The sequence below is a fragment of the Streptomyces zaomyceticus genome (assembly GCF_014656215.1).
Lineage (GTDB): Bacteria > Actinomycetota > Actinomycetes > Streptomycetales > Streptomycetaceae > Streptomyces > Streptomyces zaomyceticus.
In genome coordinates this window covers 1-54,781 of sequence record NZ_BNBZ01000016.1, presented here as the reverse complement: position 1 = coordinate 54,781, position 54,781 = coordinate 1, and the positions used below count along the sequence as shown (strand labels likewise).

Genomic DNA, 54,781 nt, shown 5'->3' with positions numbered 1-54,781 from the left:
GTAGGTGACGCCGGAATCCTCCAGGAGCCGGTAGATGTCCACCCGGCCGACGCCCTCGTCGCAGAGCGCGAAGGACGCGAAGCAGAAGTCCATCACCAGGACCTTGTCGTGGTCCACGCAGTAGCGGACGACCTCGCGGAAGCCGTCCAGCTTCTCGGCGAGCAGGGTGAACCCGGTGGGGTTGTTGGGGTCGACGAGGTAGATCGCGTCCGCGTCGACCTGCTCCACCAGGCGCTCGTAGATGGCGTCCTTCTCGTGCAGCGCCGATTCGGCGAGCGGGGAGATGGGCACCTGCATGTTGCGCAGCAGGTCGACCAGGTTGTCGAAGCAGGGCTCGACCAACTGCACCGACTTGCCGCGCTGCTTGAGGAACATGCCGGCGACCATGGTCGACACGCTGGCGGAGTAGGAAAGGAGCGTGCGGTCCATCGCACGGGCGGTGGGCTGCTGGTGCAGCCGGAAGAAGGCGTCGATGAACCGGCGCTCGAAATGCGCCTGCTGCTTCGACTCGGACTCGTGCCAGAGCTCGGGGAGACGCGAGACGATCCGCTCCTGGGAGGCGGACTGCCGCTGGTGGGTGTGCGCGTCCGCCAGATTGAACCGGGTCTTCAGGGCTTCGATCTCGTGCTGGGTGAGGTCGACGAACGTGCTGACGTCTGCCTTGTCGGTCAACGACATGAAGAACTCCCGCTGTCGATACGAATCTCCGTCCGGAATTCCGGCGGCGTGAATGACTGTAGGAGCTTCGACCGGCCTTGCGAATAACGGCCGGGTCACGCAATTAATAATCACCGCGATGTTCTGTCGGCAAAAAAAAGGAACGACGGCCAGGCATTCCTCGAAAAGGAATGCCTGGCCGTCGTTCCTGTGGCGCGGCCGCTTCCGGCGGCTTTTCAACTATTCAGTGGCGGCCCTCAGCAGGATGTCCTCGTATACCTTCGGGTCGTCCGCGGCGATCACCGGCCAGCCGATGCCGTACGCCCCCTCCCAGTCCACGTCGATGCCGGGGTTGGGGTGGTCGGAGCCGTCGGGCAGGAACAGATGCGGGCTGCAGTCGACCCGGTCGCTCTTGGCCAGCGCGGCCTGGTCGGAGAGCGCCCGGCGCGCCCGGCCGTCGTCCAGCGCCTCGGCGAGGGCGTCGACGTCGACGGCGCCGGTGTCCGCGGCCACGTCCAGGATCACCTTGCGGTGGCTGATGCAGCGGGACTCCGCCCAGAAGGCGCGACGCAGCCCGAGGTCGAGCTGCTCCGAGGCGTTCAGGCTCTGCGCCTTGGCCGCGAGCACCGCCTCCAGGGCGGGGAGGGTCGTCGAGGGGTAGAGCCAGTCCTTGGCCTGCCACAGCTGCCAGCCGGCGGACGGTTCGAGGCTGGCCATCCGGGCGACCTCGCTGTCCGTGCCGGGGCGCGGGCTCGGGGCGTCGTTGAGCAGTTCGAGGGGGAAGGCGCGCAGGTCGAAGGAGACCTGCTCCTCCAGGCCCAGCCGGGCCCGGGTCTCGTGCAGCCGGTGGACGGCGATGTGCGCGAAGGAACACCAGATGTCGGAGAAGACGGTGACGACTCCGCGCTGCGGGGTCAGATCGGCGGTGGTCGGGTCGGACATGGTTCTCCTCGGTCGGTACGCGGGCGGTGCGGCGGCTCAGCCGCTGGGGGACTCGACGGCGTCGAGCGCCGCCTCGAGGTCGAGGTCGGCGCCGGGCAGCCAGGCGGGCAGGGACGGGATACGGGCCATCGCGTCGAAGAGCCGGGGTACGGCGTCCTCGCGGACGGTCGGCCCGTGGGCGCTCAGCAGCTTCGCGGGGCGCAGGGCGGCCAGCTCGTGCACCGGCCGGAGGAACTTGGTCTCGTCGACCAGTGCGGTCCACGGGGCTATCGCCCGGTTCAGGACCTCGAAGCCGTGGAAGAATTCCTCCTCGGAGAGATCGGCGAACTCCTGGCCGAATTCCTCCGTCACGGTCCCGAAACTGTCGGAGCTGTAGAGCGTTCCGTCGGAATGGTCGAAAACGGCGAGGGTTCCGGGTGAATCGAACGTGGGCGGCCGGTGAAAACTCAGCTCACGGTCGCCGACTTTCACGCGACTTCCCGGGTTCGCCGTCACCACGCGGTTCTGTGGAATGTCGAACTCTTCCGATATTCGCGTCACCGATATGGCGTTGGCGAGCACCTTCGCGTGCGGCGCGGCCGCCAGGATCCGGGCGAGGGCTCCGGTGTGGTCGCGGTCGTCGTGGGTGACGACCACCCAGCGCAGATCGGCCGGCTCGACCAGCGACCAGAGGGAGTCCAGGAAGCCCTCCCGGTCCACGGGCATGCCGGTGTCCACCAGGAGCGGCTGTCCGGACCGGAGGAGGAAGGCGTTCACCGGCTGGTCGCCGAGCCCCGGGATGGGCAGCGCCGAGGGGAGGACGTGGATGTCCGGCCCGGCGGTGTAGGACGCTTTCATGGCACACCTTTCGGTCGGCGGGGGAGCCGGCGGTCAGACGAGCTGGATGGTCAGGGAGCCGGCGATCAGCAGGGCGAGGCCCAGGGCGCGAGGCTTGGTGAGGGAGCGCTGGGGGAGTTTGAAGAGGCCCTTGTGGTCGATCAGGGCCGAGGTGAGCTGCTGTCCGGTCACGGTGAGCGCGATGGTCACCGCGGCCCCGATCTCGGGGATGAGCAGGAAGGTCCCGGTGACGTAGGCGGCGGCGCAGGCGCCACCGAGCCAGCCCCACCAGGGCATCTTCTTCAGCGGGGCGATCTTGGGCTTCGGCGTCTTCCGGGTCGCGTACAGCACGAGCAGGACGACGGCGATGGTGAAGGTCGCCACGGCGAAGCTGATCACGGCGACGGTGACGGGCTGCTTGAGCTGGGCGCGCAGCTGGGCGTTGACCGCGCCCTGCACGGGCAGCACCGCTCCGGCGACGATGCCGAGGGCGAGCCAGCCGGCGCGGCCGGCGCTCGACATCTTGGGAGCGCCGGGCGGGGCCGCCGCCTTCATGCCCCGGATGATCACGACGATGCCCGCGAGGACGGCCACGGCACCGATGACGATCCCGGCGCTCAGGTCCTGCTTCTCGAGGCCGAGGAGGCCGAAGAGGTCGAGCGCGAGCGAGGCGAACATCTGGCCGGTGACGAAGAGTCCGACGGCGGCGAGGGCGCCGAGCCGTGGGAAGAGCAGGATGCCGCTGGTGATGTACAGCGGACTGGCCAGTCCGCCCAGCAGCTGCCAGGGCTCGACGTCCGGCAGTTTGCCGAGCGCGCCGAGTGCTCCGGCCGCCACCGCGAGCACGGTCAGCAGACCGGTCGCGACGCCGAGCTGGATGGTCGAGGCGCCGTACGGGGTGCCGACGGCCGAGTTGAGCTGGAGGTTCACCGAGGCCTGGACGGCCAGGAGGCAGCCGACCAGCAGGGCCGCGGCGAGGAGCGCGGTGTGCATCTTGATCTCCCTGGGGCGGGATGGCGAGCGGGTAAGTGGACACTGAGTCCGTTTAGCATGCCACGGGAGACAGCAAACGGACAAGGTGTCCACTTAGCTCCGAGGGAAGTAGGGTCTGGTCCATGAGCGACGACGAGCAGCGGGGTCGTGGAGCCTCCTCCGTCCACCGGGTCGGCGGGCTCCTCGGTGATCTCCAGGCCGCGGACGACCAGCCGGTCGCCCCGCGCAGACGCGCGGACGCGGAACGCAACCGTGCCCAGATCCTGGCCGCGGCCGAACAGCTCTTCGTCGAGCAGGACCCGCGGACGGTCACCATGGACCGGATCGCCAAGGCCGCCGGAGTGGGCCGGGCCACGCTCTACCGGAGCTTCCCCGATCCGTCCTCGGTCGCCGTCGCGCTGCTCGACGAGCACGAGCGCCGCCTCCAGGGGCAGCTCATCTACGGCCCGCCGCCGCTCGGACCCGGCGCTCCCGCCGGGGAGCGGCTCGCGGCGTTCTATCTGGCGATGCTCGACCTGCTCGAACGGCATCTGCCGCTGGCCCTGGGGGCGGAGACCGGCCCCGCGCGCTTCCGGACGGGGGCGTACGGCTTCTGGCGCGTGCACGTCCGCACGCTCCTCGTCGACCACGGGATCCGTGACCCCGACCCGCTGATCGACATCGCGCTCAGCCCGCTCTCACCCGAGCTCTTCCAGTTCCAGCGGCACGAACTCGGCCTCTCGACCGAGCGCATCGGCCGCTCCCTGGCGGACTTCGCCCGTCAGTTGCTGCGCTCGGGGGAGTGAGGCGGGGCCGGTTCGGCGGAGGAGCCGAGCGGGCCCGTGCGGCGGAGGACGCACGTGGGCCCGTGCGGCGGAGGGTGTGAGCGGGCCGGTACGGCGGAGGGGCGGACGGGCCTGTGCGGGACCGGACAGGCCCTCGGCGACGGCGGCCTAGACGCCGTGCGGTCGCCCGGTCGGGTGGACCAGTCCCGGAAGGATCAACTCCCAGATGCGGCCGAGCCGTTGCTCGGCGGGTCCGTGCAGCGCGCCGTTCTCGGCGGTCCTGGGGCCGTCCGCGGGCCAGGCCTCGTCGGACGGCGTGCGGGGGCGGCGCATCTCCAGCTCGACCCCGGTGATCACATAGCCGATCAGTGCGGCGACGGCCGTCGCGTCCACACCGGGACGCAGGGCCTTCTCGGCCGCCGCGTACCGTGCGAGACGGGAGACCTCACGCCGCCACGGGCAGTCCCCGGACATCCCGGGGTCGGTTAACTGCAGTTCGCGCGCGAGCCGTTCACCGGCCCGGGCGACGGGATCGGTCTCGAAGAGCCGGATCAGCGCGTGCGTGGTGATCACCAGCTTGTCGATCGCCGTACCGCCCACGCCCTCCGCGGACAGGCAGGCCGATTCGACCGTGATCCTGGTGACCGCGCAGGCCCGCCCGCGTACCGCCGTCGCCAGATCCGCCTTCGTCGCGAAGTGGAAGACGAGCGCGCCGGTGGTGACCCGGGCCTCGCCGGCGATCCTCGCCAGCGAGGCCCGTTCGTACCCTTGCCCGTCGAACACCCTCGCGGCCGCCGACAGGATTTCCTGTCTCGTACGTTCCGCCCGCTGCTGAATCGCCATGAGCTCCCCCGTCGGCTTGCGAGAAGGTGCCGGAGCGTGATGTTCCGGCCCGCGCCTGTGACCGACTCGAAACTATCCGGCCGGGAGGCCACGAAACGTGCCCTCTGGTCCGACCGGCCGGAACTGGGGCTTGACGGACATCTCCGCTCCAGGTCGCGGGCGCCGACCCGGCGCCGCACGTCCGTGAAGTGACCGGAACCGGGGGTATGGCCTGTCAGGTGGATTCAGCCGTTCCGGAGGTGGCGGAGGTCCGTGAACGGGACCGCGATACGGCCACCCCGGCCAGGCACAGAGCACCCCCCGCCAGGGTGAGCGGCGCCGGCAGCTCGCCCAGGAACAGCCACGCCATCAGGACGACGAGAGCGGGCACGGCGTACGTCGTCGCGCCCATCCGTCCCGCGGTCGTACGGGCCAGGGCATAGGCCCAGGTGGTGAACGCGAGCGCGGTCGGGAAGACCCCGAGGTAGACCATGTTCAGGGTCGCCGACAGCGGGGCCCGGGCCGCCTCCTCGACCAGCTGCCCGGCGAACGGCAGGCAGGCCACCGCGCCCACCAGGCACCCGAAGGTCGTCACCTGGAGCGCGCTGCCGTGGGCGAGCGCCGGCTTCTGCGCCACGACCCCGCCCGCGTACGCCGCCGCGGCCAGGAGGCAGAGCAGTACCCCCAGTACCGAGGCGTGTCCGCCGGAGGAGCCGCCGGACATCGAGAGGCCCACGGCCACCGCGCCCGCGAAGGACACCGCCATGCCCGCGAGCAGCCGGGGCGGCAGCGACTCCTTCAGGAACCGGGCGCCGAGCAGGGCGATCAGGATCGGCCCGATGTTCACCACCATCGCCGCCGTGCCCGCATCGACCTCCTGCTCACCCCAGTTGAGCACCACCATGTAGACCCCGAACCAGAGCAGCCCCGAGACCACGATCCCCGGCCAGGCGGCCCGCTGCGGCAGTCCCTCCCGCCGGATCAGGAGCACGGTCCCGAGGACCAGGACCCCGGCGAGCAGCCGTCCGAGCGCGAGCGCGCCGGGGGAGTAGGCCTCTCCGGCGCTGCGGATGGAGACGAAGGCGGAGGCCCACAGGACGACCGTGACACCGGCGGCGGCGAGGGCGAGCCGCGAGGATTGCTTCTGCATGGCTCGACCGTAGGGCGAGGACGCTTCGGCGTTCACCGCAATATCCCCGGGGTGCGGGAGGCGGGGCGCGACGGGCGGGGCGTGGGAGCCGGCCGGCGAGGGGACGGCGCGCGGGCGGTACGGAGGGCGAAGGTCACCGCAGCTCCTCCGGGGTGATGCCCAGGGACGCGTACAGGGCTCTCTCTCCCTCCCCCGTCACTTTGACGGCCCGTTCGGATCCGATCCGCACGCACCAGCCCGCGTCCAGGGCGTGCCGGCACAACGCGGCGCCCGCGATCCCCGCGAGGTGCGGCCGCCGCTCGGTCCAGTCGAGGCAGCCGCGGGCGACGGGCCGCCGCCCCCGGCGTTCGAGGGGGACACCCAGCTCGTCGAACCAGGCGAGCCCCGGATCGGTGAGCGCGAACCCGGTGTCCTGGTGCAGCAGTCCGCGTGCGGTCATCGCCTCGGTGATCGTGATGCCGAGCCGTCCGGCGAGATGGTCGTAACAGGTCCGTCCCCGGGCCATCGCCCGCCCGGCGCCGGCGGCGCCCAGCGAGCGGGGCGGCGCGGCCACCGCCGGTTCGGACCGTGCGGTCAGGTCCTCGACGAGATGCGCGATCCCGGCGTCGGCGAGTCGTACGTAGCGGTGGCGGCCCTGCCGCTCCTCGGCCAGCACACCGCCGGTGACCAGCTTCCCGAGGTGCTCGCTCGCGGTGGACGGCGCCACGCCCGCGTGCCGGGCGAGCTCCCCGGCGGTCCAGGCGCGCCCGTCGAGCAGGGCGAGCAGGAACGCGGCGCGGGTCTCGTCCGCGAAGAGCGCCGCGAGCGCGGCGAGGTCACTGGCTGCCATGCGTCCAGCGTCCCGTACTCACGCTTCGGCGACGGCCGAAGTGTCGTGCGCGGCCCCGGTCCGGGCCTCGTACTGCAGCCGCAAGCCGTCGAGCAGGGCCCGCAGGCCCGTCTCGAAGGCGCCCTCGTCGACCTTCTGGCGGTGCTCGGCCAGGCGGTGCGCCTGTCCGAGGTGGGGGTAGTCGGCCGGGTCGTAGGCCGTCTCGTCGTCGACGAAGCCGCGGGCGAAGGAGCCCAGGGCGGAGCCGGTGACGAAGTAGCGCATCAGCGCGCCGATGGAGGTGGCCTGGGCGGGTGGCCAGCCTGCCCGGACCATCGCGCCGAAGACGGCGTCCGCGACGCGCAGGCCCGCCGGACGGCGGCCGGGGCCCTGGGCGAGCACCGGGACGATGTGGGGGTGGTCGGCGAGGGCGGCCCGGTAGGAGACGGCCCAGTCGTGCAGGGCGGTCAGCCAGTCGCGGCCGTCGGACTCGGCGAACATCGACAGGTCGATCTTGGCGCTCACCGCGTCGGCGACGGCGTCGAGGATCTCGTCCTTCGTGCGGAAGTGGTTGTAGAGCGAGGGCCCGCTCACCCCGAGTTCGGCGGCGAGCCGCCGGGTCGAGAGCGCGCCGAGACCCTCGGCGTCCACGAGCGCGCCCGCCGTCTCGACGATGCGGTCTCGGCTGAGCAGGGGCTTGCGCGGTCGGGCCATGGCGCACATAGTAGGCCCGCACAGAAAAAACTAGCAGTGGTAATTAATGACCGGCCGGGCGACGCCCGGGTGAGGGGTGGCACCGTGGATCTGGCGCTGAGCGAGGAGCAGGAAGCCGTACGGCGGCTCGCCGAGGACTTCGTCGCACGCGAGGTCACCCCGCACGCCGCCGCCTGGGACCGGGCCGAGGAGGTGGACCGGGCGATCGTGAAGAAGCTCGGCGCCGTCGGCTTCCTCGGGCTCACCCTCCCGGAGGAGTACGGCGGCTCCGGCGGAGACCACCTCTCGTACTGCCTCGTGACCGAGGAACTCGGCCGCGGCGACTCCTCCGTGCGCGGCATCGTCTCCGTCTCCCTCGGCCTGGTCGCCAAGACCGTCGCCGTCTGGGGCAGCGAGGAGCAGAAGTCGTCCTGGCTGCCCCGGCTCGCCTCCGGCGAGGCGCTCGGCTGCTTCGGCCTCACCGAGCCCGGCACCGGCTCCGACGCCGGGAACCTCGCCACCCGTGCCGTCCGGGACGGCGACGCCGGTGACTATGTGATCAACGGCGCCAAGATGTTCATCACCAACGGCACCTGGGCCGATGTCGTGCTGCTCTTCGCCCGCACCAACGACACCCCCGGCCACAAGGGCGTCTCCGCCTTCCTCGTCCCCACCGACACCCCCGGCCTCACCCGCCGTCCCGTCCACGGGAAGCTCGGCCTGCGCGGCCAGGCGACCGCCGAGCTGGTCCTGGAGGACGTCCGCGTCCCGGCCGGCGCGATGCTGGGCCCCGAGGGCAAGGGCTTCACCGTCGCCATGTCCGCCCTAGCCAAGGGGCGCATGTCGGTCGCCGCCGGCTGCGTCGGCATCGCCCAGGCCGCCCTCGACGCGGCCGTGCGGTACGCGGGGGAGCGCGAGCAGTTCGGAAAGCCCATCGCCTCGTACCAGCTCGTGCAGGAACTGATCAGCGACATCGCCGTCGACGTGGACGCCGCCCGGCTGCTCACCTGGCGGGTCGCCGATCTGATCGACCGGGGGCAGGACTTCGCCACCGCCGCCTCCAAGGCGAAGCTGTACGCCTCCGAGGCCGCCGTCCGCGCCGCGAACAACGCCCTCCAGGTCTTCGGCGGCTACGGCTACATCGACGAGTACCCCGTCGGCAAGCTGGTCCGGGACGCGCGCGTGATGACCCTGTACGAGGGCACCAGCCAGATCCAGAAGCTCATCATCGGCCGGGCGCTGACGGGAGTCTCGGCCTTCTGAGCCTCCGCGCCCGCCCGGACCCTTCTGAGTACGCGGCTGAGTACGCGGACGGATGTGGCCACCGCCACATCCGTCCGATGCTGTGCCCATGAGCGACACACCGGTCAAGCAGCAGAACACCGCCGCCTACTACATGCAGGCCGTCCTCTCCTTCGGGATCGCCCTCGCGGCCGTGGCCATCGGGATCTTCCAGCTGGAGGCCAGCGCCTGGGTCCGCGCCTTCCTCGCCGTCTCGGTCCTCTACCTCACGACCTCCGCCTTCACCCTCGCCAAGGTCGTCCGTGACCGCCAGGAGGCCGGGCAGATCGTCAGCCGGGTCGACCAGGCCCGGCTGGAGAAGCTCCTCGCCGAGCACGACCCCTTCCAGAAGCTCTGAGTCGCCGGTCTCTAAGCGCTTGCTCACCCTCGTTGTATGGTGTTCGTCCTGACGGGGTCGAGAAGGAGTGTGGGATGAGCGTGGCGGAGGAGACGCCCGGGGGCGAGGACATGCCCTGGGGCGAGGTCACGCCCGAGGCGGCCAGGCGGCTTCTGGTGGCCGCCGTCGAGGCGTTCGCCGAGCGCGGCTACCACGCCACCACCACCCGGGACATCGCCGGCCGGGCGGGGATGAGCCCGGCCGCGCTCTACATCCACTACAAGACCAAGGAAGAGCTGCTCCACCGGATCAGCCGGATCGGTCACGACAAGGCGCTGGAGATCCTCCGGGCCGCGGCCGCCGGCGACGGCACGGCCGCCGAGCGCCTCGCCGACGCCGTCCGCTCCTTCGTCCGCTGGCACGCCGAGCGCCACACCACGGCGCGGGTCGTCCAGTACGAGCTGGACGCCCTCGGCCCCGAGCACCGTGCCGAGATCGTGGAGCTGCGCCGCGAGTCCGACGCGGCGGTGCGCGGCATCATCGACGAGGGTGTCGCGGCGGGCGAGTTCGACGTACCGGACGTGCCCGGCACCACGGTCGCCGTGCTCTCGCTCTGCATCGACGTCTCGCGCTGGTTCAACGTCCAGGGCCGCCGGACGCCCGACGAGGTCGGCGCGCTCTACGCCGACCTCGTCCTCAGGATGGTCGGCGCTCAGAAGAAGTAGCGGGAGACCGACTGGGCGACGCAGACCGGCTTCTCGGAGCCCTCGCGCTCCACCGTCACGGCCGCCGTCACCTGCACACCGCCGCCCGCCTCCTCGACCTTGGTCAGGACGGCCGTGGCGCGCAGCCGCGAGCCGACCGGCACCGGGGCGGGGAAGCGGACCTTCTCGGTGCCGTAGTTGAGGCCCATCCTCATGCCCTCGACCCGCATCACCTGCGGAACGAACAGCGGGAGCAGCGACAGGGTCAGATAGCCGTGCGCGATGGTGGTGCCGAACGGCCCGTCGGCGGCGCGCTCCGGGTCCACGTGGATCCACTGGTGGTCCCCGGTCGCGTCCGCGAAGAGGTCGATCCGCTTCTGGTCGATCTCCACCCAGTCGCTGTGTCCCAGCTGCTCGCCGACCCCCGCGCGCAGCTCCTCGGCGGAGGTGAAGATCCTCGGCTCGGCCATGTTCCTGGTCCTCTCTGGTACGGCATACCCAACGGTCGGTATCTAAGCGCTTGCTCAGCATGTGGGGTTCGTGGGCCGCTGTCAACGGACCAGTAGGGTCGCGGAGTGCCGCAGATTCCAGAGAAGATCCACGAACTCACCGTCGGCCAGCTCTCCGCCCGTAGCGGGGCCGCCGTCTCCGCCCTCCACTTCTACGAGGCGAAGGGGCTCATCAGCAGCCGCCGCACCACCGGCAACCAGCGCCGCTACGGCCGCGACACCCTGCGCCGGGTCGCCTTCGTCCGCGCCGCGCAGCGCGTCGGCATCCCGCTGGCCACGATCCGCGAGGCGCTCGCCCAGCTTCCGGAGGAGCGCACGCCCACGAACGAGGACTGGGCCCGGCTCTCGGGCGCCTGGCGCACCGAGCTCGACGAGCGCATCAAGCAGCTCGGCCGGCTCCGCGACCACCTGACGGACTGCATCGGCTGCGGCTGCCTGTCCCTGGAGACCTGCGTCCTGTCCAACCCCGACGACGCCTTCGGCGAGCGGATGGCGGGCTCCCGGCTGCTGCCGGTACGCAACCCCACCCCGGACGCGTCCTAGGTCGTCTCTTTCGGATCTTGCCGGGCGGCGCGGGCCAGGCAAGATCCGGAAGAGACGGCCTAGGCCCGCCCCGCGAGGGCGGCGGTCACCAGCTCGGCGTTGGAGCGGGCCGGGGTGCCGTCCGGCAGCAGCAGGGTGTCCTCGAGTCCGATACGGGCGGCGAGGCCCAGACGGCGGGCGAGCCGCAGCACCGGCCACGCTCCGCCGTCCTCCCCGTGGAGCAGTACGGGAGTCCCGGGCGGGAGTCCGGGCTCGAGCTCGGCGAGGAGCGAGCACGCGGCCGCCTCGGCCGACGCTCCGGTCTCCGGGTTCGGGGCCCTCGCGACGACCCGCAGCACCAGGGGCGCGAGCGGGGAGCGCGCGAAACGGGCCGGGCCGTCGGTACGGGCCCACAGGGCGGCCTCGACCCCGATCCCGCGCTCCAGCAGGGCCGCGGCCACCTCCTCGGCGCCCGGCTCGCGCCAGTCGACCGACACGAGGTCGGGCAGTACGTCCCAGGAGCGGATCCGCTCCGGCAGGCGCCCCGGATCGGGTTCGGCGGCCATGTCGGTGGTGACCCGCACCGGGGCACCGACCGCCGCCCGGACCGAGGCCAGCACCGGCGCCAGCACCCGGGGCGAGAGCGAGGTCCCCCCGCACGGCGTCCGGGGATGCACCCGCACCTCCCGCGCGCCCGCCGCCACCGCCCGCGCCGCGGACTCCGCGAGCGACTCCGGCGACATCGGCACCGCGGCCGAATCCCCGGGCCCCCGTGTCCCGTTGAGACAGACCTGGAGAACCGGAGGCGCACCGGTCCCAGGAGCGGTCACGCCGCCGACGCCAGCGAGCGGTTCCGCTCCTCGCGGGCGCGGGCCAGGGCCCCCGAGGTGAGCACCGCACGCGGCACGCCCACCCCGCAGTCCCCGCAGACCGGGCCGAGCCACGGCTCGTCGGTGTCGCCGGAGCCGGTCCATTCGATCCGGGGCCCCGAGCACACCGGGCACCGCTCGCCCGGTCCGCGCTCGAGCGCCGTGATCAGCCGCCGCAGCACCTCCGGCAGCGGGTCCGTCGGATGCACCGCCGGGTCGCCGCACCGCACCACGCCGTTGCCGCCCCAGACGCGCCGGTGCCAGTCGTCGAGCGCGCCGAGCCCGCGCAGGCCGTCGTGCTTCTCGCGCCGCCGCCGGGCGGCGAACTCCTCCTCGTACGCGAGCCACACGGCCCGCGCCTCCTCCAGCTCGTCGAGCGCGGCGATCAGCCGCCCGGGGTCGAGCTCCCGGTCCTCGGGTCCGAACCTGTGCCTGCTGCACAAGTGGTCCCACGTCGCCCGGTGCCCGTACGGCGCGAACCGTTCCAGACACTTGCGCAGGGAGTACCTGCGCAGCGCCGTGTCGCACCCCGGATCGCGCACCTGTCTCGCGAGACTCCGGAAACCGGCCATCTCTCGCCACCTCCGTCGCTGGTCCTTCCGCGGTATCAGAGGGACGAACGAGCGCGCCGCCGTGTTCCATCGAAATTCCGATGGCAGCCATCAGTGGTGCGCGAGGTGCTCCAGGGAGAGGGCGGAACCGAGGAGTCCGCTGTGGTCCCGTGCCTGGTCCACGGGCCGATCCGGCCCGGACGCACCCGCCGACCCGGACCCGACGCACCCGCCGATCCGGCGCCGGTCTACCGGCCGACCCTGGCCGCCGACACCACCACCCGGGCCAGCTCGGGACGGCAGATGTCGCTGTGCGAGCGGACCACGTCCGCCGTGTCCACGCTCACGCACCCCGAGGCCGGCACTCCCTCGCGCAGGGTCGCCGCCAAGGTCCGGACCACCGTCCCGGGCACCGCCCGGACGCCGTCGTGCCCGATCGCCCCCCAGCGCGGATCGTCCGAGCCGATCAGTCCGGCCGCGGGGCCGAACGACTCGGAGTCGCGCGCGAGCCGGGACGCCAGCGGGTACATCACCCGGAGTGCCGCGTCGTGCCGCGAGTAGCAGGCCACCAGGGGACCCCGGACCCGCGACTGCATGTCCCGCAGCGAGCCGGAGCGGCCGGGGTCGTGCGGCAGCCGCGCCGCGAACGCGTAGTGCGAGAAGGCGCCCTGGAGGAGGGTCACGGAGGCCACCGGACGGGCCCCCGACGGCAGCCCCCCGAGCGCGTGCGCGACGAGCCGGGCGCCCATGCTGTGGCCCACGAGGTGGACGCGGAGACCGGGGGCGGCGCGTGCGACCTCGCCGAGCAGGGGCCCCAGGCCCGAGGCGCCGACCTGCCCCGCCCGCTTCTTCATCACGTAGTACGTGGCCTGCCGCAGAACCTCCCGGGCGCCCTTCCAGTACCGCCCGAGGCCCCCGCCGAAGCCTTCCGCCGGCACGGCACCCGCACCCGCACCCGCGGCCGCGGCCGCGGCCGCAGCCGTGGTCGCGGTCGTGTCCGCCTCCAGCGCCTCGGTGAACAGGGCGCACACCTCCACCGGGTCCGCGACCAGGAACGCCGGCAACGGCTCCCCGGACCCGGCGGCGACGCCCTCCCCGTCCGCTCCGGCGAACACGTCCGTCAACTCCCGCAGCAGCGCCCCGAACTCGGCGAACGCGCTCTCCTCGGCCGGCATCGTCACGAGCAGTTCGGTGAGCCGGTCGAGGACCGGCTCCTTCTCCGGCAGGACCGTCACGAGCGCCCGGTAGTCGGGGACCGGCTCGCCGGTGAACATCATCGAGGGCCAGATCACCCCCGCGTACCCGGCCTCGATCCCCGGGGCGAGCAGACCCGGGAAGGGCTCGAAGAAGTCGGAGCAGAGGCGGGTGGCGCCGGAGGGGGAACTGTTCCATCCGTGCGCCAGCATCACCAGGTCGGTGACCCCCTGGCGGGCCAGTGCGGCGAGGGCCGCGGACTGCCCCGCGGGTCCGTCGCCCTCCTTGTCGAAGGTGATCTCCCGGTACGGCTCCACACTCATCCCGGTCACGGCCCGACCGTCCCTCCACGTCGAGGTGGCCGCCGCGCCCCGGGCGCGTACTGCGCGGGCGGCGGCCCATGGCAAGGATGCCCGCGCGGAGCCCCGGCCAGACCTCGGCCGGGACCCGTACTGTTCCGGCCTCGAAGGCCGTTCCACGCGCGCTAACCACCGCCGCCCGGAGCCCCGTTCGGCCTCCCGCTCAGCGCAACCGCGCCGCCGTGACGCGGGGGAAGTGGATGAGCAGATCGAACGCGGTGGACAGCCGGACCCGGGCCTCGGTGCCCGGCCACGGGTACGCGGTTCCGACGACCCGGCTCGTCCGGTGGGTGCCGAGCCAGTCGCGTGCCGCCGGCGTCGTGTGCCGCAGGTCCAGGTAGAAGGCGCCGGGTGACACCCGGTCCAGGGTGTGGGCGTTGCTGTCGGGGCCGAGCGTGCCGACGGTGAACGAGCGGAGCGGCTCGCCCGGGGCTCCGGTGTCGTGCGCGTTGAAGGAACCGCGGCCGAAGGAGGCGCCCACGCTCACGTAGTCCCGGCCGAGGGCGTCCCGAAGGAAGGCGCCCTGGATCCGCGGGTACTGGTCCGGTGTCGTGGTCTCGTAGCCCACGTGCCCGTTGTGGGCGGAGAGCAGGATCCGGTCGCCGGTCCTGCGCTGCCACCACACGGTGTTCTCGGCCATGATCCGGTCGCGGTAGAGCATCGCCTCGGCGACCCCGGCCCCCGTCTCGAAGTCGTGGGCGTACTCGGTGCCGACCTGGGCGATGGCCCGCGCGTGCTGGACCGCCCACGCCGCCGCCTCACGCGCGCGTGCGTCCTTGCCCGCGGGCTGCCGCTCCAGGAGGGCGAGGGCCGTGTTCACCTCGCGGGCCATCCGCTGCCGCTCGGGGCGCGGCCTGGCCAGGTACCCCTTCATCCACGTCTCCGTCCCGCCCGCCGGGCGCGAGGCCCGGTACAGCTCCCGGAAGCGGGGGAGCAGTGCGGGGTGGGCGCGGGCCACGTACGCGGTCACGTCGTCGAAGATGTTCGGGCCCGCGTAGCCGAGGTCGTTGCCCATGAAGCGGACCTGGTGGCCGGGGTGGAGCTGGTTGTGCCGCCGCATCCAGAGGAACAGGTCGAGGTACTCCTCGGTGTTCCAGAGGCGGTACGACTCCTGGAACTCGTCCCGCATGATCGCCCGGATGTCGCCGCGGCCGGTGCGCACCCACTCGTCGACGAGCAGCCCGGTCGACCAGTTGGCCTCCAGGGCGAAGGTCCGGAAGCCCTGCCGCTCCACGAGGTGCTCGAAGATCCGGTGCTTGGTGGTGAAGAACTCGGCCGAGCTGTGGGTGGCCTCGCCGATGCCGACGACCTTGGCCGGGCCGATCATCCGGTCGAGCGGCCGCAGATCGGTCAACGGCTCCGCGGTACGCGCTAGTTCGCGCGCGGGATCGGGGGCGGCCGGGGGCCCGGACGCCCCCGCGGCGGGCGCGAGGGTGCCGAGGCAGGCGGCGACGAGGAGTCCGACGAGGGGCAGACGGCGTCGTAAGGAACGGGTGGAGAAGTTCATGGGACCAGCGTTGCCGGAGTGACGTGCGGGAGGACATCCGGCCCGCACCCCGGTGGATCGGGGGACAACCCCACCAGGACCTGCGGATCGTCGCCCTCTGACCGACGCCCCGCCGCTCCCTAGCGGTAGAGCAGATACTCCTTCCGCACCGCCCGGAAGGCCGCCAGGTCCGCCTGCCAGGCCCCGACCACCTCGTCCACGCCCGCGCCCGCGTCGATCAGCGTCCGCACCCGGGTCGACCCCGTCAGCTTGTCGATCCAGTTGTCCGCGCGCCACGCGAAACCGGACCATGTGGCGCGGGCGGTGACCAGGAGCCCGATCCCGGCCCGCACCGGGTCGAAGCTCTCCCGGTCGTGGACGTGCACCTGCACCCCGCCCACGGTCCTCCCCTGGAACTTGGAGAACGTCGGCGCGAAGTACGCCTCGCGGAACCGCACCCCGGGCAGCCCGAGCGCGTTCGCCGCCTCCGCCCACCGCCGGTCGATCCCCTCGGCGCCGAGGAGTTCGAAGGGGCGGGTGGTGCCCCGGCCCTCCGAGAGGTTCGTCCCCTCGAAGAGACAGGTGCCGGAGTAGACGAGCGCGGTCTCCGGGGTCGGCATGTTCGGGCTGGGCGGCACCCAGGGCAGCCCGGTCGTGTCGAAGAAATCGGTGCGCCGCCAGCCCGTCATCCGCACGGTCTCCAGGGCGACCGGCGCCGTCAGGAACTCGCCGTTGAAGAGACTGGCCAGCTCGGCCACCGTCATGCCGTGGGCCTGCGCGATCGGCTCGCGCCCGACGAAGGTGGCGAACGCCCGGTCGAGGACCGGGCCGAGGGCCGCGCGCCCGGTCACCGGGTTCGGCCGGTCCAGGACCACGAACCGCTTCCCGGCGAGAGCGGCGGCCGCCATGCAGTCGTACAGCGTCCAGATGTACGTGTAGAAGCGCGCGCCGGCGTCCTGGATGTCGAAGACGACCGTGTCCACGCCGGAGGCGGTGAAGACGTCGGCGAGCGGCTGCCCGCTCTTCAGGTACGTGTCGTAGACGGGCAGTCCGGTCGCCGGGTCGTCGTAGCGCCCCTCGGAGCCGCCCGCCTGCGCGGTGCCCCGGAAGCCGTGCTCGGGGCCGAAGACGGCGACCAGGTCCACCCGCTCGTCGGCGTGCATCACGTCCACGAGGTGCCGGGCGTCGCGAGTGATCCCGGTCGGGTTGGTGACGACGCCGACGCGTTCGCCGGCGAGGAGGGCGTAGCCGTCGTCGGCGAGGCGCTCGAAGCCGGTCCGTACCCGTCCGTGCCCGTGCCCGTGCGGCTCTCCCGCTGCCGCGGCGGCGGGCGCGGTGGCCGTGACCGCCCCGAGGGCGCCTCCGGCGGCCAGCAGACTCCGTCGGGACAGGCTCATGCGGAAACCTCCTCGATCGCCGGCCCCGGCCGGGGCCGTGACATGGGCACGCACGCTAGCGCTCCTGACGGCCCCGGGGAACGAGGCGTGCGGCCGACACTCTTCCGTCTCTCCATACCGACTGGTTAGTCTGTCGGCGTCGTCACAGCGGAGAGGTGGGTCCATGAGCGAGGGCACGAACCAGGTCCAGGGCGCCGGAGTGGTCGTCACGGGAGCCGGCGGGGGCATCGGCGCCGCCCTCGCGCGCCGGTTCGCGGCCGAGGGGGCCCGGGTCGTCGTCAACGACCTCGACCCCGTCCGCACCAAGGCCGTCGCCGAGGAGATCGGCGCCCTCGCCGTCCCGGGGGACGCCTCCGCCGTCGTCGACGAGGCCCGTGAGGCCCTCGGCGGCACCGTCGACATCTGGTGCGCCAACGCGGGACTCTCCTCGCCCGGCGACGCCTTCGCCGACGAGGACGTCTGGGCGGCCGCCTGGGACGTCAACGTCATGGCCCACGTCCGCGCGGCCCGCGCCCTGCTCCCGGACTGGCTGGAGCGCGGCAGCGGCCGGTTCGTCTCCACCGTCTCCGCCGCCGGACTGCTCACCATGATCGGCGCGGCGCCGTACAGCGTCTCCAAACACGGCGCGTACGCCTTCGCCGAATGGCTCTCCCTCACCTACCGGCACCGCGGTCTCGCCGTCCACGCCATCTGCCCGCAGGGCGTCCGTACGGACATGCTCACCGCCGCCGGAACGGCCGGTGAACTGGTCCTCGCCCCCACCGCCATCGAGCCCGAGGACGTCGCCGACGCCCTCCTCGACGCCATCGCCGCCGACCGCTTCCTGGTCCTGCCGCACCCCGAGGTGGCCGGCTACTACCGCAACCGGGCCACCGACCCCGAGCGCTGGCTCGGCACCATGAACCACGTCCAGCAGGCCTGGGAGACGGGCACCCGTTAGACCGGTCTCCCGCGGATGGGAAGATCTAGCGGCGGGATCACGTTCCGCTGACCGAAAACGATCACCAAGGAAGGCGGCGGAGCATGGCCAGGACGACGGACGGGAGCGGCACACCCGTCCCCCAGAGGCTCCTCGCCGCCGCCACCCGGCTCTTCGCCGAGCGGGGGTACGACCGCACCTCCGTCCAGGAGATCGTCGAGGCCGCCGGGGTGACCAAGGGCGCGCTCTACCACTACTTCGGCTCCAAGGAGGACCTCCTCCAGGAGGTCTACTCCCGCGTCCTGCGCCTCCAGCAGGAGCGTCTCGACGCCTACGCGGACGCCGACGCGCCCATCGAGGACCGGCTGCGCGACGCCGCCGCCGACGTGGTCGTCACCACCATCGAGAACCTCGACGACGCCGCCATCTTCTTCCGCTCCATGCACCACCTCAGCCCGGAGAAGAACAAGCAGGTCAGATCCGAGCGGCGGCGCTACCACGAGCGGTTCCGCGCCCTGATCGAGGAGGGTCAGCAGGCCGGGGTGTTCTCCTCGGCGACCCCCGCCGACCTGGTCGTCGACTACCACTTCGGCTCCGTGCACCACCTCTCCACCTGGTACCGCCCGGACGGCCCGCTCACCCCCGAGCAGGTCGCGGGCCACCTCGCCGACCTGCTGCTCCGCGCCCTCCGCCCCTGACGGTCCCACGGGGCACGACGGACCCGAGCGAGGGGGCGGAGCCGCCCCGGCCGTGTCCGACGGTGCGCCCGGTGCCGGACGACACCGTCCGGTTCACCAGGGGGCCGACCTCGGTGGACGTCGTCCACGACCCGGGGCGGTGGCCGCGGGCCCCGCCCCCGGATACGTCACGAGCGGCGGCGAATCCGCCGTCCGCGCCCGCTTCCCCGCCTCGTTCGGCGCGTCCCCAGGGACGCCGGACATCGTCCCGCGCCCCGACCGGGTCCGCCTCCTGCCTCGCCCTACAGGTACTTCTTCAGCTCCCGGCGCGCCAGCGACCGCTGGTGCACCTCGTCCGGGCCGTCCGCGAGCTTCAGCGTCCGCGCCGCCGCCCACAGCTCGGCCAGCGGGAAGTCCTGCGAGACCCCGCCCGCCCCGTGCGCCTGCACGGCCTTGTCGATGATGTCGACGACCGCGCGCGGAGTCGCGATCTTGATCGCCTGGATCTCCGTGTGCGCGCCCCGGTTGCCGACGGTGTCCATGAGCCATGCCGTCTTGAGGACGAGCAGCCGCAGCTGCTCGATCGTCACCCGCGCGTCCGCGATCCAGTTCTGTACGACGCCCTGCTGGGCGATCGTCTTCCCGAAGGCGGTACGGGAGACGGCGCGCCGGCACATCAGCTCGACGGCCCGCTCGGCCATGCCGATGAGCCGCATGCAGTGGTGGATGCGGCCGGGGCCGAGCCGGGCCTGCGCGATGGCGAAGCCGCCGCCCTCCTCGCCGATGAGGTGCGAGGCGGGGACGCGGACGCCGTCGAAGATCACCTCGGCGTGACCGCCGTGGGAGTGGTCCTCGTACCCGTAGACCCGCATCGCGCGCCGCACCTCGACGCCGGGGGTGTCGCGCGGCACGAGGATCATCGACTGCTGGCGGCGCGGGTCGGCACCGTCGGGGTCGGTCTTGCCCATGACGATGAAGATCCGGCAGTCGGGGTTCATCGCCCCGGAGATGTACCACTTGCGGCCGTCGACGACATAGGAGTCGCCGTCCCGCCGGATCCGGGTCTCGATGTTGGTCGCGTCCGAGGAGGCGACCTCGGGCTCGGTCATCGCGAACGCGGAGCGGATCTCGCCGGTGAGGAGAGGCTCCAGCCACTGCTTCTTCTGCGCCTCGTCGCCGAACTGGGCGAGCAGCTCCATGTTCCCGGTGTCGGGGGCGGCGCAGTTGAGGGCGGTGGGGGCCAGGTGGGGGCTGCGGCCGGTGATCTCGGCGAGCGGCGCGTACTGGAGGTTGGTCAGTCCGGCCCCGTACTCCGCGTCGGGGAGGAAGAGGTTCCACAGGCCCTGCCGCTTGGCCTCGGCCTTGAGCTCCTCGACGACCGCCGGGGTGTCCCAGGGGGAGGTGAGCAGGGCGCGCTGCTCCTCGGCGGTGGCCTCGGCCGGGTACACGTGCTCGTCCATGAACGCGAGGAGTTTCGCCCGCAGTTCCTCGGTCCGGGCGTCGTAGGCGAAGTCCATGGTGGTTCAGCCCTCCTGAAGGGTGGTCAGGCCGTGCTCGATGAAGACGGGGACGAGTTCGCCGATGCGGTCGAAGCCCGCGCCGACCGTCTGCCCGAGGGTCCAGCGGTAGTGGATGCCCTCCAGGATCACGGCGAGCTTGAACCAGGCGAAGGCGGTGTACCAGGCGAGGCCGGAGGTGTCGCGGCCCGAGCGGGCCGCGTAGCGCTCGACCAGTTCGGCGGCGCTCGGGTGCCCGGGGGCCGTGGCGGTGGTGGAGACGGGGGAGTCCGGCAGGCCGAGCGGCGTGCTGTACATGACGAGCAGGCCGAGGTCGGTGAGCGGGTCGCCGAGGGTGGACATCTCCCAGTCGAGGACGGCCCTGATGCGCTCGTCCCCGTCGATGAGGACGTTGTCGAGCCGGTAGTCGCCGTGGATCACGGTGGGCGCCGGGGAGGCGGGCAGCGCGCGGCCGAGGGCGGCGTGCAGCTCGTCGATCCCGGCCAGTTCACGGCCGCGCGAGGCGTCGAGCTGCTTGCCCCAGCGGCGCAGCTGCCGGTCGAGGAAGCCGTCGGGGCGTCCGAAGTCGCCGAGCCCGACGGATTCCGGGTCCACGGCGTGCAGGTCGACGAGGGTGTCGACGAGGCCGAGGACGGCGGCGCGGGTGCGCTCGGGGCCGAGCGGGGCGAGCTCCCGGGCGGAGCGGTAGGGGGTGCCCTCGACGAACTCCATGACGTAGAAGGGCGCCCCGAGCACGGAGTCGTCCTCGCAGAGCAGCAGCGTCTCCGGCACGGGCACGCGAGTGGTGTGCAGGGCGCTGATGACCCGGTGCTCGCGCCGCATGTCGTGGGCGGTGGCGAGGACGTGGCCGAGCGGGGGCCGCCGGACGACCCAGCGGTTGGTGCCGTCCGTCACGACGTACGTCAGGTTCGACCGCCCGCCTTCGATCAGCCGGGCTTCGAGGGGGCCGGACACCAGGCCGGGGCGCTCGCGGTCGAGGTGGCGGCGCAGCTGCTCGGGGTCGAGGCCTGGCGGCGGGGCGGAACTCATACGTGCGTACCTCCGGATCGGCTTCGGTCGGCTGTCATGATGACCGACCAGTCGGTATGTCGTCCAGAGGGGTGCCGGGAAAGCGTGTCCCGCCCCCTGGCCGTCGGTCGCGTCCTTGAATAGAGTTCACATATGGATGCGAAGCTGATCGTCGAGGAAGTCCGGCTGACCCCGATCCTCATCTCCGACCCGCCTCTCCTCAACGTCCAGGGGGTGCATCAGCCCCGTACGCCCCGGCTCGTGGTCGAAGTGATCACGAGCGGAGGGGTGAGCGGCCTGGGGGAGACCTACGGCGACAGCGTGTACCTGGACATCGCCCGGCCGCTGGCCGAGGCGCTCCCGGGGAGGTCGGTCACGGACGTGAACGGTCTCTTCGTGCTCGCGGAGGAGACCGATCCGAACCGTTCGGCTCCCGCACCCGCCCACGAGGGTGTCGACGCCGGTGGTCTGCGCGGAGTCCGCACGGCCGACAAGCTCCGCCTCTCCGTCGTCTCCGCCTTCGAGACCGCCTGCCTCGACGCCCTCGGCAAGACCCTCGGCCTGCCCGTCCACGCCCTGCTCGGCGGCAAGGTCCGCGACTCGGTCGAGTACAGCGCCTACCTCTTCTACCGCTGGGCCGCCCACCCGGGCGCGGACACCCCGGCCGGCCTCGACACACCGGGCGGCGTGGCCACCCCGGCCGGCGCCCGGGTCCCGGCCGACGGCCGGGACCGTGCCGACGACTGGGGTCCCGCCCTCGACCCCGCCGGCATCGTCGCCCAGGCCCGCCGCTTCGACCGTGCGTACGGCTTCCGCTCCTTCAAGCTCAAGGGCGGGGTCTTCGAGCCCGAGCGGGAGATCGCCGCCGTCCGCGCGCTCGCCGAGGCCTTCCCCGGTCGCCCGCTGCGACTCGACCCCAACGGCGCCTGGTCCGTGGAGACCTCGCTCGCCGTCGCGCACGAACTGAGGGACGTACTGGAGTACCTGGAGGACCCGGCGAGCGGCACCGACGCGATGGCCGAGATCGCCGCCCGCACGGAGGTGCCGCTCGCCACCAACATGTGTGTGACCACCTTCGAGGAGGTCCCGGAGGCCTTCGCGAAGGGGGCGGTGGGGATCGTCCTCTGCGACCACCACTACTGGGGCGGCCTCCGGCGCACCCGCGACCTCGCCGCGCTCTGCCGGACGTACGGCGTCGGGCTCTCCATGCACTCCAACACCCACCTGGGCATCAGCCTCGCCGCGATGACCCAGGTCGCCGCCACCCTGCCCGAGCTCCGGTACGCCTGCGACACCCACTACCCCTGGCAGACGGAGGACGTCGTCACCACCCGCCCCGTCTTCCGGGACGGGCGGCTCGCCGTCTCCGACGCGCCCGGTCTCGGGGTCGACCTCGACCGGGCCGCGCTCGCCGCCCTGCACCGCCGCTGGCTCGACGACGACGGCACCCACCGGGACCGCGACGACGCGGCGGCGATGCGGGTCGCGGACCCGCGGTGGCGCACCCCGAAGGTCCCCCGCTGGTGACCGCCCGGCCGCCCGCGAGGCCCCGCACCGCCGCCCGCGAGGCCACGCGCGGGCGCCGTGCGCCCCCGCGGGCGTGCCGCCGGGCGCATCCGCCGCCGTGGCGTCACGCGTGGCAGGCCACCGGCACCCCGCCGTTCATCGCCGCCATGTCGCCGAAGACCGCCACCGGGTCGAGCGGCGAGCCCTCAGGAAGGCCCTCCAGCTCCGCGTAGGCCCGGTGCAGGTTCGCCACCAGTCGCTCGCTCTCCCGCCACGCCGCGAACTCGCCGAGCTCCGCCCGCCGCGCCGTCTCCAGCGGCGTCGCCCCCTTCGCGTACCCCTCCGCGGCCAGCTCCCGCACCCACAGCAGGTACCGCTCCGTCGCGTCGTACGCCGTGGGGTCGGTCACCCGGCCGTGCCCCGGTACGACCGTCGGGGCGTCCAGGGAACGCAGCAGGTCCAGCGCGCGCAGCGACCCGGTGAGCGACCCCATCGGCAGGAACGGCGTCCCGCCGTGGAAGACCAGGTCGCCGGTGAAGACCACGCCCTGCTCGGGGAGGTGCACGATCGAGTCCCCCGTGGTGTGCGCGGGCCCCGGGTGGAGGACCCGTACCTCGATCGCGCCGACGTACAGCGTCAGCCGCTCCCGGTAGGTGACGGACGGCGGCAGGATGTCGACCTTGCCGAAGTCCGTCTGCGGCCAGAGCAGATGGAGCTGGTGACCGGCGGCGAGCTGCTCGCTCCGGCAGTTCTCGTGCCCGACGATCCGGGCCTCCGGCAGGAACACCCCGTTGCCGTAGGTGTGGTCGCCGTGGTGGTGGGTGGAGACGATCGTCCCCGGCAGCGGGAGGCCCTCCGCGAGGACCGCCTCCCGCAACAGCCGCGCCCGGCGCTCCGTGGCGGCCGTGTCGACGAGCAGGGACTCGCGCGCGTCGCCGAGGAAACCGGCGTTGTTCAGGCACCAGCCGCCGTCGGGCTGGACGAAGGCGTGGACGTTCGGCGCGAGCGCGACCACATAGGGATCGGTGGCAGACAAAGGGATTCCCCCGGGGATGAGCCCAACTGGACAGAGGAAGAGTGCCAGTTGCCCGAGGCCGGAGGAAAGCGGAGGCACGGGCGCGGCCCCGCCCGACGCCCGCCCGGCCCCGCGCCGCGCCCGCCCGGCCGTGACCGAGAGGGCCGGAGGCCGCCTGCCCGCACGCACCTTCCCGGCTTGCGGGCCGCCACGGCTGCACCGAGGGTCGGGGTATGAAGGCGATCAGCTACAGCCGGTACGGCGGTCCCGAGGTCCTGGAGTACGGCGAGCGCCCCGACCCCAAGGTCGGACCCGACGCGGTTCTGGTCGAGGTGCGGGCCGCCTCGGTCAACCCGGTCGACTGGAAGTGCCAGGCCGGGTACCTCGACGGGATGATGGACGCGGTCTTCCCGGTCGTTCCCGGCTGGGACGTCTCCGGTGTCGTGGTCCGGCCCGGGGTCTCCGTCACCGAGTTCGCCGAGGGCGACGAGGTGATGGGATACGTCCGCGAGGACTTCCTCTCCCGGGGCACCTTCGCCGAGTACGTCGCCGCCCCCGTCCGTACCCTCGCCCGCAAGCCGCGCACCCTCGGCTTCGAGGAGTCCGCGGCGCTGCCGCTCGTCGGCCTCACCGCGTACCAGGCACTCCACCAGGCCCTCACCGTCCGCCCCGGCGACACCGTCCTCGTCCACGCGGCGGCCGGCGGAGTCGGCTCCATGGCCGTGCAGATCGCCCGCCACCTCGGCTGCCGGGTCATCGGCGCGGCGCGGGAGGCGGGCCTCGACAGGGTCGCGGAGCTCGGCGCAGAACCGGTCCTGTACGACGAGGCGACCTTCGCCGACCAGGTCCGCGCCCTCGCCCCGCTGGGCGTGGACGCCGTCCTCGACACCATCGGGGGACCGTTTCTGCGGATCTCCGCGGGACTGACGGCCCCCGCGGGCCGGCTCGCCTCGATCGCCGACGGCGAGGTCCTCGCCCTCGGCGGCCGCTACTTCTGGGTCCGCCCCGACCCCGTGGACCTCGCGGCCCTCGCCGACCTGGTCGACGACGGCGTCCTGACCGTACGGGTGGCCCGGACGTTCCCGCTGGAGCAAGCGGCGGACGCGCAACGCGCCAACGCCGCGGGCGGCCTGAACGGCAAGGTCGTCGTCACCGTCCCCTGACCCCCACCGCCACGCCGGGCCCGGGGCGGCTCGCCCGGCACCCATCGCCACGGCGCCCGGGGCGGCTCACCAGATCAGCGCCGCCCCGAAGACGGCGAGCGCGATCGTGCAGAAGGCCGCGAGCAGCGCCGCCCGGTGCGAGAGGGGCTGCGGCCTGGCCGGGCTCAGCGAGCGGATCCGGCGGTGGGCGACGGCCAGGAACCCGATCCACACGAGCGCCGACAGCGCGAGCCCGGTGATCCCCACGGCGGTGATCTCGTCGCTCACGGCCAGCTTGACGGCGAGCACCGCCACCACCGTGCACGACAGGGTCGTACGCCGCCACGCGAGCCGGGTCCGCTCCGGCTGGAGCCCGGGATCACGCGCGTCGATCCCGGCGGCGGCCTCCGTCACCGCCCCGCCCAGCCGAAGAGCACGACCACCACCATCGCGACCGCCACCACGGCCACGACCAGACTCAGCACCGCCGGGAACCGGGACCCCGGCAGGTCCTCGCCGCGCCGCATCGCCCGCTCGCAGCGCACCCAGTGGTTCACCGCCCGCAGCGCACAGAGCACCCCGGCGGCGAGCAGCGCGAGCGCGAGCCCGACGCGGACGCCCCAGCGCAGGTCCGGCAGGAACTGGTCGACGGCGAAACCGCCTCCGACCAGGGCGAGCGCGGTCCGGATCCAGGCCAGGAAGGTCCGCTCGTTGGCGAGGGAGAAGCGGTAGTCGGGGGTCTCTCCCTCGTCCCGGATCCGCTGCGGTGCGAACCACAGCCGCAGGCTCTGTACGAAATCGCTCACACGCGCACCCTAACGTTCGGGTGATCACCCCGCCGGGCGCACCTCACCGGCCCCGCGCTCCCGCAGCCGCTCGTACGCGGCGAGCCCGTCCGGCACCCACGCCCACTCGCCGAGCCGGGCGCGCAGCTCCTCCCCGGTCAGGAACGCGTGCCAGGCGACCTCCTCCACCTGCGGGTTCACCGGCAGGTCGCACCGCACCTGGTAGACCGCCGACCACCACTTGCCGGCCACGCCCGCGGAGTCGTACAAGAACTTCGTGACGGGCTCGGGCCGGGGCAGGCCCCGCACCCCGAGCTCCTCCTCGGCCTCGCGCAGGGCCGCCTCGTCGTAGGACTCGCCGGCGCCGACGACCCCGCCGACGAACATGTCGTACATCGAGGGGAAGACCAGTTTGGTGGGCGTCCTGCGGTGCACGAACACCCGGCCCTCGGCGTCCAGGACCCGGACGAAGACGCAGCGATGGATCAGGCCCCGCGCGTACACCTCGCCGCGCGGGGCCTGCCCGATCACCCGGTCGTGCTCGTCGACGACATCGAGAATCTCTTCAGCGGCGCTCATCCCGCCATCCAAGCAGCAGCGGCCGTGCGCGGAGCGGGCTCACTGGCCCATGACGTACTTGACCGTCGGCCCGGTGGTCCAGCCGCCGTCCACCGCCAGCTCCGCGCCCGTCACGTACGAGGCGGCGTCCGACAGCAGGAAGACGACCGCGCCCGCGATCTCGTCGGCCTCGCCGACCCGGCCCATCGGCGTGTTCGGGTACTTGCCCTCGCCCTGCTCGATGCCGACGGAGGCCGTCATCGGGGTGTACGTCATGCCCGGGTGGACGGAGTTGACGCGGATCCTCGCCGTGCCGAGCTCCACCGCGCCGATCTTCGTCAGACCGCGCACGCCCCACTTGGAGGCGCCGTACCCGGCGGTCAGGGCCAGGCCCATCAGGCCCGCGGCCGAGGAGATGTTGACGATCGAGCCGCCGCCGGCCTCCTTCATCGCGGGTATCGCGGCCTTCATTCCGATGAAGACGCCGGTCAGGTTGATGTCGAGGACCTTGCGGAAGTGCTCGACGGACTCGGTCTCCAGGAACGCGCCGGTGGAGATGCCCGCGTTGTTCACCAGGCCGTGCAGAGCGCCGAACTCCGCCACCGCGAACGCGACGGCCGCCGCCCACTCCTCCTCCGACGTCACGTCGTGGTGGACGTAGCGGGCCCGCTCGCCGAGCGCCTCGGCCGTCGCCCGGCCCTCCTCGTCGAGGACGTCGGTGACGACGACGTTCGCGCCGGCCGCCACCGCCTGCCGGGCCGCCTCGGCGCCCAGCCCGCGGGCGCCGCCGGTGACGAGGACGGTCCTGCCGGTCAGGTCGTTCATGAAAGGTCCTTTCGGGGGATGGGGTGCGCCTGCTCCGGCTGTGCGGCACGCAGCAGGGCGGTGGTCGTCTCGACCAGATCGGCGAGGAAGAGCGCCTCGCCGGTGAGGGGGTCGGAGCCGTCGAGGTACTGCCGGGCCCGGTCCGCCATCGCCGCGCCCACCACGGTCAGCGCCAGGTCGAGGCGCTCCAGGAGCAGCGGCTCGGGCAGGCCGTCGGCGGCCAGCCGGTCCGCGATCCGCTCGATCAGCCGCCAGTAGCCGGTGCCGGCGAGCGTGGGGTGGGGCGTGCGGGTGCGTACGCCGCTCTCGTGGCTGAGCTGGGCGGAGATCCGCAGACAGCGGCGGCCCCGGTCGGTGCCCAGCTCACTGGCCTCGGCCGTGACCAGGGCGCCGACCAGGGCGTGGGTGTCGTCGGGGGCGGCCGCGAGCAGCGGGGCGAGCACGTCCTCGGTGCGGACCTGGCGGCCCGCCATCACCGCGTCGACGAGCCCGGCGCGCGAGCCGAAGTGGTACTGCACGGCCGACGGATTCGCCTGCCCGGCGCGGGCCACGATGTCCCGCAGTTGCGCGCCGTGAACGCCCTGGGCGGCGAAGAGCTCCTCCGCCGCGCGGATCAGTCTGTCCCGGGTCTCGGGCCCCGATGTCCTCGCCATACCGCCATATTAATGCTCGACATTAAAAAACGGGAGGGTCGACGGCAGGCGAAAAGGTTGACTCGATACATCCGTGTATCCAAGATGCGGTCCATGTCCTACGACGCCGATGTCATCGTGATCGGGGCCGGCCTCGCCGGGCTCGTCGCCACCGCCGAGCTGGTCGAAGCCGGCCGTACCGTGATCCTCCTCGACCAGGAACCCGAGCAGTCCCTCGGCGGCCAGGCCCACTGGTCCTTCGGCGGTCTCTTCCTCGTCGACTCGCCCGAGCAGCGCAGGATGCGCGTCAAGGACAGCCACGCCCTCGCCCTCCAGGACTGGTACGGCACCGCCGGCTTCGACCGGACCGAGGACCACTGGCCGAAGAAGTGGGCCGAGGCGTACGTCGATTTCGCCGCCGGAGAGAAGCGCTCCTGGCTCCACGCGCGCGGCGTGCGCTTCTTCCCCGTCGTCGGCTGGGCCGAACGCGGCGGCTACGACGCCAACGGCCACGGGAACTCCGTCCCCCGCTTCCACATCACCTGGGGTACGGGCCCCGGCCTCGTCGCCCCCTTCGAGCAGCGCGTCCGCGAGGGCGTCGCCCGGGGCCTCGTCCAGCTCCGCTTCCGCCACCGGGTCACCGGCCTCGGCCGCACCGCCGGAGCCGTCGACACCGTCACCGGCGAGATCCTGGAACCCTCCACGGCCGAGCGCGGCACCGCGAGCACCCGCACGCCCACCGGCGCCTTCGAACTGCGCGCCCAGGCCGTGATCGTCACCTCCGGCGGCATCGGAGGCAACCACGAGCTCGTCCGCGCCCAGTGGCCCGAACGCCTCGGCACCCCGCCCGCCAAGCTGCTCTCCGGCGTCCCCGCCCACGTCGACGGTCTGATGCTCGGCATCGCGGAGAAGGCCGGCGCCCACCACATCAACCGCGACCGGATGTGGCACTACACCGAGGGCATCGAGAACTGGAACCCGATCTGGGCCAAGCACGGCATCCGCATCCTGCCCGGACCGTCCTCGCTCTGGCTGGACGCGACCGGCAAGCGGCTGCCCGTCCCGCTCTTCCCCGGCTTCGACACCCTCGGCACCCTCGAACACATCATGCGGACCGGCCACGACCACACCTGGTTCGTCCTCGACAAGAAGATCATCGGCAAGGAGTTCGCCCTCTCCGGCTCCGAACAGAACCCCGACCTCACCGGCAAGTCGATCCGCGACGTCATCGGCCGCGCCCGCGCGGACGTCCCCGGCCCGGTCCAGGCGTTCATGGACAAGGGCGTCGACTTCGTCGTCGAGAACGACCTCTCCGCCCTCGTCCGGGGCATGAACCGGATCACCGGCGAGGACCTGATCGACGAGACGGCGCTGCGCCGCGAGATCACCGCGCGCGACCGCGAGATCGCCAACCCCTTCACCAAGGACCTCCAGATCACGGCGATCCACGGGGCCCGCAGGTACCTGGGCGACAAGCTCATCCGTACGGCCACCCCGCACCGCATCCTCGACCCCGGGGCGGGCCCGCTGATCGCCGTCCGCCTCAACATCCTCACCCGCAAGTCTCTCGGCGGCCTGCAGACCGACCTCGACTCCCGCGTCCTCACCGAGAGCGGCGAACCCCTGGGGGGCCTGTACGCGGCGGGCGAGGCGGCCGGCTTCGGCGGCGGCGGAGTCCACGGCTACCGCTCCCTCGAAGGCACCTTCCTCGGCGGCTGCATCTTCTCGGGCCGGGCGGCGGGCCGGGCGGCGGCGAAGGCGGTGGGCTGACGGGCCGGGCGGCGGCGACGGCGGTGGGCTGACGGAGGCCGGGCAAGGACCGGGCGAGGACCGGGAGAGCCGGGAACCCCCGCAGCGACTCCTCCCCGTCCTCGCCCCTCAGCCGTCGAGCCGAAGCGCCTCCACCACCCGGAACCGTTCCACGACCACCATCGTCGAGTCGTCGACCACGAACGAGGGGTCCCCCAGCCCCTCCCGCATGTCTTCGCTGTGCCAGAAGCGTTCGTGCGCCTCCCGCCACTGCGCCACCGACAGGAACCCCTCGCCCTCGTCGAGCGCGAGCCGCAGGTCCGCCTCGCCCAGAGGCAGGACCTGGACCTCCGTGATCTCCACGACCGCCACCTCCCGCCCGTCCGAGTCGATGAGCGCCGAGCGTTCGCCGGCCTCCGGCAGCTCCTCGTTCTCGACCTCGTACTCCACGAGCAGGCCCGTCGTGGCGACCTTCTCGCCGGAGAGGACCGCGGCGACCAGCCGGTCCCGCAGGGGGCCGGGGAAGGCGAGGAGGAAGGGCTTGAGCGCGTGAGGGCCGGTCATGGCCGACAGTGTGTCAGCCACGACCGGCCCGGGGAGCCGTACGCGAGGGGCCGGGCTACAGGACCAGCGACAGCAGCAGCACGAACACGATGCCGAAGACCGAGATGATCGTCTCCATCACCGACCAGGTCTTGACCGTCTGGCCGACGGTCATGCCGAAGTACTCCTTCACCAGCCAGAAACCGGCGTCGTTGACGTGGCTGAAGAAGAGCGAGCCGGCACCGATCGCGAGGACCAGCAGCGAGGTCTCCCCGGTCGACATGCCCTCCGCCAGCGGAGCCACGAGCCCCGCCGCCGAGATCGTCGCCACCGTCGCCGAGCCCGTCGCCAGCCGGATCGCCACCGCGATCAGCCAGGCGAGCAGCAGGGCCGGGATGGACCAGTTCTCGGAGAAGTCCAGGATCATCTGGCCGACGCCGATGTCGATCAGGGTCTGCTTGAAGCCGCCGCCCGCGCCGACGATCAGCAGCACGCCCGCGATCGGGGCGAGGGACTTCTCGACGGTGGAGGAGAGCCGCTCCTTGGTGAAGCCGGCCGCGCGGCCCAGGGTGAACATGCCGACTATGACGGCGGCGAGCAGCGCGATCAGCGGGGAGCCGATGACGTCGGTGACCTTCTGGACACTGTTCTCGGGGTCGTCGACGACGATGTCGACGAGCGCCTTGACCAGCATCAGGACGACGGGCAGCAGCACGGTCGCGACGGTGACGCCGAAGCCGGGACGCTTCTCCAGGTCCTCGGAGGGCCGGGCCGGAATCATGTTCTCGGGAGCCTGGATGTCCACCCAGCGGGCGGCGTACCGGGAGAAGACCGGGCCGGCGATGATCACGGTCGGGACCGCGACGACGAGGCCGAGGGCGAGGGTGACACCCAGGTTGGCGCCGACCGCGTCGATGGCGACGAGCGGGCCGGGGTGCGGCGGGATGAGTCCGTGCATCACGGACAGTCCGGCGAGGGCCGGGATACCGATCCGCATCAGGGAGTAGTTGCCGCGCTTGGCGACCATGAGGACGACCGGGATCAGCAGGACGATGCCGACCTCGAAGAAGAGCGGCAGGCCGATCACCGAGGCGATGAGGACCATGGCCCAGGGCATCGCCCGGCCGCTCGCCCTGGCCAGGATCGTGTCGACGATCTGGTCGGCGCCGCCCGAGTCGGCGAGCAGCTTGCCGAGGATCGCGCCGAGGGCGATCAGCACGCCCACCCCGGCGACGGTGGCGCCGAGGCCGGTCGTGAACGACTTGATGGTGTCCGCGAGCGGCGCTCCGGCGAACGCGCCGAGCGCGAGCGACCCGATGGTCAGCGCCAGGAACGCGTGCAGCTTGAACTTGGTGATGAGCACGACGATGACGGCGATGCCGGCGAGTACGGCGATGCCGAGCTGGGCGTTGCCTGCCGAGGTGATGGGTTCGGCGGCGTCCGCTGCCAGGATCTCGACGCTGAGACTGGTCACGGTGGTGTCCTTCGTACGAGCGGGGGAACGGGGGACGGGGGCGGGGATCAGCCGGCGAGGGCGCGCAGCGCGGCTGCGGCCCGGGCGGAGATCTCCTCGGGGGTGCCGGAGACGTCGACGGCGACGCCGGCCTCGTCCTCCTGCAGCGGCTGGAGGGTCGCGAACTGGGAGTCCAGGAGCGCCGTCGGCATGAAGTGGCCCTTGCGGGCCCCCATGCGCCGCTCGATGAGCTCCCGGTCGCCGGTCAGATGGAGGAAGACCACACCGGGGGCCGCGGCGCGCAGCCGGTCCCGGTAGCTGCGCTTCAGCGCGGAGCTGCTCACCACACCGCCGAGCCCGGCCCGGTCGTGCGCCCACGCCCCGATGGCGTCGAGCCAGGGTGCGCGGTCGCCGTCGTCCAGGGGGATGCCGGCCGACATCTTGGCCACGTTCGCGGCGGGGTGGAAGTCGTCGCCCTCGGCGTAGGGGAGGCCGAGGGCCCGGGCGACCAGGGGGCCGATCGTGGTCTTGCCGGTCCCGGCGACGCCCATCACGACGACGACCGTCCTCGTGCCGGGCTGGGGGGTGGTGCTCATGGGTGGTGCCTCGCTGTCTTCTTCGACATCGATCCGTCGCGCTTATGAAACCCATTGGGTACGACGTATTCAAGAGGCTGTGACGTAAAAGTAGTACTTTTAATTCCCGATGTGATCATCCAGGTGAGCGCGCATAGGCTTGCCACCATGACGACACCGACCCAGGGGCTTCACTCGCACGTCCTCGCCACCCTGGGTCTCGCGATCACCGCGGGGGAGTACCCCCCGGGCACGGTGCTGCGCACCGACGAGCTCGCCCAGCGCTTCGACGTCTCCAGGACCGTGGTCCGCGAGGTCGTCCGGGTCCTGGAGTCCATGCACCTCGTCGAGTCCCGCCGTCGCGTCGGCGTCACCGTGCTCCCCACCCCCAGCTGGAACGTGTACGACCCCCAGGTCATCCGCTGGCGTCTGGCCGGCGCCGACCGCCCCCGCCAGCTCCGCTCGCTGACCGTGCTCCGCTCGGCCGTCGAACCCGTCGCCGCAGGCCTGGCCGCCGTGAACGCCACCCCCGAGCAGTGCCGCGAGCTCACCGAGCAGGCCCTCGGCATGGTCGCCACCTCGCGCGGCCGGCGCCTGGAGGAGTACCTCGTCCACGACATCGCCTTCCACCGGGTCGTGCTCAACGCCTCGGGCAACGAGATGTTCGCCCGTCTCGGCGACGTCGTCGCCGAGGTCCTCACCGGCCGCACCCACCACCACGTGATGTTCGAGGACCCCGACCCGGCCGCCGTCACCCTCCACGTCCAGGTCGCCGAGGCCGTACGGGAGCGGGACGCGGCCCGCGCCGAGGAGCTCACCCGGCAGATCGCCGTCGGCGCCCTCCAGGAACTGGACGTCCTCGCTCCGTAAAAGGCCCGATAAAGGCCCCGTCAAGCTCTGAACTAGCTCAAATATGGGCGTTCAGTGACATGCGCCACAGTCAGCTGCCGCCCGTTGCCGTGAGGATGTGCGCTGGCCGTGCCCGGTCGACCCCCTCCACCAGGCACGGCCGGGTACCGCACAGCCCCCTCACGAAGGCGAACAACTCCATGAGTGACCGCGTCATCGCGGCCGACCCGCTGTCCGCCGCCAAGGCGAACCCGGCCGCCCCCCACGTCGACGCCGGCGACGCCGGATACCGCAAGGACCTCAAGTCCCGCCACATCAACATGATCGCCATCGGTGGCGCGATCGGCACCGGCCTCTTCCTGGGCGCCGGCGGCCGGATGTCCCAGGCGGGCCCCTCCCTCTTCATCGCCTACGCCGTCTGCGGCGTCTTCGCCTTCTTCGTGGTGCGGGCCCTCGGCGAACTGGTGCTCTACCGCCCCTCGTCCGGCGCCTTCGTCTCCTACGCCCGTGAGTTCATGGGCGAGAAGGGCGCCTACACGGCCGGCTGGCTGTACTTCCTCAACTGGTCGACGACCGCCGTCGCCGACATCACCGCGGCCGCCACCTACGCCCACTTCTGGGCCATGTTCAGCGACGTCCCGCAGTGGATCCTCGCCCTGATCGCCCTCGCGGTCGTCCTCGCCGCCAACCTCATCTCCGTGAAGTACTTCGGCGAGATGGAGTTCTGGTTCGCGATCATCAAGGTCGGCGCCCTGGTCGCCTTCATGCTGATCGGCATCTTCCTCATCGTCACCTCGCACGACGTCGGCGGCCACACCCCGGGCCTCGCCAACATCACCGACAACGGCGGCATCTTCCCCCACGGCATGATGCCGATGCTCCTGCTCATCCAGGGCGTCGTCTTCGCCTACGCCTCCGTCGAGCTGTGCGGCGTCGCCGCCGGCGAGACCGAGAACCCCGAGAAGATCATGCCGAAGGCGATCAACTCGATCATGTGGCGCGTGGGCCTCTTCTACGTCGGCTCCGTCGTCCTGCTGGCGCTGATCCTCCCGTACACCGCGTACTCCGGCGACCAGAGCCCCTTCGTCACCGTCTTCGACAAGCTGGGCATCCCCGGCGCCGCCGGCGTGATGAACCTCGTCGTCCTCACCGCCGCCCTCTCCAGCCTCAACTCGGGCCTCTACTCCACCGGCCGCATCCTGCGCTCCATGTCGCTCTCCGGCTCCGCGCCCAGGTTCACCGGCGTCATGAACAAGGGCGGCGTCCCCTACGGCGGCATCCTGCTCACCGCCGCCTTCGGCGTGATGGGCGTCGCCCTCAACTACGTGATGCCCGGCGAGGCCTTCGAACTGGTCCTCAACTTCGCCTCGATCGGCATCATCGGCACCTGGGCCATGATCATGGTCTGCTCCCTGCTGTTCTGGCGCAACGCCCAGCAGGGCAAGCTCACCCGCCCCGGCTACAACCTGCCCTGGGCCCCGTACACCCAGATCGTGACCATCGTCTTCCTCGGCTCCGTCCTCGTCCTCATGTGGATGGACGGCGGCATCAGCCGCACCACCGTCAACTGCCTCCCGCTCATCGCGGCGGCCCTCGTCGGCGGCTGGTTCCTGGTCCGGGGACGGGTCCGTACGACCGCGGCCGAGACCGCCGGGGCGACCCCGTCCGCGACCCGGGACTGACCTCTCACCACCGAACGGCGAGTCCCCCGCAGGCACGGCCTGCGGGGGACTCGCCTTTTGTCAGGAGATAGTGGTACGCAAGAGCCTTACAAGATCCGTCCGGAGGAAGGGAAGTTCGCGATGCCGCAGCACGTCCAGGGGGTCATCGCCCCCGGCAGGAACGAACCCGTACGGGTCGAGACGATCGTCATCCCCGACGTCGGCCCCGGCGAAGCCGTCGTGAAGATCCAGGCGTGCGGCGTCTGCCACACCGATCTCCACTACAAGCAGGGCGCCATCAACGACGAGTTCCCGTTCCTCCTCGGGCACGAGGCCGCCGGAATCGTCGAGTCCGTCGGCGAGGGCGTCACCGACATCGAGCCCGGCGACTACGTGATCCTCAACTGGCGAGCGGTGTGCGGCCAGTGCCGCGCCTGCCGGCGCGGCCGCCCCTGGTACTGCTTCGACACCCACAACGCCAAGCAGCGGATGACCCTGCTCGACGGCACGGAGCTCTCCCCGGCCCTCGGCATCGGCGCCTTCGCCGAGAAGACCCTGGTCGCCGCGGGCCAGTGCACCAAGGTCGACCCCGCCGTGGCCCCCGAGGTCGCGGGCCTCCTCGGCTGCGGCGTGATGGCCGGCATCGGCGCCGCCATCAACACCGGAAACGTGGGGCGCGGCGACACCGTCGCCGTCATCGGCTGCGGCGGCGTCGGCGACGCGGCGATCGTCGGCTCCCGCCTCGCCGGAGCGGCGAAGATCATCGCGGTCGACATCGACGACCGCAAGCTGGAGACGGCGAAGACGATGGGAGCCACCCACACCGTCAACTCCCGCTCCACCGACCCCGTCGAGGCGATCCGCGAGCTCACCGGCGGCTTCGGCGCCGACGTCGTCATCGAGGCCGTCGGCCGCCCGGAGACGTACAAGCAGGCCTTCTACGCCCGCGACCTCGCCGGCACCGTCGTCCTCGTCGGCGTCCCCACCCCCGAGATGCAGCTCGAACTCCCGCTCCTCGACGTCTTCGGCCGCGGCGGCGCGCTCAAGTCCTCCTGGTACGGCGACTGCCTGCCCTCCCGCGACTTCCCGATGCTCGTCGACCTGCACCGGCAGGGCCGCATCGACCTCGCCGCCTTCGTCACCGAGACCATCGGCCTCGGCGACGTCGAGAAGGCCTTCGCCCGCATGCACGAGGGCGACGTCCTGCGCTCGGTGGTGGTCCTCTGATGGCCGCCCGCATCGACCACCTCGTCACCTCCGGCACCTTCAGCCTCGACGGCGGCACCTGGGACGTCGACAACAACGTCTGGATCGTCGGCGACGACACCGAGGCGATCGTCATCGACGCCGCCCACGACGCCGAGGCCATCCTCGCCGCCCTCGACGGCCGAGCCCTGCGCGCCATCGTCTGCACCCACGCCCACAACGACCACATCGACGCGGCCCCGGCGCTCGCGGCCGCCACCGGCGCCCGCATCCTGCTCCACTCCGCCGACCAGCCGCTGTGGAAGCAGACCCACCCCGACCACAGCCCCGACGGCGAACTCGCCGACGGTCAGGTCCTCACCATCGCCGGCATCGACCTGACCGTCCTCCACACCCCGGGACACGCCCCCGGCGCGGTCTGCCTCCACGCCCCCGACCTGGGCACCGTCTTCACCGGGGACACCCTGTTCCAGGGCGGCCCCGGCGCCACCGGCCGGTCCTTCTCCGACTTCCCGACGATCGTCGACTCGATCCGAGAGAAGCTCCTCACCCTGCCGCCGGAGACGGTGGTACGCACCGGCCACGGCGACACCACCACCGTCGGCGCCGAGGCCCCGCACCTCCAGGAATGGATCAACCGAGGCCACTGAGAGCCAGCCGGCTCTCGAAACTCCTCGGCGCACCCGTGAACGGGTCGGTGAACTCCAGCGTCCGCGCCAGCAGTTGCAGCGGACGCCCGAAGTCCTCCGACCCGTCCTCATGGACCACCGGATAGATCGGATCGTGCAGGATCGGCAGCCCCAGCGCGTTCATGTGCACCCGCAGCTGATGGGTCCGCCCGGTCTCCGGCACCAGCCGGTACCGCCCGAGCCCGCCCCGGCGCTCCACCAGCGCGATCCGGCTCTCGCTGTTCGGCTCGCCCGGCACCTCCCGGGCGGCCATCACCCCGCGCTCCTTCTCGATCCGGCTCCGCACCGTCACCGGCAGCTCCACCGCCGGGTCGTACGGCGCCACCGCCTCGTACTCCTTGCGCACCAGCCGGTCCCGGAACAGCGTCTGGTAAGCCCCCCGGTCCTCGGGGCGTACGACACAGAGCACCAGTCCCGCCGTCAGCCGGTCCAGCCGGTGCGCGGGCTGGAGCGAAGGAAGCCCGAGCTCCCGCCGCAGCCGCGCGAGCGCCGTCTCCGTGACATGACGCCCCCGGGGCATGGTGGCGAGAAAGTGCGGCTTGTCGGCGACCACGATCCGCTCGTCCCGGTACACCACCCCGATCGGGAACGGCACCGGCTCCTCCACGGGAAAGTCCCGGTGGAACCAGAGGTACCGGCCCACGGTGTACGGCTCGTCCCCGTCCACCGGCCCGTCGACCCCGACGAACCGCCCCTCGCGCAGCATCGTCTCGACCCGCCCGGCCCCGACGGCCGCCGCGTACCGGTCGAGCAGATGGTCCCGTACGTTCGCCCAGCCCCCGCCCGGATCCTCCGGAAGCCGCAGCCGCACGGGATCGATCCCGTCCCGCTGCGCAAGCGGCGCGGCCGGCGCCTTCGCTCTGCGTCTCACCGCTCCGCCTCGTGTCAGCGCGTACTCATGCCGAAAGTCCCGGTCGATGAGATCGACCGGGACTCCGTGTGGTGTCCGAGGGGGGACTTGAACCCCCACGCCCGATAAAGGGCACTAGCACCTCAAGCTAGCGCGTCTGCCATTCCGCCACCCGGACAAGGTGTCTGTCTTCCGTGCCGCTGGGCCCTTCCGACGAGGAAAACCATAGCAAACATTCGGGGTGGCCGATCACCACCCCCGGCCGCCCCCGGCATGTGACAGCCGCATGTCGGCCGGGGGACACCCTTGGGTCCCGAGGGGGCGCGAGAGAGGATGGGACGAGCACCGAAGCAATCACGTGGGGCACGTAGTGGGAGGAAGCAGCGTGAGCGAGTCGAACACGGGCCGAAGCGTCACCGCCGAGAACGAGGTGGTGGACCTCTGTCGCGACCTCATCCGCATCGACACCAGCAACTACGGCGACCACTCCGGCCCCGGCGAGCGGGCGGCGGCCGAGTACATCGCCGAGAAGCTCGCGGAGGTCGGACTCGAGCCGAAGATCATCGAGTCGCACCGGGGACGGGCCTCCACCGTCGCCCGCATCGAGGGCGAGGACCCGTCGCGGCCGGCCCTGCTCATCCACGGCCACACCGACGTCGTCCCGGCCAACGCCGAGGACTGGACCCACCACCCCTTCTCCGGCGAGATCGCAGACGGCTGCGTGTGGGGCCGCGGCGCCGTCGACATGAAGGACATGGACGCGATGACCCTCGCGGTCGTACGGGACCGGCTGCGCAGCGGCCGGAAGCCCCCGCGCGACATCGTCCTCGCCTTCCTCGCCGACGAGGAGGCCGGCGGCACCTACGGCGCCCGGCACCTGGTCGACCATCACCGGGACCTCTTCGACGGGGTCAACGAGGCCATCGGCGAGGTCGGCGGCTTCTCCTTCACGGTCAACGAGAACCTGCGGCTCTACCTGGTCGAGACGGCCCAGAAGGGCATGCACTGGATGCGGCTGACCGTCGAGGGCACGGCCGGCCACGGCTCGATGACCAATGACGACAACGCCATCACCGAGCTCTGCGAGGCCGTCGGCCGCCTCGGCCGCCACCAGTGGCCGGTGCGGGTGACCAAGACCGTGCGTTCCTTCCTGGACGAGCTCTCGGACGCCCTGGGCACCCCCCTCGACCCCGAGGACATGGACGGCACCCTCGCCAAGCTCGGCGGCATCGCCAAGATGGTCGGCGCCACCCTGCGGAACTCGGCCGCCCCGACGATGCTCGGCGCCGGCTACAAGGTGAACGTGATCCCCGGCCAGGCCACCGCGCACGTCGACGGCCGCTTCCTGCCCGGCTACGAGCAGGAGTTCCTCGCCGACCTGGACCGGATCCTCGGGCCGAACGTGAAGCGCGAGGACGTGCACGGCGACAAGGCTCTGGAGACCAGCTTCGACGGCGCCCTGGTGGACGCCATGCAGCTGGCGCTGCGCGCCGAGGACCCGATCGCCCGCGCCGTGCCGTACATGCTCTCCGGCGGCACCGACGCGAAGTCCTTCGACGACCTCGGCATCCGCTGCTTCGGCTTCGCCCCGCTCCAGCTGCCGCCGGAGCTCGACTTCGCCGGCATGTTCCACGGCGTGGACGAGCGCGTGCCGGTCGACGGCCTGAAGTTCGGCGCCCGTGTACTGGACCGTTTCATCGACGCCTGCTGAATTCGCCCGTGCGTTTGCTTGTGACCGAAACGAGTGAATGCACTCGGGAGCCGTAGCTCCCACCATTCCCCCTCGTTACAGGTGGTGCGGTCCGCGGCTGGGGCCGCATTGCCAACTAGGAGGAATAATGATCAAGAAGGTCGTCGCTGCTGCGGCTGCCACTGGCGGTCTCGTTCTCGCGGGTGCGGGCATGGCCGTTGCCGACGCGGGTGCCCAGGGTGCGGCCATCGGTTCCCCCGGTGTCCTCTCGGGCAACGTCGTCCAGGTGCCGGTTCACGTTCCCGTGAACCTGTGCGGCAACACGGTCTCCGTGATCGGCCTGCTGAACCCCGCCTTCGGCAACACCTGCGTCAACGCCTGACGTTGTGCCTCGCCCCGTGAGGGTGTGAGCCGGTCCGGCCCCGGAGTGCGTGCCATGCACTCCGGGGCCGGTGGCCATTTCCGCCCCGGGTCTCGTGCCCGGTGGCACCTTTTCGAAGCTGAGCAGGCAGGAACTAGCTATGCGACAGGTCACGCGCAAGGGTCTTGTCACCGTTGCGGCAGCCGGCGGCGTTTTCGCCGCTGTCGGCGGCGGTTATGCGCACGCCGATTCCGGCGCGAACGGTACGGCCATGAATTCCCCGGGCGTCGCGTCCGGAAATTCCGTCCAGGTCCCGGTACACGTACCGGTGAACGCCTGCGGAAACACCGTCAACGTCGTCGGACTGCTGAATCCGGCGATGGGCAACAAGTGTGCCAACACCTCCAAGCCCGGTAGGCCGGGCAAGCCGGGCGGTGGCTCCTCCGCCGGCGGGCACACGAGCAACTCTCCCGGCGTCGGCTCCGGCAACACCGTGCAGGTGCCGGTCGACGTCCCGGTCAACGTGTGCGGCAACAGCGTCACGGGCATCGGCCTGGGCAACGCCGCCGCGGGCAACAACTGCGCCAACGGCATCGAGCCGACGCACCCGGGGAACCCTGGCAACCCCGGGAATCCGGGGAACCCCGGTAACCCTGGGAACCCTGGGAACCCCGGGAACCCCGGGAACCCCGGGAACCCCGGGAACCCCGGGAACCCCGGGAACCCCGGGAACCCCGGGAACCCCGGGAACCCCGGGAACCCTGGGAATCCTGGCAACCCTGGCAACCCCGGGAATCCGGGTAACCCTGGGAATCCGGGCAACCCCGGCAACCCTGGGAATCCGGGCAACCCCGGCAACCCGGGTACTCCCGGTACTCCGGGCACGCCCGGCAACCCGGGTACTCCCGGCACTCCCGGCAACGAGGGTGGGCCCAACACCCCCGGTGAGCACGGGCTCACCCCGCCCCGGGCCGTCGAGGAGCTCGCCGAGACCGGTGCCGGTCCCCTCGGTCTGATCGTCCCCGCCGGGGCCGGACTGCTGCTCGCCGGCTCGCTGATCTACCGCCGGTCGCGCAGCGCCGCCTGAGCCACCGCGCCTCCGAGGCGCACCGGCATCACGCGCGACGCACCATGTGCGACGCATCACATGCCACGTACACAGGGGCCCCGCAGACCGCGGGGCCCCTTCTCGTCGCTCTACCAGGTCGCCCGGAGTTGGCGGATGATCCGCCGCTTCAACCGCACCCTGCGGCTCCCGTCCCGATGCAGGCTCAGGCGGTCCAACTCCCAGTGTCCGTACTCGGCATGGTCGGTCAGCAGCCGCGTCGCCTCCTTCCGGGAGACACCGCGCGGCACGTACACGTCGACAAATTCGTATTCCGGCATCGCATCTATTGTGCGGGCACCGGCCCGCTACGGATAGCGTGCGTCCCATGTCTGATGCTGCGCAGCCCACCGCTGCCGAGGTACGTGCCGCCGCCGAGGCGGTCAAAGCCGCACTGGACCGTCACCTCGCGGCGGTCGAACGCCGCACGGGGGACGACGACACGGCCGTCTACGAAGCCTTCAACGCCCTCGCCGCGGCGGCCGAGGGGTACGACGAACTCCTCTACGACCGCTACGACGAGGTCACTCCCTTCGAGATCCCCGGAGCGGACGGCGCGCTGCCGCCGTACGCCGGACCTGACGAACCTCACGCCCTCAGCCTGTTGATCCGTCGCGACTACGCCGTGGCGGAACCGCAGCGTCTGCTCGCCCAGGCCCGCCGCGTCGCCGAGATCGACGGCGGACCGGACGCCACCGGACCGGCCGCCAGAGCCGGTGTCTCGCCGCTCGCCGCCCTCGGGGTGCTCTTCGGCGAGTTCGAACCGGACGAGATCGCCTCCCGGCACAAGGAGTTCGGGCTGGAGGAGGGGGACTCCACCCTCTGGGTCACCGCCACCGCGGAGCTCCCGGAACCGGGGGAGTGGCTCAACGCCCCCTTCGAGCACGCCGATCCGGAGCGGATCATCTGCCGCTTCGACGTCAGCGCCGTCTTCGACGAGGACGACCACCACGACGATCACGAGGGGGAAGGAGCCGACGGCTCCGGCTCCTGAGGGGGAGACGGCGGAGGGCCGGGACACCGATCGTGGTGTCCCGGCCCTCCGCCGTTCCCGCCGTCCGCGGCGCATGGCCCACTGCTCGGTCAGGGTCCGCCGCTCGGCCCGGTTACTCCTCGGGCGTGGCGAGCAGCGCCTCGAGGAGCGGCCGCAGCCGCGTCGTACGCTCCGGGGCCGCCCCCTCGGCCACGGCACGGGCCAGCGCCTGGTCCACACCGTGCACGACCGACAGATGGCGCTCCGCCCGGCCGAAGGCCGTGTACACCCACGGCCTGCTCAGGCCACCTGCGGCGTCCCCGGGCAGCACCACGACGACCGCCGGCCAGCGGGCGCCCGCCGCCTGGTGCGCGGTGAGCGCCCAGCCGTGCCGCAGCGCCGACTCCACCCGCTCCTTGGGGACGAGGAGTTCCTCGTCGCCGCACCGCAGCCGCAGCCCCTCGGCGTCGGCCGAGAGCACGGTGCCGGTCACCGTCCGCCCCGGCGCCGGCGCGAACGCCACCCGGTCCCCGGGGTCGTAGCCGCCGAAGCGGCCGGGACCGGGGTTGAGGCGCTGCTTGAGCGCCACGTTCAGCGCGCGGGTACCGGCCGAGCCGCCATGGCCGACCGTGACGACCTGAGTCTGCTCGGGCGGTACCCCGATCGCCCGCGGCACCGAGTCGGCCACCAGCTGGACGGTACGGTGCACGGCCTCGCCGGCGTCCCGCACCGGGACGATCACGATCTCCTTGCCCGGCGCCTCGACCTGGTTCAGCTCCCCGGCGCCGATGCCCGAGACCAGCTCGCCGAGCGGGCCCGGGTCGGGCAGCCGCGAGGCGATCCGCGGGCACACCCGGGCCGCGAGGACATCGGTGAACACCCGTCCGGCGCCCGGCGCGCCCAGTACCTCGGGGTCGCCGCTCAGTACCAGACGGCAGCCGTCGGGCAGCGACTCCACGAGCACCGCGGCCGTCTCCACGTCCAGCTGCGGCGCGTCGAGCACCACCAGGAGGTCCAGGGCGAGAGTGCCCTCCTCGTCCCGGCCTGGGCCGGCCGCCCCGGAGAGCAGCGCGGCGACCGTCACCGCCTCCGCACCGGCGGCGCCGAGCGCCCGCCGTCCGGCGTCGGCGTGGACGGCGACCAGGGCGCGCAGCCCGCGCTCGCGGGCGGCCGCGGCGAGTGCCACCGGCTCGACGCGTGAGGCCTCCCCGCCGGTGTGCAGGACGAGACCGTGCGTCCCGGCGGCGCGCTCGAGTTCGGAGCCCTCCCAGCTGTCGGCCGTCGCCGTCCTGACCAGCCGGGCGAGTCCGTCCGCGAGGCTCTCCTCCGCCATCGCGTACCGGTCGAGGCCGAGGAGTACGGGCGAGGCCGGTTCCTCGGCGACGGCCTCCACGGGTTCCTCGTCCTCCTCGGGCTCCTCCTCCGGCGTCTCCTCCTCCTGGAAGACGAGCACCGCGGCCGCGGACACCGCCTCCTCGACCGCCGCCTCCGGATCGGGCACCGACTGCCCGGCGAGTCCGGCGCGCACGGCCCCGATCTCCAGCGCGGTGTGTCCCTGGAGCGCGGCCCGCTCCAGGAGCCACACGGTCAGGGCGACCGCGCGGCGCGGGTCGTCGGGGCCGCAGGCGGCACCGAGCAGCGCCCGCGCGAAGCCGTCGGCCTGCTCCGGGCGTACCCCGGACACCGAGAGCAGCTGCCACGGGTCGTCGAGCAGGACCTGGGCAGCGGCCTCGCCGAGCGCGGCGGCGACCTGCCCGGCCAGCGCCTCGGGGGCGCCGCCCTTGGCCAGGACCTCCCGCACGGCGGCGGTGGTGCCGGGCGCCGGGGCGGGGGCCTGCGCCGGGACGGGGGGCCGCACGGTCATGGCCGGGGCCGTCTCGGGGGCGGGGCGCCGGGGTGCGGGCTCGGGGGCCTCGAAGAACGTGGTGCCCGAGGCCGCGCCGCCCTCGACGGCGCGGACGGCGGCGAGCAGGTCGGCCGCCGTGCCGCTCAGCTTGGCGCCGCTCGCCAGGGGCCCTTCCTTCTCGGCCTTCCGCGCCTCGATCCGGGCCCGCAGCTCCCGCTGCGCGGCCAGCTCGACCTGGGCGTCGCTCAACTCGGGAGTCTTGGGCGCCTCGGGCGTGTCGGCCGCCTCGGCCCCCGTCGCGTCGGCCTCCTGATCCTCGTCGGCCTCGTCGGCCTCGTCGGCCTCGTCGGCCTCGTCGGCCTCGTCGGCCTCGTCGGCCTCGTCGGCCTCGTCGGCGACCGCGGCCTCCGCCGTCTCCTGAGACTCCTCGGCCTCCACGGCTCCCTCGGCCTCCACGGCCGCATCGGCCTCTGCGGGCTCCTGAGGTGCGTCGTCCTCGGTGGGCTCCACGTCCTCGGGTGCCTCGGGCGCGGTCTCCCCGGCAGGCTCGGTCACAAGGTGCTCCAGTCGTGATCCGGATAGCGGTGCACGGGCGCCGACACATCGTCCAGCGCCCGACAGATCTCGTCAGGAAGACTAAGGGTCTCCACCGACAACGCGGCCGTGAGCTGCCGTGCCGTACGCGCGCCGACGATCGGTGCGGTCACCCCGGGCCGGTCGCGGACCCAGGCCAGCGCCACATGGAGCGGGGTCGTCGAGAGCCCTTCGGCCGCCGTCGCGACCGCGTCCACGATCCGGCTCGCCGGCTCGTCGAGGTACGGCTCCACGAACGGCGCCATCGTCTCCGACGCGCCCCGCGAGTCCGTCGGGGTCCCGCTGCGGTACTTGCCCGTGAGGACCCCGCGACCCAGCGGTGAGGAGGGCAGCAGGCCTATCCCGAGGTCCTGTGCGGCGGGCAGCACCTCGCGTTCCACGCCCCGCTGGAGCAGCGAGTACTCCAGCTGCGCCCCCGCCAGCCGGGTCCGGTCGCCGCCGAGCTGCCAGGTGCCCGCCTTGGCGAGCTGCCAGCCGCAGAAGTTCGCCACGCCCGCGTAGCGCGCCCGCCCGCTGCGTACGGCGATGTCGAGCGCCTGGAGGGACTCCTCCAGGGGCGTGTGCGGATCGAAGGCGTGCAGCTGCCACAGGTCCACATGGTCCGTGCCGAGCCGGGCGAGGGAGGCGTCGAGCGCCGCGAGCAGATGGCCGCGCGAGCCGTCCGTGCGCCGGTCGGGATCCGGAACGCTGCCCGCCTTGGTCGACAGGACGAGGTCCTGCCGTGACACGAGCCGCTCCATGAGACGCCCGAGCAGATACTCCGCCTCGCCCCCGCCGTAGACGTCGGCGGTGTCCACGAGCGTGCCGCCCGCGTCCCAGAACGCCTTCAACTGCTCGGCGGCGTCGTGCTCGTCGGTGTCCCGACCCCAGGTCAGGGTGCCGAGTCCGATGCGCGACACACGCAGGCCCGTACGTCCGAGATGCCTCTGCTCCATGGGCGCGAGATTACTGGCCAGGGCACCACGCGGAGAGAGCCTGTGGACAACCACGTCCTGTCGGATGCCCCGACCGCGCGCTAGAGTCCCGCCCACAAGAACGTTACCGATGGGTAAGGGGTGCGTGGACATGCGGCTCGGCATCAACCTCGGCTACTGGGGTGCGGGCATGGACGGCGACAACCTCGCCGTCGCCCAGGAGGCGGACCGCCTCGGCTACGACGTCTGCTGGGCCGCCGAGGCCTACGGCTCCGACGCGCCCACCGTGCTCGCCTGGGTCGCGGCCAAGACGGAGCGGATCGACGTCGGCTCCGCGATCATGCAGATCCCGGCCCGGCAGCCCGCGATGACGGCCATGACCGCGGCCACCCTCGACTCGCTCACCGGCGGTCGATTCCGGCTCGGCCTCGGCGTCTCAGGACCCCAGGTCTCCGAGGGCTGGTACGGCGTGAAGTTCGACAAGCCGCTCGCCAGGACCCGCGAGTACGTCGAGATCGTCCGCAAGGCGATGACCCGGGAGCGCCTCAGCTACGACGGCGAGCACTGGACGCTGCCGCTGCCCGGCGGCCCCGGCAAGCCCATCAAGCTCACCGTCCACCCGGAGCGCGAGCACATCCCGCTCTACATCGCCGCCATCGGCCCCAAGAACCTGGAGCAGACCGGCGAGATCGCCGACGGCGCCCTCCTGATCTTCCCCTCGGCCGCCCACCTGGAGGAGACGGCGCTCCGGCACATTCGCGCGGGCCGCGAGAAGGCCGGGCTGACGATGGACGGCTTCGACGTCTGTCCCACCGTGCCGCTGGCCCTCGGTGAGGACGTCGACGCCCTCGCCGACGTGTTCCGCCCGTACACCGCGCTGTACGTCGGCGGCATGGGCAGCCGGAAGCAGAACTTCTACAACCAGCTCGCGCAGCGCATGGGCTACGAGAAGGAGGCCGCCGAGATCCAGGACAAGTACCTGGCCGGCGACAAGGCGGGCGCCGCGGCCGCGGTGCCCCAGAGCCTGATCGACCAGACCTCGCTGCTCGGCCCCGTCGAGCGGATCGCCGAGCGCATGACGGCCTACGCCGAGGCCGGGGTCACCACCCTCACCCTCGCCCCGGCCGGTTTCACCCTGGACGAGCGTCTGGCGGCGCTGCGGGCGGGCGTCGAGGCCGCGGAGCGGGCGGGTCTGGCGTAGCGGTTCCGTCGTCGACGGGACCGAGAGGTTCCGCGGCCGTGGTGGGGGCTCGGGGGTCTTCCCCGCCACGGCCGTCATGCAGCACAACGGCTCCACGGGGTCCCCGGTTACGGCCTCCGGGACTCACTCTTTCGGCCGAGTCGCCCGGCCCTCCTGTTGCCCCTCGCCCCGGACCGCATTTGACTCGGTGCACCGGGGGCGTACGGAGTGCGGACATGCGCACGGAGGTGGCGGCGATGCTCACGGCCAAGGGTCTGTTCCAGGAAATCATCGACGACGACGAGTCCTTCCGGCTCTTCTGCTCGATCGCGGCGAGCGGCGAGACGCAGGGCGGCTGGGAGAACGCCCGGATCGCGGCCCTCGTCGCGCCCGGCATGCGGGACCTCACGCCCAAGATCACCCGGCACGGCGCCGACGAGGACAAGCACGGCCGGATCTTCAACGCCCTGATGAAGAAGCGCGGCCTCGAACCCGTCCCGGTACCGCCCGACACCGACTACACGATGCTGCTCGAACAGCGCGGCATCGGTCTCGCGCACGACAAGCTGCGCCGGGACGAGCCGCTGACGGAGCGGGACATCATCGTCTACCTCGCCCACAGCCGGGTCACCGAGCAGCGGGCCGCCGACCAGATGGACATGCTGGTGACGTACTTCGGGGACCATCCCGAACTCGGCAGGGCCATCCACATGATCGACAACGACGAGGCCAACCACCTCGCCTACTGTCACGAGGAACTGCTCCGCCTCGCGCGCGAGGGACACGGCCGGCTCATCCAGCGGACCCTGCGCGAGTCCGCCCTCGTCGAGATCCAGGTCTACCGGGACGTCAGTCTGGCCGTGATGGGGCACATGGGGCGGATCCTGCGCTGGCCCCGGCCCAAGGCGGCCGTCCTGGCCGCCGGTATCCGCGTGATGTACGCGTACGAGCGCGCCGCCGGCTGGCACCGGATGGTCGGTCTGAGGATGCCCGAGCGGCTCGACGCCCTCGGCGGGCCCGCGATCCCCGCGCCCGCCTTCTGAGCGGCCCCGCCCCGGCAGCCACATCCCCGAGGCAGGCCCCCTGCCGTCGCAGGGGGCCGGGTCTCACATCCAGCCGCGCCGCTTGAACAGCCGGTACAGCGCCACGACGATGCCCACCATCACGACGATCACCACCGGGTACGAGGCGACCCAGTGCAGCTCCGGCATGTGCTCGAAGTTCATGCCGTAGATGCCCGCGACCATCGTCGGCACCGCGGCCATGGCCGCCCACGCCGAGATCTTCCGCATGTCGTCGTTCTGCCGCACCCCCATCTGCGCGAGATGGGCCGACAGCACGTCGGACAGGAGCCGGTCGAGCCCCTCCACCTGCTCGTTGGCGCGCAGCAGATGGTCGTTGACGTCCCGGAAGAAGGGATGCGACTCCTCGTTCACGAACGGCACCGAACCGGCCGTGAGCCGGGCCAGCGGCCCGGCGAGCGGACCGCTGGCCCGCCGGAACTCCAGGACCTGCCGCTTCGCCGTGTAGATCCGCTCCGCGGTGTTCGCCGGGTTGCCCCCGGTGGGCGCGAAGACGTCCGCCTCCAGCTCCTCCAGGTCCACCTGGAGCTCGCCCGCCACGTCGAGGTAGTGGTCCACGATCGCGTCGCTCACCGCGTACAGCACCGCCGTCGGCCCGTGCTTGAGCACCTCCGGGTCGGCTTCGAGACGGCGGCGCACCTCGGCCAGCGGCGCGCCCTCGCCGTGCCGGACCGTCACCACGAAGGAGGCGCCGATGAACAGCATCAGCTCGCCCGAGGAGACCCGGTCGCTCTCGGGCTCGTAGACGACCGGCTTGAGCACCGCGAACAGCGAGTCGTCGTAGACCTCGAGTTTCGGCCGCTGGTGGGCCTTGAGGGCGTCCTCGACGGCCAGCGGGTGCAGCGCGAACTCCGAGGCGACATGGTCGAACTCCGCCTCCGTGGGCTCGTGCAGCCCGACCCAGAGGAACGCGTCGCCGGCGGCCCGCGCCTCGTCGAGCGCGTCCGAGAGGTCGGCGGGCCCGTCGGTACGGCGCCCGTCCCGGTAGATGGCAGAGTCCACGATCACGCGCCGTATTCTCCATCGAACGGCCCAGTCACGCACGCGTGGAGTCGCCCACATCTCCCGCGGACCCGTCCGGACCAGGCGCCCGGCCCGAGCGGACCTCGCCGCGGCACCCCGGGCGGACCCGCGCGCCACCGCGATCCGCCCCCGACGCGGAAGGGGTACGCCGGGCCACCGCCTAGGCTGGCCGGCATGGCCACGTTGATCCTCGTCCGGCACGGACGCTCCACCGCCAACACCTCCGGGGTCCTCGCCGGACGCACTCCCGGGGTCTCCCTCGACGAGCGGGGGGCCGCGCAGGCCGCCGCGCTCCCCGGGCGCCTCGCGGACGTCCCCCTCGCCGCGGTCGTCTCCAGCCCCCTCCAGCGCTGCCGGGAGACCGTACGGCCGCTCCTCGACGCCCGCCCGGACCTTCCCCTGCACGTCGAGGACCGCGTCAACGAGTGCGACTACGGCGACTGGTCGGGCCGCAAGTTGGCCGAGCTCAACGACGACCCCCTGATGGAGATCGTCCAGGCGCACGCCTCCGCCGCGGCCTTCCCCGGCGGCGAGTCCATGCGCGCGATGCAGGCCCGCGCCGTCGACGCCGTGCACGACTGGAACGCGCGGATCGAGGCCGAGCACGGCGAGGACGCCTGCTACCTGATGTGCTCGCACGGCGACATCGTCAAGTCGATCGTGGCGGACGCCCTCGGCCTCCACCTCGACCTGTTCCAGCGGGTCCACGTCGACCCCTGCTCGGTCACCGTCATCCGCTACACGCGCCTGCGCCCCTTCCTCGTCCGCCTCGGCGACACCGGGGACTTCGCCGGATTCGCGCCACGCGAGCACCCCGACAGCAGTGGGACGGCCGAGGTCGGCGGTGGTGCGGGCGCACCGTGATCCTCTAGCGCAGTAGGGTGGACGCGCCGCTGTAGTACGACTGTCGAGACGCAAGGGAGCCGGGAAACGTGTCCCGTCAGGTGTTCCTCTACGACCCACCGGAGCGTTTCGTGGCCGGTACGGTCGGGCTGCCTGGCCGCCGTACGTTCTTCCTCCAGGCGTCAGCCTCCGGCCGGGTCACCAGCGTCGCCCTGGAGAAGACACAGGTGGCCGCCCTCGCCGAGCGCATGGACGAACTCCTCGACGAGGTCGTGCGCCGCACCGGGGGCAACGCGCCCGTGCCCGCCGTCGCCCCCGCAGAGGTCACCGACACCGCCCCCCTCGACGTACCCGTCGAGGAGGAGTTCCGGGTCGGCACCATGGCCCTCGCCTGGGACGGCGACGAGCAGCGCATGATCGTCGAGGCGCAGGCGCTCGTCGAGCTCGACGTGGAGTCCGAGGAGGACCTCGCGGAGGCCGAGGAGCGGCTGCTCCAGGACGAGGAGAACGGCCCGCCGATGCTCCGCGTCCGGCTCAGCGGAGCGCAGGCCCGTGCCTTCGCCAAGCGGGCCCTGGACGTCGTCAACGCCGGCCGGCCGCCCTGCCCGCTGTGCAGCCTGCCGCTCGACCCCGAGGGGCACGTCTGCCCCCGCCAGAACGGATACCGCCGCGGCGCATGAGCAGCAGCCCTCCGACGCCGCCCGACGCCGAGCTGCTGGCCCGTGGTGAGCTGACCGTGCGCGGCCGGGTCCGCGAGGCCTCCAATGCCGTGCTCTACTGCTCCGTCTCCTACGAGGGACGGGAAGCGGCCTGCGTCTACAAGCCGGTCGCGGGGGAGCAGCCGCTGTGGGACTTCCCCGACGGCACGCTCGCGCAGCGGGAGGTCGCCGCGTACGAGATCTCCGAGGCCACCGGCTGGGGCCTGGTCCCGCCGACGGTGCTGCGCGACGGGCCGTACGGGGAGGGCATGGTCCAGCTGTGGATCGAGGCCGACCCCGGGGCGCGGCTGCTCGCCCTGACCGAGGACGACGAGGCGGGCGAGGGCTGGAAGGCCGTCGGGCCCGCCCAGGTGGACGAGGACCGCACCGCGCTCCTCGTCCACGCGGACACCCCCGAGCTGCGGCGGCTGGCGGTCCTCGACGCCGTGATCAACAACGGCGACCGCAAGGGCGGACATCTGCTGCCGGCCCCGGACGGGCGCCTGTACGGCATCGACCACGGGGTGACCTTCCACGTCGACGACAAGCTCCGCACCCTGCTGTGGGGCTGGGCGGGCGAGGAGCTGCCCACCGAGGCGGCCGGGGTGCTCGACGCGCTGGACCGCTCACTGGCTCCGGGAGCGCCTCTGGCCGCCCGTCTGGCGGAGCTGCTCACCGATGCCGAGGTGGCGGCGGTACGCGCCCGTGTGGAGGCGCTGCGGGCCACCGGACGGCACCCGGAGCCCTCGGGGCAGTGGCCGGCGATCCCCTGGCCGCCGGTCTGAGGTTCCGGGTCCGCTCCTGGTCACGGCGCCGGCCCCCGGCGGACCGAAAAGTTTCGGCCAAGGGCGGTGAGAGGCTCTGCACCCCTGGGGGGTATGCACGCAAGCCTCCGACCCGCAAGACCGCCTAATCGGTCAAGATCCCGGATCCGGTTCGTATCCGGAACACCTGTCCGGTTACGCTCGGGTCATGCATGCCTGGCCCGCTTCTGAGGTCCCCGCCCTTCCCGGCAAGGGCCGCGACCTCCGGATCCACGACACCGCGACCGGTGGACGAGTGACCCTCGCCCCCGGCCCCGTCGCCCGTATCTACGTATGCGGCATCACGCCGTACGACGCGACCCACATGGGTCACGCGGCGACCTACAACGCGTTCGACCTCGTTCAGCGCGTGTGGCTCGACACCAAGCGGCAGGTGCACTACGTCCAGAACGTCACGGACGTGGACGACCCGCTCCTGGAGCGCGCGATCCGCGACGGCATCGACTGGGTCGGCCTCGCCGAGCGCGAGACCGCCCTCTTCCGCGAGGACATGACCGCCCTGCGGATGCTGCCCCCGCAGCACTACATCGGCGCCGTCGAGGCCATACCCGGCATCGTCCCGCTCGTCGAGCGACTCCGGGACTCGGGCGCCGCCTACGAGCTCGACGGCGACATCTACTTCTCCGTCGACGCCGACCCGCACTTCGGAAAGGTGTCGAACTACGACACCGAGCTGATGCGCCACCTCTCCGCCGAGCGCGGCGGAGACCCGGAGCGCCCCGGCAAGAAGAACCCGCTCGACCCGATGCTCTGGATGGCCGCCCGCGAGGGCGAGCCGAGCTGGGACGGCGGCAGCCTCGGCGCGGGCCGTCCCGGCTGGCACATCGAGTGCGTCGCCATCGCCCTCGACCACCTCGGCATGGGCTTCGACGTGCAGGGCGGCGGCTCCGACCTGATCTTCCCGCACCACGAGATGGGCGCCTCCCACGCCCAGACCCTCACGGGCGAGTTCCCCATGGCCAAGGCGTACGTCCACGCCGGCATGGTCGCCCTCGACGGCGAGAAGATGTCCAAGTCCCGGGGCAACCTGGTCTTCGTCTCGGCGCTCCGCCGTGACGGCGTCGACCCGGCCGCCATCCGGCTCGCGCTGCTCTCCCACCGCTACCGCGACGACTGGGAGTGGACCGACCAGGTCCTCCAGGACGCCGTGGAGCGTCTCGGCCGGTGGCGCGCCGCCGTGTCCCGCCCCGACGGCCCGTCCGCCGACGCGCTCGTCGAGGAGCTCCGCGAGGCCCTCTCCGACGATCTCGACACCCCCACCGCGCTCGCCGCGGTCGACCGCTGGGCCGCGCTCCAGACGGCCGAGGGCGGCACCGACGACTCCGCTCCCGGTCTCGTCTCCCGCGCCGTCGACGCACTGCTCGGAGTGGCCCTGTAACGAGCAGGACCGCGCAACTCTCTTTCAGGCAACCGCCCTTGGACTTCTCGCCGAAGTCCGAGGGCGGTTCCGTTTTGTCCTGGCGGCAATGCTTGTTCCTGCGCTAAATAAGCTCCATGCAATCATCATCGCGCATGAAAGTTGCACTCGCCGGAGCCGTCCTCGGGCTCCTCGCGGCCCTCGCCGGACCCGGCACCACCGCCACGGCCGAACCCGCCGGCACCGCGGCACAGGAGCCCGACACCATCGTCGGCGACCTCACCGGGTTCGCCGCCGACGGCCCCGTCTACCGGCTGACCGCCGGTCCGGCCCAGGCCCGGGTCAGCTTCGTCACCGCCGACACCTTCCGCATCGAACTCGCCCCCGACGGCACGTTCACCGACCCCACCGGCAGCGACATCGTCCTGCCCCAGGGCCCGCCCCCGGCCACCCGCTGGCGCGACCGGGGCGACCGCTACGAACTGAGCAGCTCCCAGGTGACCCTGCGCGCCTACAAGTCACCGCTCCGCTTCGCCGCCGTACGCGCCGACGGCACCCCGCTCTGGAGCGAGGCACGCGGACTCGGCTGGACCGCCGACCGCACCGTCCAGACCCTCACCCGCGGCGCCACCGAGCAGTTCTACGGCGCCGGCATGCAGAACGGGCGCGGCAACACCTCCCACCGCGACAAGACCGTCGAGGTCGGCGTCGACTACAACTGGAACGACGGCGGCCACCCCAACTCCGTCCCCTTCTACCTCTCCTCCGCCGGATACGGCGTCTACCGCAACACCTACGCCCCCAACACCTACGCCTTCACCGAACCCGTCACCACCAGCGCGAAGGAACGGCGCTTCGACGCCTACTACTTCACCGGAACCGGCAGCGACGCGGCCAAGGACGTCATAGGCCAGTACACCCGGCTCACCGGCAAGCCGTTCCTGCCGCCCGTGTACGGCCTGGAGATCGGCGACGCCGACTGCTACCTCCACAACGCCAACCGGGGCGAGCGCCGCACCCTCGACGCCCTGAAGGTCGCCGACGGCTACGTCGAGAACGACATGCCCAACGGCTGGATGCTCGTCAACGACGGCTACGGCTGCGGCTACGAGAACCTCCCCGAGGCCTCCGCCGGACTCGGCGAACGCGGCATGAAGCTCGGCCTCTGGACCGAGGACGGCATCGACAAGCTCGAAGAGCAGGTCAAGGCCGGCCAGCGGGTCGCCAAGCTCGACGTCGCCTGGGTCGGCGAGGGCTACAAGTTCGCCCTCGACGGCTGCAAGGACGCCCACGCCGGCATCGAGGCCCACAGCGACGCCCGCGGCTTCACCTGGGCCCCCGAGAGCTGGTCCGGCGCCCAGCGCTGCGGCGTCCAGTGGTCCGGCGACCAGTCCGGCACCTGGGAGTACATCCGCTGGCAGATCCCGACCTACGCCGGCGCCTCCATGTCCGGACTCGCCTACACCACGGGCGACGTCGACGGCATCTTCGGCGGCAGCGCCAAGACCTACACCCGTGACCTGCAGTGGAAGACCTTCCTGCCGGTCACGATGACCATGGACGGCTGGGCCGCGAACGACAAGCAGCCCTTCCGCTACGGCGAGCCCTACACCAGCATCAACCGCGCCTCCCTCAAGCTCCACGAGGCCCTCCTCCCGTACATCTACAGCCACGCCCACCGGGCCACGAAGACCGGCGTCGGCCTCGCCCGGCCGCTCGCCCTGGAGTACCCGGACGACCCCAGGGCCTCCACCGACGCCGCCAAGTACGAGTTCCTCAGCGGAGAGGACTTCCTCGTCGCGCCCGTCTACCGGGACGCGGTGGAGCGCGACGGGATCTACCTCCCCAAGGGCACCTGGATCGACTACTGGAGCGGCCGCACCTACGAAGGCCCCGTCACCGTCGACGACTACAGCGCCCCGCTCGACACCCTGCCCCTCTTCGTACGCGCCGGTGCGACCGTCCCCATGTGGCCCGGCGACATCCGCTCCTACGCCGACCGCGCCCCCGGCGACCCGATCGCCTGGGACGTCTACCCGAAGGGCACCTCCTCCTTCGAGCTGTACGAGGACGACGGCGTCACCCGCGAACACCGCACCGGCCGGTACGCCACCCAGCGCGCCGAGGTCCGCGCCCCGAACGGCGGACCCGGCGACGTGACCGTCCGCATCGGCGCGAGCAGGGGCACGTACACGGGCAAGCCGTCCGCCCGGCCGTACGCCTTCACCGTCCACACCGGCGACGCCCCCGGCACGGTGAGGCTCGACGGACGCAAGCTGCCCGCCCTCACCTCCCGCGCCGCCTTCGACGCCGCCGCCCAGGGCTGGTGGTACGACCGCGACGAGCGCGGGGGAGTGGTCCGGGTCAAGACGGCCGCCCTCTCCACCGCCCGCGACTTCGAGCTGCGGCTCAGCGACACCAGCGCGGTCGGCGGCGCCGTACCCGGTGCCTCCGCCACCCTCGCCGTCCCCACGGCGCAGGAACTCGGCGCCGGCGCCCCCGGCACCGTCGCCGTGGACGTCACCGCCGGCACCCGGGACGCCACCGACGTGCGGGTCTCCCTGGCCGCCCCGGCCGGCTGGCAGGTCACCCCGGCCGCGCCGATCGACCGCGTCCCGGCCGGCACCACCCGCCGCGTCGAGGTCACCGTCACCCCCGCCGCGGACGCCGAGCCCGGCGAGGCCACCCTCACCGCCACCGCCCGGCACCGCTCCGCGGGCACCGACCGCACCGCCACCCAGCGGTTCGCGGTCGGGGTGATGCCCCCGCCGCCGGCCGGCGACGCCTGGGCGAGCGACCTCGTCTGGCTGCGCTCCACCAACGGTTGGGGCCCGCCCGAACGCGACCGCTCCAACGGTGAGTCCGGCGCCGCCGACGGCCGTCCGCTCACCCTGGCCGGCACGACCTACGAGAAGGGCATCGGCGGGCACGCCGACTCCGACATCGAGGTCTACCTCGGCGGCCGCTGCACCACGTTCACCGCCGACGTCGGCATCGACGACGAGATCAACGGCTACGGGGACGTGGCCTTCTCCGTCGAGGCCGACGGAAAGGTCCTCTGGACCTCGCCCCGGCTCACCGGCGCCTCCGCGACCCTGCCCGTGAACGTCGACGTGACCGGAGCACGGCACGTACGGCTGAAGATCACGGACACCAACGGGTCCAAGAGCGGGGACCACGGGGACTGGGCGGCGGCCCGGTTCGGCTGCGCGTGACGCGTGATCCGATCCGCGCCTGACGCGACGACGGGAGGGGCGCCCTCGGGCCCCCCACCCCGC

At 72.4% G+C, this 54,781-nt stretch carries 55 protein-coding genes and 1 tRNA gene (1 of these 56 cut by a window edge); 25 read left to right on the top strand and 31 right to left on the bottom strand.

Annotation, left to right across the window (positions count from 1 at the left end; genetic code table 11):
- From IE311_RS21205 to IE311_RS21190, 4 genes are all read right to left on the bottom strand, one after another.
- Positions 1-678, bottom strand: partial view of an aminotransferase class I/II-fold pyridoxal phosphate-dependent enzyme gene (locus IE311_RS21205; RefSeq protein WP_189833337.1) — the 5' portion only. 501 nt of this gene lie to the left of the window's left edge; only the first 678 of its 1,179 coding nucleotides appear in the window; its start codon is at positions 676-678; the stop codon falls past the left edge of the window.
- A 219-nt stretch (positions 679-897) separates the two neighbouring features.
- Positions 898-1,599, bottom strand: a complete 702-nt coding sequence (locus IE311_RS21200; protein ID WP_189833336.1) for a DsbA family oxidoreductase — start codon at positions 1,597-1,599, stop codon at positions 898-900.
- 36 nt (positions 1,600-1,635) lie between these two features.
- On the bottom strand, positions 1,636-2,436 hold the full coding sequence (locus IE311_RS21195; protein ID WP_189833335.1) for an MBL fold metallo-hydrolase: 801 nt from the start codon (positions 2,434-2,436) through the stop codon (positions 1,636-1,638).
- Positions 2,437-2,469: 33 nt separating this feature from the next.
- Positions 2,470-3,408, bottom strand: a complete 939-nt coding sequence (locus IE311_RS21190) for a DMT family transporter (RefSeq protein ID WP_189833334.1) — start codon at positions 3,406-3,408, stop codon at positions 2,470-2,472.
- A 122-nt stretch (positions 3,409-3,530) separates the two neighbouring features.
- On the opposite strand from IE311_RS21190, the gene IE311_RS21185 reads away from it, so the two are divergent.
- The gene (locus IE311_RS21185; RefSeq protein WP_189833333.1) at positions 3,531-4,193 is read left to right on the top strand and encodes a TetR/AcrR family transcriptional regulator; all 663 of its coding nucleotides are present in this window, start codon (positions 3,531-3,533) and stop codon (positions 4,191-4,193) included.
- A 147-nt stretch (positions 4,194-4,340) separates the two neighbouring features.
- Here IE311_RS21185 and IE311_RS21180 read toward each other — a convergent pair whose 3' ends face one another.
- From IE311_RS21180 to IE311_RS21165, 4 genes are all read right to left on the bottom strand, one after another.
- On the bottom strand, positions 4,341-5,015 hold the full coding sequence (locus tag IE311_RS21180) for a TetR/AcrR family transcriptional regulator (protein ID WP_189833332.1): 675 nt from the start codon (positions 5,013-5,015) through the stop codon (positions 4,341-4,343).
- A 214-nt stretch (positions 5,016-5,229) separates the two neighbouring features.
- Positions 5,230-6,144 (bottom strand): DMT family transporter, encoded by a 915-nt coding sequence (locus tag IE311_RS21175; protein ID WP_189833331.1) that lies wholly within the window; start codon positions 6,142-6,144, stop codon positions 5,230-5,232.
- 133 nt (positions 6,145-6,277) lie between these two features.
- The gene (locus IE311_RS21170; protein WP_189833330.1) at positions 6,278-6,973 is read right to left on the bottom strand and encodes an ArsR/SmtB family transcription factor; all 696 of its coding nucleotides are present in this window, start codon (positions 6,971-6,973) and stop codon (positions 6,278-6,280) included.
- Positions 6,974-6,991: 18 nt separating this feature from the next.
- Positions 6,992-7,666: a TetR/AcrR family transcriptional regulator gene (locus tag IE311_RS21165; RefSeq protein WP_189833329.1), complete on the bottom strand. Its 675-nt coding sequence runs from the start codon at positions 7,664-7,666 to the stop codon at positions 6,992-6,994.
- Between the two features lie 84 nt (positions 7,667-7,750).
- Here IE311_RS21165 and IE311_RS21160 point away from each other — a divergent pair, with 84 nt between their 5' ends.
- The 3 genes from IE311_RS21160 to IE311_RS21150 all read left to right on the top strand — a co-directional run bounded on the left by IE311_RS21160 (position 7,751) and on the right by IE311_RS21150 (position 9,988).
- Complete coding sequence (locus IE311_RS21160; RefSeq protein ID WP_189833328.1) at positions 7,751-8,908, top strand: acyl-CoA dehydrogenase family protein; 1,158 nt, start codon at positions 7,751-7,753, stop codon at positions 8,906-8,908.
- Positions 8,909-8,996: 88 nt separating this feature from the next.
- The gene (locus IE311_RS21155) at positions 8,997-9,284 is read left to right on the top strand and encodes a YiaA/YiaB family inner membrane protein (protein ID WP_189833327.1); all 288 of its coding nucleotides are present in this window, start codon (positions 8,997-8,999) and stop codon (positions 9,282-9,284) included.
- 74 nt (positions 9,285-9,358) lie between these two features.
- Positions 9,359-9,988 carry a TetR/AcrR family transcriptional regulator gene (locus IE311_RS21150; RefSeq protein WP_189833326.1) on the top strand — a complete coding sequence of 210 codons (630 nt, stop codon included), beginning with the start codon at positions 9,359-9,361 and terminating at the stop codon, positions 9,986-9,988.
- Here the strand turns inward: IE311_RS21150 and IE311_RS21145 are convergent.
- A complete protein-coding gene (locus IE311_RS21145; RefSeq protein ID WP_189833325.1) occupies positions 9,976-10,437 on the bottom strand; it encodes a MaoC family dehydratase in 462 nt (153 codons plus the stop codon). The genes IE311_RS21150 and IE311_RS21145 overlap by 13 nt on opposite strands.
- Positions 10,438-10,542: 105 nt before the next feature.
- Here IE311_RS21145 and soxR point away from each other — a divergent pair, with 105 nt between their 5' ends.
- Positions 10,543-11,019 carry a redox-sensitive transcriptional activator SoxR gene (gene soxR / locus IE311_RS21140; RefSeq protein WP_189833324.1) on the top strand — a complete coding sequence of 159 codons (477 nt, stop codon included), beginning with the start codon at positions 10,543-10,545 and terminating at the stop codon, positions 11,017-11,019.
- 59 nt (positions 11,020-11,078) lie between these two features.
- On the opposite strand, the gene IE311_RS21135 is transcribed toward soxR, so the two are convergent.
- From IE311_RS21135 to IE311_RS21115, 5 genes are all read right to left on the bottom strand, one after another.
- Positions 11,079-11,828 (bottom strand): 3-keto-5-aminohexanoate cleavage protein, encoded by a 750-nt coding sequence (locus IE311_RS21135; protein ID WP_189833323.1) that lies wholly within the window; start codon positions 11,826-11,828, stop codon positions 11,079-11,081.
- Positions 11,825-12,439: a hypothetical protein gene (locus IE311_RS21130; protein ID WP_189833322.1), complete on the bottom strand. Its 615-nt coding sequence runs from the start codon at positions 12,437-12,439 to the stop codon at positions 11,825-11,827. The genes IE311_RS21135 and IE311_RS21130 overlap by 4 nt, the downstream gene beginning before the upstream one ends.
- A 227-nt stretch (positions 12,440-12,666) precedes the next feature.
- Positions 12,667-13,935, bottom strand: a complete 1,269-nt coding sequence (locus IE311_RS21125) for an alpha/beta hydrolase family protein (protein WP_189833443.1) — start codon at positions 13,933-13,935, stop codon at positions 12,667-12,669.
- 199 nt (positions 13,936-14,134) lie between these two features.
- On the bottom strand, positions 14,135-15,478 hold the full coding sequence (locus IE311_RS21120; RefSeq protein WP_189833321.1) for an erythromycin esterase family protein: 1,344 nt from the start codon (positions 15,476-15,478) through the stop codon (positions 14,135-14,137).
- Between the two features lie 119 nt (positions 15,479-15,597).
- The gene (locus IE311_RS21115) at positions 15,598-16,854 is read right to left on the bottom strand and encodes an exo-beta-N-acetylmuramidase NamZ family protein (protein WP_189833320.1); all 1,257 of its coding nucleotides are present in this window, start codon (positions 16,852-16,854) and stop codon (positions 15,598-15,600) included.
- Between the two features lie 163 nt (positions 16,855-17,017).
- Between IE311_RS21115 and IE311_RS21110 the strand changes: the two genes are divergently transcribed.
- Positions 17,018-17,794: an SDR family oxidoreductase gene (locus IE311_RS21110; RefSeq protein WP_189833319.1), complete on the top strand. Its 777-nt coding sequence runs from the start codon at positions 17,018-17,020 to the stop codon at positions 17,792-17,794.
- A gap of 83 nt (positions 17,795-17,877) precedes the next feature.
- Positions 17,878-18,471 carry a TetR/AcrR family transcriptional regulator gene (locus tag IE311_RS21105; RefSeq protein WP_189833318.1) on the top strand — a complete coding sequence of 198 codons (594 nt, stop codon included), beginning with the start codon at positions 17,878-17,880 and terminating at the stop codon, positions 18,469-18,471.
- Positions 18,472-18,752: 281 nt separating this feature from the next.
- On the opposite strand, the gene IE311_RS21100 is transcribed toward IE311_RS21105, so the two are convergent.
- Both IE311_RS21100 and IE311_RS21095 read right to left on the bottom strand, forming a co-directional pair.
- Positions 18,753-19,967 (bottom strand): acyl-CoA dehydrogenase family protein, encoded by a 1,215-nt coding sequence (locus IE311_RS21100; protein ID WP_189833317.1) that lies wholly within the window; start codon positions 19,965-19,967, stop codon positions 18,753-18,755.
- A gap of 6 nt (positions 19,968-19,973) precedes the next feature.
- Positions 19,974-20,996, bottom strand: a complete 1,023-nt coding sequence (locus IE311_RS21095; protein ID WP_189833316.1) for a phosphotransferase family protein — start codon at positions 20,994-20,996, stop codon at positions 19,974-19,976.
- Between the two features lie 132 nt (positions 20,997-21,128).
- Between IE311_RS21095 and IE311_RS21090 the strand changes: the two genes are divergently transcribed.
- Entirely contained in the window at positions 21,129-22,502 is a 1,374-nt protein-coding gene (locus IE311_RS21090) for an enolase C-terminal domain-like protein (protein ID WP_189833315.1), read from the top strand.
- A gap of 103 nt (positions 22,503-22,605) precedes the next feature.
- Here the strand turns inward: IE311_RS21090 and IE311_RS21085 are convergent, their stop codons facing one another.
- Positions 22,606-23,517: an MBL fold metallo-hydrolase gene (locus IE311_RS21085; RefSeq protein ID WP_189833314.1), complete on the bottom strand. Its 912-nt coding sequence runs from the start codon at positions 23,515-23,517 to the stop codon at positions 22,606-22,608.
- A 212-nt stretch (positions 23,518-23,729) separates the two neighbouring features.
- Between IE311_RS21085 and IE311_RS21080 the strand changes: the two genes are divergently transcribed.
- On the top strand, positions 23,730-24,659 hold the full coding sequence (locus IE311_RS21080) for an NADP-dependent oxidoreductase (protein ID WP_189833313.1): 930 nt from the start codon (positions 23,730-23,732) through the stop codon (positions 24,657-24,659).
- A 66-nt stretch (positions 24,660-24,725) separates the two neighbouring features.
- Here the strand turns inward: IE311_RS21080 and IE311_RS21075 are convergent, their stop codons facing one another.
- The 5 genes from IE311_RS21075 to IE311_RS21055 are packed head-to-tail and all read right to left on the bottom strand — an operon-like array spanning position 24,726 to position 27,459.
- Entirely contained in the window at positions 24,726-25,052 is a 327-nt protein-coding gene (locus tag IE311_RS21075) for a DUF202 domain-containing protein (RefSeq protein ID WP_189833312.1), read from the bottom strand.
- Complete coding sequence (locus IE311_RS21070) at positions 25,049-25,444, bottom strand: YidH family protein (protein WP_030315896.1); 396 nt, start codon at positions 25,442-25,444, stop codon at positions 25,049-25,051. Before IE311_RS21070 ends, IE311_RS21075 begins: the two co-directional genes overlap by 4 nt.
- Positions 25,445-25,468: 24 nt before the next feature.
- Positions 25,469-26,002: an NUDIX domain-containing protein gene (locus IE311_RS21065; protein ID WP_189833311.1), complete on the bottom strand. Its 534-nt coding sequence runs from the start codon at positions 26,000-26,002 to the stop codon at positions 25,469-25,471.
- A gap of 39 nt (positions 26,003-26,041) precedes the next feature.
- Positions 26,042-26,806, bottom strand: a complete 765-nt coding sequence (locus tag IE311_RS21060) for a glucose 1-dehydrogenase (protein WP_189833310.1) — start codon at positions 26,804-26,806, stop codon at positions 26,042-26,044.
- On the bottom strand, positions 26,803-27,459 hold the full coding sequence (locus tag IE311_RS21055; RefSeq protein ID WP_189833309.1) for a TetR/AcrR family transcriptional regulator: 657 nt from the start codon (positions 27,457-27,459) through the stop codon (positions 26,803-26,805). The genes IE311_RS21060 and IE311_RS21055 overlap by 4 nt, the downstream gene beginning before the upstream one ends.
- A 93-nt stretch (positions 27,460-27,552) precedes the next feature.
- Here IE311_RS21055 and IE311_RS21050 point away from each other — a divergent pair, with 93 nt between their 5' ends.
- Entirely contained in the window at positions 27,553-29,208 is a 1,656-nt protein-coding gene (locus IE311_RS21050) for an FAD-binding dehydrogenase (RefSeq protein WP_189833308.1), read from the top strand.
- Positions 29,209-29,316: 108 nt separating this feature from the next.
- On the opposite strand, the gene IE311_RS21045 is transcribed toward IE311_RS21050, so the two are convergent.
- The 3 genes from IE311_RS21045 to IE311_RS21035 are packed head-to-tail and all read right to left on the bottom strand — an operon-like array spanning position 29,317 to position 31,779.
- Positions 29,317-29,751, bottom strand: a complete 435-nt coding sequence (locus tag IE311_RS21045; protein WP_189833307.1) for an ASCH domain-containing protein — start codon at positions 29,749-29,751, stop codon at positions 29,317-29,319.
- 55 nt (positions 29,752-29,806) lie between these two features.
- The gene (locus IE311_RS21040; protein ID WP_189833306.1) at positions 29,807-31,204 is read right to left on the bottom strand and encodes a GntP family permease; all 1,398 of its coding nucleotides are present in this window, start codon (positions 31,202-31,204) and stop codon (positions 29,807-29,809) included.
- 47 nt (positions 31,205-31,251) lie between these two features.
- Positions 31,252-31,779 (bottom strand): gluconokinase, encoded by a 528-nt coding sequence (locus tag IE311_RS21035; protein WP_189833305.1) that lies wholly within the window; start codon positions 31,777-31,779, stop codon positions 31,252-31,254.
- A gap of 147 nt (positions 31,780-31,926) precedes the next feature.
- On the opposite strand from IE311_RS21035, the gene IE311_RS21030 reads away from it, so the two are divergent.
- From IE311_RS21030 to IE311_RS21015, 4 genes are all read left to right on the top strand, one after another.
- The gene (locus IE311_RS21030; RefSeq protein ID WP_189833304.1) at positions 31,927-32,628 is read left to right on the top strand and encodes a FadR/GntR family transcriptional regulator; all 702 of its coding nucleotides are present in this window, start codon (positions 31,927-31,929) and stop codon (positions 32,626-32,628) included.
- Positions 32,629-32,807: 179 nt separating this feature from the next.
- On the top strand, positions 32,808-34,289 hold the full coding sequence (locus IE311_RS21025; RefSeq protein ID WP_189833303.1) for an amino acid permease: 1,482 nt from the start codon (positions 32,808-32,810) through the stop codon (positions 34,287-34,289).
- A gap of 120 nt (positions 34,290-34,409) precedes the next feature.
- Positions 34,410-35,495, top strand: coding sequence for an S-(hydroxymethyl)mycothiol dehydrogenase (locus tag IE311_RS21020; protein WP_189833302.1), 1,086 nt, complete (start codon positions 34,410-34,412; stop codon positions 35,493-35,495).
- On the top strand, positions 35,495-36,124 hold the full coding sequence (locus tag IE311_RS21015; protein WP_189833301.1) for an MBL fold metallo-hydrolase: 630 nt from the start codon (positions 35,495-35,497) through the stop codon (positions 36,122-36,124). Before IE311_RS21020 ends, IE311_RS21015 begins: the two co-directional genes overlap by 1 nt.
- Here the strand turns inward: IE311_RS21015 and IE311_RS21010 are convergent.
- Both IE311_RS21010 and IE311_RS21005 read right to left on the bottom strand, forming a co-directional pair.
- Positions 36,108-37,034, bottom strand: coding sequence for an RluA family pseudouridine synthase (locus IE311_RS21010; RefSeq protein WP_189833300.1), 927 nt, complete (start codon positions 37,032-37,034; stop codon positions 36,108-36,110). The genes IE311_RS21015 and IE311_RS21010 overlap by 17 nt on opposite strands.
- Positions 37,035-37,103: 69 nt before the next feature.
- Positions 37,104-37,191: transfer RNA gene (locus tag IE311_RS21005), tRNA-Leu, on the bottom strand.
- A 207-nt stretch (positions 37,192-37,398) separates the two neighbouring features.
- Here IE311_RS21005 and IE311_RS21000 point away from each other — a divergent pair.
- The 3 genes from IE311_RS21000 (at position 37,399) to IE311_RS37225 (ending at position 40,151) form a co-directional block, all read left to right on the top strand.
- Positions 37,399-38,724, top strand: a complete 1,326-nt coding sequence (locus tag IE311_RS21000; RefSeq protein WP_189833299.1) for a M20/M25/M40 family metallo-hydrolase — start codon at positions 37,399-37,401, stop codon at positions 38,722-38,724.
- A 127-nt stretch (positions 38,725-38,851) separates the two neighbouring features.
- A complete protein-coding gene (gene chpH / locus IE311_RS20995) occupies positions 38,852-39,085 on the top strand; it encodes a chaplin ChpH (RefSeq protein WP_030218232.1) in 234 nt (77 codons plus the stop codon).
- A gap of 139 nt (positions 39,086-39,224) precedes the next feature.
- Complete coding sequence (locus IE311_RS37225; protein WP_189833298.1) at positions 39,225-40,151, top strand: chaplin; 927 nt, start codon at positions 39,225-39,227, stop codon at positions 40,149-40,151.
- A gap of 110 nt (positions 40,152-40,261) precedes the next feature.
- Here the strand turns inward: IE311_RS37225 and IE311_RS20985 are convergent, their stop codons facing one another.
- On the bottom strand, positions 40,262-40,450 hold the full coding sequence (locus tag IE311_RS20985) for a DUF5703 family protein (RefSeq protein ID WP_189833297.1): 189 nt from the start codon (positions 40,448-40,450) through the stop codon (positions 40,262-40,264).
- A gap of 47 nt (positions 40,451-40,497) precedes the next feature.
- Here IE311_RS20985 and IE311_RS20980 point away from each other — a divergent pair, with 47 nt between their 5' ends.
- On the top strand, positions 40,498-41,163 hold the full coding sequence (locus IE311_RS20980; protein WP_189833296.1) for a hypothetical protein: 666 nt from the start codon (positions 40,498-40,500) through the stop codon (positions 41,161-41,163).
- A gap of 112 nt (positions 41,164-41,275) precedes the next feature.
- On the opposite strand, the gene IE311_RS20975 is transcribed toward IE311_RS20980, so the two are convergent.
- Together IE311_RS20975 and IE311_RS20970 are read right to left on the bottom strand one after the other, a co-directional pair.
- Complete coding sequence (locus IE311_RS20975; protein WP_189833295.1) at positions 41,276-43,543, bottom strand: helix-hairpin-helix domain-containing protein; 2,268 nt, start codon at positions 43,541-43,543, stop codon at positions 41,276-41,278.
- Positions 43,540-44,517 (bottom strand): aldo/keto reductase, encoded by a 978-nt coding sequence (locus IE311_RS20970; RefSeq protein WP_189833294.1) that lies wholly within the window; start codon positions 44,515-44,517, stop codon positions 43,540-43,542. Before IE311_RS20970 ends, IE311_RS20975 begins: the two co-directional genes overlap by 4 nt.
- Before the next feature lie 130 nt (positions 44,518-44,647).
- On the opposite strand from IE311_RS20970, the gene IE311_RS20965 reads away from it, so the two are divergent.
- Together IE311_RS20965 and IE311_RS20960 are read left to right on the top strand one after the other, a co-directional pair.
- Positions 44,648-45,697 carry an LLM class F420-dependent oxidoreductase gene (locus IE311_RS20965; RefSeq protein WP_189833293.1) on the top strand — a complete coding sequence of 350 codons (1,050 nt, stop codon included), beginning with the start codon at positions 44,648-44,650 and terminating at the stop codon, positions 45,695-45,697.
- Between the two features lie 236 nt (positions 45,698-45,933).
- Complete coding sequence (locus IE311_RS20960; RefSeq protein WP_189833442.1) at positions 45,934-46,719, top strand: ferritin-like domain-containing protein; 786 nt, start codon at positions 45,934-45,936, stop codon at positions 46,717-46,719.
- Positions 46,720-46,782: 63 nt separating this feature from the next.
- On the opposite strand, the gene IE311_RS20955 is transcribed toward IE311_RS20960, so the two are convergent.
- Positions 46,783-47,775 carry a magnesium and cobalt transport protein CorA gene (locus IE311_RS20955; RefSeq protein WP_189833441.1) on the bottom strand — a complete coding sequence of 331 codons (993 nt, stop codon included), beginning with the start codon at positions 47,773-47,775 and terminating at the stop codon, positions 46,783-46,785.
- Between the two features lie 180 nt (positions 47,776-47,955).
- Between IE311_RS20955 and IE311_RS20950 the strand changes: the two genes are divergently transcribed.
- The 5 genes from IE311_RS20950 (at position 47,956) to IE311_RS20930 (ending at position 54,718) form a co-directional block, all read left to right on the top strand.
- Entirely contained in the window at positions 47,956-48,645 is a 690-nt protein-coding gene (locus tag IE311_RS20950) for a histidine phosphatase family protein (protein WP_189833292.1), read from the top strand.
- Between the two features lie 68 nt (positions 48,646-48,713).
- Entirely contained in the window at positions 48,714-49,304 is a 591-nt protein-coding gene (locus tag IE311_RS20945; protein ID WP_189833291.1) for a DUF3090 domain-containing protein, read from the top strand.
- Positions 49,301-50,107, top strand: a complete 807-nt coding sequence (locus tag IE311_RS20940) for an SCO1664 family protein (protein ID WP_189833290.1) — start codon at positions 49,301-49,303, stop codon at positions 50,105-50,107. The genes IE311_RS20945 and IE311_RS20940 overlap by 4 nt, the downstream gene beginning before the upstream one ends.
- Positions 50,108-50,294: 187 nt before the next feature.
- Positions 50,295-51,524, top strand: coding sequence for a cysteine--1-D-myo-inosityl 2-amino-2-deoxy-alpha-D-glucopyranoside ligase (gene mshC, locus IE311_RS20935; protein ID WP_189833289.1), 1,230 nt, complete (start codon positions 50,295-50,297; stop codon positions 51,522-51,524).
- 116 nt (positions 51,525-51,640) lie between these two features.
- Entirely contained in the window at positions 51,641-54,718 is a 3,078-nt protein-coding gene (locus tag IE311_RS20930; RefSeq protein ID WP_189833288.1) for an NPCBM/NEW2 domain-containing protein, read from the top strand.
- Positions 54,719-54,781 lie beyond the last annotated feature (63 nt).

Bases quoted from the DNA above. Each gene is read 5' to 3' on its own strand.
- IE311_RS21095 (WP_189833316.1), bottom strand. From the start codon at position 20,996: ATGAGTTCCGCCCCGCCGCCAGGCCTCGACCCCGAGCAGCTGCGCCGC.
- IE311_RS20940 (WP_189833290.1), top strand. From the start codon at position 49,301: ATGAGCAGCAGCCCTCCGACGCCGCCCGACGCCGAGCTGCTGGCCCGT.
- IE311_RS20985 (WP_189833297.1), bottom strand. From the start codon at position 40,450: ATGCCGGAATACGAATTTGTCGACGTGTACGTGCCGCGCGGTGTCTCC.
- IE311_RS20970 (WP_189833294.1), bottom strand. From the start codon at position 44,517: ATGGAGCAGAGGCATCTCGGACGTACGGGCCTGCGTGTGTCGCGCATC.
- IE311_RS21065 (WP_189833311.1), bottom strand. From the start codon at position 26,002: ATGAGCGCCGCTGAAGAGATTCTCGATGTCGTCGACGAGCACGACCGG.
- IE311_RS21180 (WP_189833332.1), bottom strand. From the start codon at position 5,015: ATGGCGATTCAGCAGCGGGCGGAACGTACGAGACAGGAAATCCTGTCG.
- IE311_RS21165 (WP_189833329.1), bottom strand. From the start codon at position 7,666: ATGGCCCGACCGCGCAAGCCCCTGCTCAGCCGAGACCGCATCGTCGAG.
- IE311_RS21170 (WP_189833330.1), bottom strand. From the start codon at position 6,973: ATGGCAGCCAGTGACCTCGCCGCGCTCGCGGCGCTCTTCGCGGACGAG.
- IE311_RS21175 (WP_189833331.1), bottom strand. From the start codon at position 6,144: ATGCAGAAGCAATCCTCGCGGCTCGCCCTCGCCGCCGCCGGTGTCACG.
- IE311_RS21090 (WP_189833315.1), top strand. From the start codon at position 21,129: ATGGATGCGAAGCTGATCGTCGAGGAAGTCCGGCTGACCCCGATCCTC.
- IE311_RS21050 (WP_189833308.1), top strand. From the start codon at position 27,553: ATGTCCTACGACGCCGATGTCATCGTGATCGGGGCCGGCCTCGCCGGG.
- IE311_RS20965 (WP_189833293.1), top strand. From the start codon at position 44,648: ATGCGGCTCGGCATCAACCTCGGCTACTGGGGTGCGGGCATGGACGGC.
- IE311_RS21155 (WP_189833327.1), top strand. From the start codon at position 8,997: ATGAGCGACACACCGGTCAAGCAGCAGAACACCGCCGCCTACTACATG.
- IE311_RS20950 (WP_189833292.1), top strand. From the start codon at position 47,956: ATGGCCACGTTGATCCTCGTCCGGCACGGACGCTCCACCGCCAACACC.
- IE311_RS21115 (WP_189833320.1), bottom strand. From the start codon at position 16,854: ATGAGCCTGTCCCGACGGAGTCTGCTGGCCGCCGGAGGCGCCCTCGGG.
- IE311_RS20930 (WP_189833288.1), top strand. From the start codon at position 51,641: ATGCAATCATCATCGCGCATGAAAGTTGCACTCGCCGGAGCCGTCCTC.
- IE311_RS21105 (WP_189833318.1), top strand. From the start codon at position 17,878: ATGGCCAGGACGACGGACGGGAGCGGCACACCCGTCCCCCAGAGGCTC.
- IE311_RS21195 (WP_189833335.1), bottom strand. From the start codon at position 2,436: ATGAAAGCGTCCTACACCGCCGGGCCGGACATCCACGTCCTCCCCTCG.
- chpH (WP_030218232.1), top strand. From the start codon at position 38,852: ATGATCAAGAAGGTCGTCGCTGCTGCGGCTGCCACTGGCGGTCTCGTT.
- IE311_RS21145 (WP_189833325.1), bottom strand. From the start codon at position 10,437: ATGGCCGAGCCGAGGATCTTCACCTCCGCCGAGGAGCTGCGCGCGGGG.
- IE311_RS21035 (WP_189833305.1), bottom strand. From the start codon at position 31,779: ATGAGCACCACCCCCCAGCCCGGCACGAGGACGGTCGTCGTCGTGATG.
- IE311_RS37225 (WP_189833298.1), top strand. From the start codon at position 39,225: ATGCGACAGGTCACGCGCAAGGGTCTTGTCACCGTTGCGGCAGCCGGC.
- IE311_RS21130 (WP_189833322.1), bottom strand. From the start codon at position 12,439: ATGGCCGGTTTCCGGAGTCTCGCGAGACAGGTGCGCGATCCGGGGTGC.
- IE311_RS21055 (WP_189833309.1), bottom strand. From the start codon at position 27,459: ATGGCGAGGACATCGGGGCCCGAGACCCGGGACAGACTGATCCGCGCG.
- IE311_RS21150 (WP_189833326.1), top strand. From the start codon at position 9,359: ATGAGCGTGGCGGAGGAGACGCCCGGGGGCGAGGACATGCCCTGGGGC.
- mshC (WP_189833289.1), top strand. From the start codon at position 50,295: ATGCATGCCTGGCCCGCTTCTGAGGTCCCCGCCCTTCCCGGCAAGGGC.
- IE311_RS21200 (WP_189833336.1), bottom strand. From the start codon at position 1,599: ATGTCCGACCCGACCACCGCCGATCTGACCCCGCAGCGCGGAGTCGTC.
- IE311_RS21015 (WP_189833301.1), top strand. From the start codon at position 35,495: ATGGCCGCCCGCATCGACCACCTCGTCACCTCCGGCACCTTCAGCCTC.
- IE311_RS21185 (WP_189833333.1), top strand. From the start codon at position 3,531: ATGAGCGACGACGAGCAGCGGGGTCGTGGAGCCTCCTCCGTCCACCGG.
- IE311_RS21190 (WP_189833334.1), bottom strand. From the start codon at position 3,408: ATGCACACCGCGCTCCTCGCCGCGGCCCTGCTGGTCGGCTGCCTCCTG.
- IE311_RS21030 (WP_189833304.1), top strand. From the start codon at position 31,927: ATGACGACACCGACCCAGGGGCTTCACTCGCACGTCCTCGCCACCCTG.
- IE311_RS21120 (WP_189833321.1), bottom strand. From the start codon at position 15,478: ATGAACTTCTCCACCCGTTCCTTACGACGCCGTCTGCCCCTCGTCGGA.
- IE311_RS21045 (WP_189833307.1), bottom strand. From the start codon at position 29,751: ATGACCGGCCCTCACGCGCTCAAGCCCTTCCTCCTCGCCTTCCCCGGC.
- IE311_RS21020 (WP_189833302.1), top strand. From the start codon at position 34,410: ATGCCGCAGCACGTCCAGGGGGTCATCGCCCCCGGCAGGAACGAACCC.
- IE311_RS21125 (WP_189833443.1), bottom strand. From the start codon at position 13,935: ATGAGTGTGGAGCCGTACCGGGAGATCACCTTCGACAAGGAGGGCGAC.
- IE311_RS21100 (WP_189833317.1), bottom strand. From the start codon at position 19,967: ATGGACTTCGCCTACGACGCCCGGACCGAGGAACTGCGGGCGAAACTC.
- IE311_RS20980 (WP_189833296.1), top strand. From the start codon at position 40,498: ATGTCTGATGCTGCGCAGCCCACCGCTGCCGAGGTACGTGCCGCCGCC.
- IE311_RS21110 (WP_189833319.1), top strand. From the start codon at position 17,018: ATGAGCGAGGGCACGAACCAGGTCCAGGGCGCCGGAGTGGTCGTCACG.
- IE311_RS21025 (WP_189833303.1), top strand. From the start codon at position 32,808: ATGAGTGACCGCGTCATCGCGGCCGACCCGCTGTCCGCCGCCAAGGCG.
- IE311_RS20960 (WP_189833442.1), top strand. From the start codon at position 45,934: ATGCTCACGGCCAAGGGTCTGTTCCAGGAAATCATCGACGACGACGAG.
- IE311_RS21060 (WP_189833310.1), bottom strand. From the start codon at position 26,806: ATGAACGACCTGACCGGCAGGACCGTCCTCGTCACCGGCGGCGCCCGC.
- IE311_RS21080 (WP_189833313.1), top strand. From the start codon at position 23,730: ATGAAGGCGATCAGCTACAGCCGGTACGGCGGTCCCGAGGTCCTGGAG.